The sequence below is a fragment of the Vibrio sp. 10N.286.48.B8 genome (genome assembly GCF_003050085.1).
Classification (GTDB): Bacteria; Pseudomonadota; Gammaproteobacteria; order Enterobacterales; family Vibrionaceae; genus Vibrio; species Vibrio crassostreae.
The window spans coordinates 1-57,671 of sequence record NZ_PIGD01000016.1; the positions used below are offsets into that span (position 1 = coordinate 1).

Consider the following 57,671-nt stretch of genomic DNA (forward strand, 5'->3'; position numbering starts at 1 on the left):
CACCAATACAACGGTGGTTTGACTCCCAATGAATCAGAACGATTGTTCTGGTTAAACTCTAGGAACGTGGCCAATATCAGTTGACCACTACAATTTTCAATACGTTAAGTGCAAATACTACTAATCTGTCCAAGGTTTAGAGGACCTTGAACAGATTAGGTATACACGAGCTTAAATTAAACGTTGGAACGCGCGTTTTTCTTCTTTGATTTATAGGCTTTCATTGAAATTTTTAAAGCAAGCTGTTTTTGTTTAATTGAAATGAGTTGTCTAGTTACGACCTTATAGTGTAACTCTGTGATAAAGTTTTTTTCCCAAGGTGTAAGGCGGTCAAACCTCAATAAAATAGTGTCATTGAGTACATTGAACAACTCGTATTGGCTTTTATCCATTCGACTGCTAAGCATTCAATTAGAGCACTTAGCTAGAGAAATGACGTTAAGGCTTTCTACTTTCTCATTTTTTCCTAAGGTAATGATTCGATAAGAGATCCCACTCTCTAATAGTGGTCTTATTTCGATGTTGTCACAAAAACTAACGGCGACTTTTTCTACTAAGCGGTCCATATTCAAAGTTTTCTTTTTTACGAAAACAAGAGTGACACTATCGCCCTCTGACTGTGTATTTACGAGTGTGATTGAGCCTAACTCTTGTGGAAGTTGGCTTGAAATAACTGTCGCTCTATAATCGGCAAGCCCATTAGATTTTATTGGGCTTATCTGACAACCGTTAAGCATGACACTGACGAAGAGAATTACAGTTGTTCGTAGCATTATGCGCTCCTTCTTCCTTTCTTCTCCCTTTAGGAGCCTTAAAATATTTATGGATACAACGTGAAGACATAGAAGATAAGAGCGCACTGTAATCTAAACTGAATGTGACTTTTTCCCCTACAAATAGTGGTTTCTGTGAGGATTCAAGGACAAGATGATCACTGGTTGAAGACATGATCTTAATCCCATTCGGAGCCTTAAGCCCGCTGACACAAACATCTTGGCGGCCTAATGCTAGAATAGCTTGTGAGACCTCCCCTCTATCTTGAAGGTTTTCTTTTTCACCAAAAGCATTTAACCCCCGACTCCCCCAAGGCAAAGTCGGTTTAGTCTTGGATTCAATCACTTCAGCGGTCAAAGAAATCGCATCCGTATGTAAGCCTTTGATATTTTCGTGCTCTAAAGGCTCACAGCCTAAAAAAATGGCTTCTCCTATACGAAGGTTATTAACTCGAGTTAAGCCTGTTCTCTGAAGAGCCCAGTTAACTGAAGCAGAATTACCCCCTGAAATAATTTCTAGACTGACCCCAAATGTAGCTTCAATTCCATCGGCAAGCACAGAAAGAATACTCATATTTTGATCATCTGGAGCGACACCATACCGACAGGCTAAATTCGTACCAATTCCTTTTATCGTGATGTTTGGTAAAGAAATAATCTCTCGGATAAAATCAATCACGCGATTTGGCATCACACCTTCTCTGAGATCGCCAAGCTCAACCATAATAATGATACCGTGACAGCAATTTTGTTGTTCCGCTGCATGTGAAAGCCTCTGAATCACTTCAACTTCAGAGTTTAAACTCATATCACTGTATTTTATTACGCTCGCCACTTGACTGAGCATGGGTGTACGTATCAGCATTTTAGGGATAGCAATGCCAGATTCAGTCATCTTTTGAAGATTTTCGATTCTTGAATCGGCTAACATTGTTGCGCCAGCATCAATAAGAACTTGTGCGATGATAGGGTGGCCGAGGAAGGCTTTTGTTACAGGCGTAACGGATATATTTTTCAGTGAGAGCTGAGAAATCAGGAACTGAGCGTTATGATGAACTTTCCCACAATCGATGTCTAACCTAGGGTAGTTCACCCTTTTTCGGCCAGTTTACTTGCTATTATAGGAAAGGCTGACGTTACGATGTGCAGTAGATGTTCAACAGGCTGTGACAAGACATCAGTAACCGGTAAACCAAATTCGGTAGTGTAAGTGTCTATCGCACAACGTGTTTCATCCAACGACATATCTTCATGATTCAGTGTTAGTCCAATAACATTGGTATTAGAAAACGTTTCGATAAGATTGATTTCTGAGGCAATCGAAGGCATTGAGCAATCAGGAAAATCACTACGATATAAACGTTTAGGGGCATGTTGCAGTATCACACCCGTTGGACAACTGCCACGTAAGATAAAAGCGCTGGTTGAAAACGCAGGGTGACTCAAGGCTCCTTGCCCTTCAATAATAATCAGATCCGGATTTTCTTTTTCATAGGCCTGTACAATGACAGATTCCAACTCACCGGCACAAAATTGTGAAGGAACAGCATCGAGTGCAACGCAGTATTGTGCGCCCTGCATAATGCCTGTTTGACCAGTAGCAATCAGAACGACGTTAAGGCCTTTTTTAGTCAGTTCATTCGCCAATATTGTTGCTGTTGTTCGTTTTCCTAGCGCGCAATCCGTCCCCATTACAGCAATTCTCGGGCATTTAACGTTGTGTATTTTCCCGCTAAACGTTTTCAGTTCGCCTTTATTTTTGGGTTTGCGAGTATCGAATATTCGAACGTTATTCTTTAAGCTGGCTTCTAAAAATAGAGGATCATCGGTTAGGAATTCATGTAAGCCATTTACGATGTTCATTCCTAGTGACATGGCATTTAAAATGATGCTTTTATCTAAGTCAGATAAAAAGCCACTTGATGGCGCAATGCCAAAAATGAAGTAATCAGGAATGCTTTCTGCGTGAATGATAGCTTCTTCAGCATTAGCAAGGATCGGTATTCCATTGGCTTTGTTATCAAGAACTTCACCAGCATCTAAGCCAGCAGACTCACTATCAATAACCGATAGAATACGATAGCTTAACGAATGTCTCACTAACCCATTAGCGGTTTTACCATCAATTTTACCAAAATTACCTTCGCAATATACAATCGCAGAAGGGATCACAGGTTTTACTTTTTGAGCAAGTGGTAACCAAGGTGCGAAATGGGGTACGTCGTTTTTGATTTCTACATTTTCAATTCTAGTGAGTTTGAAGATGTTTCTTAACTTTTGGGTTGAAATGGACATAATTAAAGCCTGCGGTGAGGCTTAGGAGGGCAACTAAGGAGTGCCGAGATGCGAGTTCGGAAAAGAAAAGAAGTCCCTACTAAGCGGTAGGGAGAAAAACCACAATAACACACTTTCTAGACTTTTGTTGGTTATTATTAATACGCTTTCAACATCTATCCCTTTAAGACTTAACCCATACTCGACAATTGATTAGAGATTTAAGACTTATTGTTCAACGCTTCCATATCAACCTTTCAGATACTTTTTCTAATATCAATCGGTCGGATTAGAGCTTTTAATTTAACGCGTTTATGCCCAAAAGCTTCATAGACCCAGTATATGTCGCTACATTTCCACAGCGCCAAAGAAAAAGCCCTCATTGCAACGCAACGAGGGCTTAAATCAAATTCCAATAATCAAACCGCAGTTTAATTCACAGCGTAGTGTTTTCTTGCTGCCTCAAGGATCTTGTTGGCTTCCACATCATCGCCCCAGCCTTGCAGTTCCATGCCACCGTCTGGGCCTTTGTAGTTTTCAAACCAAAGGCCAACGATGTCTTGAACACCTGCGTAGGTATTGTTTAGCTCGTTTAGAGAAGAAACATCTTTAAATGGTGAATCGTTAGTGAGAACGGCCACGAGTTTGTCGTCTTGCTCGCCATCATCTAGCATTTTCATCACACCGATCAGACGTACAGGAACAACTTCACCACGTGGTACAGACTGACCAAGAACAATCACATCTAATGGGTCGCCATCCCCACCAAACTCTTTTGGTAGTGCAGTACGTGGGATAGAGCCGTAGTTACCTGGGTAACCAAGGTAGTTAACCACGCGTGGAGCGCCTTTTTTGTGTTCCCAGATAACTTGCTTGTCATTGTCTTTGCTTAGTTCCCATTTAGCGGAAGTACCTGTTGGGATCTCTACAATTGCATTGACGATGCCATCAGCAGAAGCTGCTGGGTAATCATTAAAGCTTGAGTTTGCTTCAAGGGTAAATGAGTCTAATTGTTTTAGTGCAGGAGCTGACGCCGCTGCTAAGTCATAGCTTAAACCGTTGGCGGTCGATGTAGTTTTGTAACGCAGCATGTAGTCAACCTTACCACGCTCTTTGAAGATTTTATCGAAGCCTTTTTGGTTGTATGCACTAAACTGCCCCATCTGTTTAACCGAAAGATTTGAGCCACCAACGTTGTTCGTATCCATAGATAGGATATAGTTGCTGACCGCATTGACTGCCTTTGCGTAACCTTCGGTAGAATTTAGATCAAAGTCTGCTGCATCAATCGCTTTACGTACTTCTTTAGACCAGTAAAACTCTAAGAATGGGACTGGCTGACTTGGCTTGTTCCAGCCCACACCACGAGAAAAGTACATCAGTGAGCGGTATTGATCGTTAGCGAAGTTGGTTAGCCCAAGAGAGGTTGGAAGTTGTTGATAGCTAATCGCTTCACCGTGGTTATCAAACAGCCATGTATTGCCGTCTTTTGCCATTTGGTTCCAGAACACGTCCATGTTTTTGAGATTGCGGTAATCTTTATCAACCACCACATTCACATTGAACGATGCGCCACCTTGCGGCATGCGGTAGAACACATTGAACGTATGGTGACCGTCTGTCAGGTAGTATTCACCGCTGGGTGCGATAACCACAGTCTTCATGTCTTTTTTACGTGCACCTGTTTCCATTTCACAGATGAAAGTCGAAGGAATATTCGGGTGTGCTTGGTCTTTGATGCTCACTACGCTTTTTTGGCCGTTGGCTTCACAGATTTCATCAAACATCTTTTCTTGGTCAAATTGATAACGACCCAACTTGTACATAATTTGATCATAACCCACAGATGGTTGAGTTGGTTTTAACTCATGGAGACCAAGATTAATAACATCGCCTTCAGAGACATTACTTGCGTGAGTTGGTAAAGCGAAGATAGCCAGAGCGCCAATCGTGGCAAAAATCCCAATTTTTTTCATAAGTCCTTCTATATACGGAATAAAAATTCATACGCTAAATTAATATGCTACCGTGACATAAATATTTCATTTTAATAAAGAAGATGTTGCACTCGTTCTGTGGCGGTTGAACGATGAGTTGCCGTGGCCTGCTAAATCCTTAAACCACTCACTTGGTTTTGCCAAAGCCTGCTGTCTAGGCTCCAACCGTGAATGAAGAGCAGCGCCGTATCCCCGCTCCCACTTTTGCCATACGCAATTTGCTCACCATCATGAGATATCGCAATACCATACTTAACTGTTGAGTCATGAGCCATGGCATTCATGCTACCAAGTGCCATGAATACCAAGAATGTGATGTTTAGAATTAAACGTTTCATAGTGTCTCTCTACTTACTTTAGAGGGAACGCAGAAAGCGCCCCTCTCAATCGATATAGTCACTATAAAGTGTGAAGTTGTAGACAGGTCAAGGGGATATGGAGAAAGTCTCATTAAGATTGGATTTGCGATACTCTTCAATTCATCGCCAAGGTTAAAACTTTTACGCACGTTATGTGGTAGTCACCTCAACCTAAGACCATGTTAGTTATATACAATCTTTATGTCTCCAATTGCACGTGTTACTATGGCATATAAATAATTAGAATGACACACGATATAAAATGGAAGCATATGCTGTTTTTGAAGGCGGAGGTGTAAAGGGAGCGGCTTTAGCCGGGGCATTACACGCTGCACAAGAAAATAAAATTAACTTTGTAGGCTATGGTGGTGCTTCTGCTGGTAGCATTGTCGCATTTTTAGCGACACTTGGTTATTCGCCAACAGAATTATTGCAAATATTATTGAAGTATCAACTAACCGATTACTTAGAAGATAAAACCGGAGAAAAACTACAACTTCCAAAAGAATGGGGGGAAGGCTTTAAGGGATCAAAATTCAAACAGTGCTCTATGTTCCTGTCACCTCTTATATACTATTGTTTCTCAGGTCGATTACGCCGTATCTATAAAGATATGAAAGGCTCGGTATCAAAGAATGGAGTATACCAAATATGTAACTTACAGAGCATATTGTGGGAACTAGTGGATATCAAATACCCACAAAGTGGATACGGACCAGATACACCTATTACTTTTGAAGATCTTTATAATCTTACTGGTGTAGAACTGAAAATTATCGCAAGTGATGTGCACAGTGGTCAGGCTATAGTTTTCGGTCATGATGACATTGAAACTAAAGACTCTTGCGTTGTTACTGCAGTATGTGCATCGTCTTCTTATCCTTTAGTATTTGAACCAAATACAACCCTTCAGTCAAACCGTCTGCTTGTCGATGGTGGATTGTCGTGCAATTTACCTTCATTCATTTTTAACGATAAGAATCACAAGAAGCTACCTTTGTATGCATTCGACTTGTATAAAGATAGTGAAGATGACATAAAACCAATATGTAAAAAAAATATATTTGAGTTTGGTTGGAATCTGATTTCGACCTCTCTAGAGGCTAGTAATGCGATACTATCCAGCTTAACTGACGCTATTCCTGTTAAAGTTAGAGTTCCAAATACGGTAGATACTCTTGATTTTTCAATTAAAAGAGCGGCCATAATCGAAATGTACGAAACAGGTAAACACAGCGCTAGGCAGTCATTCATTAATGACCCATTGACGCTGAAAGCCAAAGCTGCAGGAGGAAACTCTACAAAACTAGCTCGTGCATTATATGGTTCGGAACTGTACCTCAACATCTTAGAGCCTATCCTTCGAGTTAGTACATATGAAGGAGTGGCCTCGATTAATGTCAGAACTTGGCTATATACTTCAGTGACAAATGACGATTCCGAAGTTGTCGCTTTTTGTTGGAAAGGGACAAAGGGTGCGAAAAGCTTCCGTAATGAATATGTTTTTGATAAACTTGGTGACTCTGATACATATGAGTGTTGGCGCACAAAGCGTGCAGTTACTACTGGCACCCCCAACAAGACCCGTTTGTGCCTACCTATATTTGACAATCACTATGTTGTAAAAGAATCCGAAGTCAGTACTAAAGCGCCTCAAAAAATCGTGGGTGTTCTAGTATTAGAAATGAATCAACCTAAAGATGTATGTTTTTGGATTAACGAACGTGGCGACGACGTATCAGAACAATTTAGCAACGTTATTAGAAGTTGGTTATCCATTATAAGTAAACTAATGGTATCTAAGGAGAGTCAGTATGGCTACACCAATTAAAGATGTTACTGTTTCAACAAGCAGCGAGTCATTGGTTAAATATCAATCAGCAATGGAAGCTATTAGCGATACGTTCTTTACTACCTATGAAGAAGACAATCAGTCTCTAATTCAGTATAAAGAAAGAATGCGCCTCAAACTTGTGCAAAAGGCAAACCAACGTGTAGCTAACGTTGACGAAAATGAATAGCCTTTGCAATACATCGGATATAAAAAGCCTCCTTTGCGAGGCTTTTTTTACGAATTAAATTCGTCTATTAGGAGAATCTGTGGATTCCATTGAGTTTGCAACAATGTTGCCCGGGGCTGTATTTTTTAAAGATTCGAACCGAAACCCGACTTGGCGTGCCCATATACGCGTAGAAGATGAAACGAAAGCCGCATTTGTAAAACTTATAGAGCCTAGAGCAATCTTTGTTGAATGTGCTTGCGCTATCCTAGGTAGAACACTAGGGCTGCCCATACCTAAACCTGTTATTGTGCTAATCACGTCTGAGTCCCTCGACTGTTTCAAGGAAGGACAGCATGTTCTCGCATACGGTTCTGAGGATGTTAAACATCCTAGTTTTCTCCGGATGTTCACCGATGATGTAGATGAAGCTTTCAAAATATTGGCCCAACACCCAAAACTTCTCGATGTTTCTCTTTTTGATGAGTGGATTGCAAATAGTGATAGAAACATGGCTAACGTCTTATATGGGGGAGGCAACGATATGTATTTTATTGATCATGAACTAGCTATACCTAATGAGTTACAGAGCCACGAAGCCGCCGAAGACAATCAATTGTTGAGGGCATACTTTTCGGAAACCAGTGAGTTTGAAAAATTCAAATGTAAAAAACAAGTTACACAAGAGCTGATTCCATCATTTGAAGATATACCTTTTGCATTACTTTCTGAAAAGTCTTCAGCGACTTCTTATTTAGATGAATATGACGCCCTAAAAGTTATAAACTTTCTAACGGTACGTTTGGAGCATCTGAGAATTTTATTTGAAGAGAGAATACAACTATCTCAACAGGAGTTAGTTAACTTATGACAATGGAATCAATTTTAGATCTTTTCCCAAGACTTCCACTATACAAAGCCCAGTGGAGCTCTTTACAAATCGAACCGATTGTAGGCTCAGGTGAGCGCATAACTGTAGCCGTTTGTGCACTAGGCGAAAATTACGATTACAGGGTTGTGCAAGCTCTATCAGACGAAGTCCTAGAGTTTCTTTATCGCAACCAAAAGAAGAATATGAGTGACCTCATAGCTATTATTACACGCTCAATTTCATCTCATTTGTCTAAACGAAATACAATTGAGTCTTGGAAACCACCTTTTTCAGGAGTTCATCTTGGCGAAGTCAGAACTGGTTTGGACATAGATATAGATGGCGTAATTGATCAAGGTTTACGTTTCAGTGCCAGTTTATCCAAACTCCTTAGTCCAGAAATCCAGAATAATGATTCAGTTCAGAGAACAAGGGCAAATAGTAGGTTTTCAAATAATATCCAAAGACAAGTCGCAGATATAAATCCAAGATTAATAAGTTCTTTTAATCAAAGAGTTAGAGTGGTGGAAAGTGAAGCTAAGACAAGTTATGGCTTCCTAAATGATAAATACGTAACAAACTTCGGACTTCTCACTCCGTCAAACTTATCGAGTTCCCTAACAAATATAAAAGCTCGCATTTTTGATATAGAGGCACTCAAAAACTCTGACTTACTTTTTAAGCCTTCGACTTATGAAGTTATTGTAGGTTCACCATCATTTAATGACCCAGCAATTGACGGTAAGCGGATGCAAAAGATCAAAAGTTTATATGAGATGATCGAAGAGATTGCAGATAAAGACAACATACGTGTATATAGAGTAAATGATGCACTGGAAGCCGCTGAAAGAATTGTCAACCAAGCTGCATAATATGAGGGGGCACTAGCCTCCTCATATCAATTACTATAATTCCTCAACATTACTCTCCTAACTAGTCCACAAATCATAAAACTTCAGTGCATAGCCTTAAGTATCAAATATTAACTTCTAAACCCTTATATCGCTTCAAACACAAAAAACCTTACCTCTTTGCTATAAAGACAACCGATTACCAAATAAGCCCCAAAAGTAAGTTCCACCAATGGATCAGCGACAAACTTGGAAAAATTCGCTTATTAAACAAACTATTAGTGTGATTTTTATAAGATATTGCTGAATCTAGTTATTCATCTATTGTTTAAATTCTAATAGTCAATATTCTGAATCCACAAAAAAGGCCTCGCAATGCGAGGCCTTTGGTTTTCTATCTATCAGAAGAGATTAGTCGCGAAGTGCTGCGCCGAATTTCTCTGAGATTGAAGCTACGATAGCATCTACTGAACCAGCGATGTCTGCATCTTCTAGTGTGCGCTCTACAGACTGTAGGCTAAGTGCGATTGCTAGGCTCTTCTTACCTTCTTCAACGCCTTGACCAACGTATACGTCGAACAGTTTAGCGCCTGTTAGGAATTCACCACCAGCAGCGATACACGCTTCAACGATGTCGCCAGAAGCGACTGCTTCGTCAACAACAACGGCGATATCACGACGGTTTGCAGGGAACTTAGATACGGCTACTGCTTCTGGAAGCACGCGAGTGTTGATAGCTGCCCATTCGATTTCGAATACGATAGTGCGGCCGTTAAGACCAAACTTACGCTCTAGTTCTGGGTGAACAGTACCAATGATACCCACTTCTTTGCCGTCTACTACGATAGCCGCAGTTTGACCTGGGTGAAGTGCTGGGTGCTTCGCTGCTTTGAAGCTGTATGCGATTTCGTTTGCAGAAAGCTCAAGAACTGCTTCTAGGTCACCTTTAAGATCGAAGAAATCTACAGTGTTCGTTGCAATGTCCCAGTGCTCTTCGCCACGAGTACCAGAGATAACGCCCGCAAGCATCATTTCTTGGCGCATGCCGTTTTCAGCCGTTGCTTCAGGGATGAAACGTAGGCCTGATTCGAATAGACGAACGCGAGACTGTTGACGCTTCTGGTTGTGAACCACTGTGTTTAGAAGACCTTGGATTAGGCCAAGACGCATTGCTGACATGTCCGCAGAGATTGGGAATGGCAGGATTAGCGGCTCAACACCAGGTACAACAAGTTTTTGCTGCTCTGGTTCTACGAAGCTGTATGTGATTGCTTCGTGGTAGCCACGGTCTACAAGAAGGTCACGAACGCGCTTAAGCGGTTGGTTAGCTTCTTTGTGGTCATTCATTTTAAGTGCCGCTTTAGGCGCTTGGTTTGGAATGTTATCGTAACCGTAGATACGACCTACTTCTTCAATTAGGTCTTGCTCTATTGCGATATCAAAACGCCAAGATGGAGACGTCGCCGTCCAACCAGCGTCTGTGCTCTCGCTCTCTTCAACAACAGTAACTTCACAACCTAGGCGAGTAAGAATTTCCACTACGTCTGTAGATGGGATTTTGTGACCTAGTAGGCTGTCTAGCTTAGCGCGACGTAGAGATACTACGTTTGCTTTAGGAAGATCAGCTTCAGATTCGCTGCCGTTTACTGGCGCAACTTCACCACCACAGATTTCAATTAGAAGCTGTGTTGCACGCTCCATTGCTGCTGCTTGAAGTGTTGAATCAACACCACGCTCGAAACGTAGAGAAGAATCTGTGTGTAGGCCGTAAGCACGTGCGCGACCACGGATGTGATCCGGTGCGAAGAATGCTGCTTCTAGAAGTACGTCTGTAGTTTCAGTTGTTACACCAGACTCTTCACCACCAAAGATACCAGCGATTGCTAGTGCTTTGTTGTGGTCAGCGATAACAAGCGTGTTGCTGTTTAGTTCAGCTTCGTTGCCATCTAGAAGTGTTAGTTTTTCGCCCTGCTCTGCTAGACGAACCACGATGCCACCTTCGATCTTAGCGAGATCAAATGCGTGCATAGGTTGGCCTTGCTCTAGCATCACGTAGTTTGTGATGTCTACCACTGGGTCGATTGAACGGATACCACAACGACGCAGTTTTTCTTGCATCCAGATTGGTGTTTCCGCTTTCACGTTTACGTTCTTAACCACACGGCCAAGGTAACGTGGACAAGCATCAGTTGCTTTGATTTCAACAGATACTGTGTCTTCAATGCTTGTTGCAACAGCTTCAACTGTTGGCTCTGTAACATCTGCGCGGTTTAGTACGCCAACTTCACGAGCAAGGCCACGGATGCTGAAGCAGTCTGCGCGATTTGCTGTTAGGTCTACGTCGATAGTTACGTCGTTAAGCTCAAGAAGCTCACGTACGTCCATACCTAGCGTTGTGCCTTCAGGCAGCTCAAGGATGCCGTCAGACTCTACGTCGATACCTAGCTCAGAGAAAGAACAAAGCATGCCGTGCGATGGAACGCCACGTAGTTTTGCTTTCTTGATTTTGAAGTCACCAGGAAGTACTGCGCCAACTGTTGCTACTGCTACAGTTAGGCCAAGACGACAGTTAGATGCACCACAAACGATGTCTAAAAGCTGTTTATTTCCATCAAGATCGGCTTCGCCGATATCAATTTTTGTAACTTGTAGTTTGTCTGCGTCTGGGTGCTGACCGCACTCAACCACTTTACCTACTTTAACGCCGGTGAATTCACCAGCAACAGGTTCTACATCGTCAACTTCCAAACCAGCCATAGTGATTTGGTGAGCTAGCTCTTCGCTGTTAATTGCAGGTTTAACCCACTCGCGTAGCCAAGATTCACTGAATTTCATAGTTTTGACTGCCCCGGATTACTTGAATTGTTTAAGGAAACGAAGGTCGTTCTCGAAGAACGCACGAAGGTCATTTACGCCGTAACGAAGCATCGTTAGACGCTCTACACCCATACCGAATGCAAAACCAGAGTATTTCTCAGGGTCGATGCCAACAGAGCGAAGTACGTTAGGGTGAACCATGCCACAACCTAGAACTTCTAGCCATTTGCCATCTTTACGTTTCACGTCAACTTCAGCTGAAGGCTCTGTGAACGGGAAGAATGAAGGACGGAAACGCACTTCAACTTCTTCTTCAAAGAAGTTACAAAGGAAATCGTTAAGAATGCCTTTAAGTTGTGCGAAGTTTACGTTCTCATCAACTAACATACCTTCCACTTGGTGGAACATTGGCGTGTGAGTTTGATCGTAGTCGTTACGGTAAACACGACCCGGAGCAATGAAGCGGAAAGGCGGTTTGCCGTTTTCCATCGTACGGATTTGAACACCAGAAGTGTGCGTACGTAGCATTAGATCAGGGTTGAAGAAGAAAGTATCGTGATCAGTACGAGCTGGGTGATCGTCTGCGATGTTTAGTGCATCAAAGTTGTGGAATGCATCTTCGATCTCAGGGCCAGACTCAGTGCTAAAGCCAAGCTCACCAAAGAACTGTTCGATACGCTCAACTGTGCGAGTAACTGGGTGAAGACCACCGTTCTCAATGCGACGACCTGGTAGGCTCACATCGATAGTTTCTTCAGCTAGTTTCGCTTCAAGCTCTGCACGTTGTAGTGCGTCTTTGCGAGCTGCGATCGCTTGTTGAACAGCACCTTTCGCTTTGTTGATCTCTTGACCAGCAGTGCGACGCTCTTCAGGTGGAAGTTTACCTAGGCTTTGTAGTTGAAGAGTTAGTTCACCCTTCTTACCTAAATACTGAACTCGCACTTCATCAAGTGCGACTAACGAATCTGCTGTATCAATAGCAGTCGTTGCATTAGCAATGATCTCTTCTAGATGTTGCATCATTTCCTCATCTACCAGTTGGTAGTGTCCGTATCGGATGATTAGTTTTTTTAGATAGCTACACATAGTAATCAAACACGCATCCAATGCCAAATTGAATCGCTAAAAGAACAAGTTATTGCCTAAAAACACGGCAAATTTAACAGGATATTAATGAGGAGTAGGAAGAAGTGGAACAATTACAGGTTCCACTCCTTAATTTGGAAATGACCTGAACGCTAAATCTGAATCGAACAAACGCTGTTCTTCCCCGCGTTTTTCGCTAAATAGACGGACTCATCGGCGGCTTTAATCAAATCGTTCATTGAGCCGAATTCTTCGGTTATTTCAGCGACACCAACACTAATGCTGCCAATCCAAACTTGATTACTGGTTTCAACCTCTAATTCAGACACTTTCTGTCGAGCGGTTTCCGCTATGTACATCCCACCTTTAAGGTCGGTGTCTGGGCAGATAACCAAGAACTCATCGCCACCTAACCGGCAAACAATATCATCATTACGGAACGTGTTTTTCAGTTCACGCGAGAGGGTTTTTAGCACCAAGTCGCCTGCATCATGACCGCTAGTGTCATTAATGCGCTTGAAGTGGTCGGCATCAATCATAATGCACACTAAAGGCATGCCAAGTTCTTTAGAGTCTTGCCAATGCAGCGCTAACTGTTTAAAAGCACTACGACGGTTATGCAAATTAGTGAGAGAGTCGGTTAATGACAGCTCTTCAAGTCTCTTGTTCGCTCTTTTTAATTCAGCCGTGCGTTCCTCAACTTTATCTTCGAGTAACTGGTTGAAGCGTAACAACTGCTTATTGCGTTCAGAGACTTGTTCAAATAAGCCTTTAAGAGCCGCCAACAAAGGCACAGTCGAAGAGTCTTGCTGCTTTTCCTCCGCTTCAAAGGCTTGCAGAGGTGTTGCACCCTCTTCTATCGCGGCCACTTGTCGCGCCATGTTTTGGTCGATGCCAAGGATGTGATAAGCAAGCCAATGGATGAGGAAGTCCAGTAGCTGACGTGCTGACGCCTGATCTTCTTCCAAGATGAAGGCTTGCATGCTGTAGATGTCTTGCATAAACACACGATGCACTTTGATGTGTTCTTCAATGTGTAACTCATACACACCGCAATCCCTCATCAAAGATTCTTCCTCTTTAAAGTGAAATTCGGCATAGCGTGTGAGATCGAGTAAAGCGACGTTAATGTCGTCAATAGAGATAGTATTCTCTGACAACAGGTTTCCGTAGTGGTTGATAAAACCAACAAGATATTGATGCTGTTCATCTACAACACCAATGCCTGTTTCAAAGTTTTTATCCCAATTAAATGAATTCATAAATCCCTTAAGGCCGATACCACCAGCACGATTTACATGCATATTCGGAGGTTATAGATATTCGAAAAAATATAACCATCTTACCTGTGGGTCTATTAGATTGTTTGATCCATTTTATAAAAAGAAGATATTGAACACTCTAAATATAACTCATCTTAAATTTGAGACGCCCCTTTTAACAAGAGCGCCTCACGAAGCTAACACTAGAAATAATATTCCAACGCCATCTCAACAAAGTCATCCTTGCGCGCGAAGAACAGCAAGTCTTCTGGGGTTTCGTTCTCAAACAACCAAGCATTCAACCGCCACTTAAGGTTGTTGTTGATGCGGCTCGAGGCTTCTAACTTCGCACTGTAGACATCACTGTTATCTAAGTCTTGAGTGATGCCTGTAAGCACCTCAGTCCCATCTTCATCGTTCAAGGCGAAACGAGCCCCAAGGAACACATCGTTTTGACCGATGGTTTGGGCGTTATTGCCTCGGCTGTCATACAGGTATTCAGCAATGAAGCCGATATCCCAATACGATTCAAGCGCGCCAACCCAAGTGTATTCAAAGCCTGTTGCGACGCCCGTGTGGTTGTCGTAGCTGTCGCGATAAATGCTTTCCAGCTTCCATAACCAGTCTCCGATAATGCCTTGCACATCCAATCCGAAGTGCTGCATTTGTGCGTAGTATGGCTTGAGTTGGTTGCCTTCCACACGGTAATAAGGGTCGCGGTTTGTGCCGCCTAAGTAGCTTAAGCTGACATCCCAATCGCCGTACATTTGGCTATAGCGCAGCGCCACATCCACGTGCTTTTCTTCTCGTGAGGATTCGTAAAGCGCATCATCCGATACTGGCACCGTTGGTCTTAAGCGTCCGTCTTCGCCTGCAAAGGTACGCTCACGAAAATACGGCAGTAACATGGCGTCTATGGTGCCCCAATCTTTGATCGAGGTGAAGTGCACCATTGGCTGACCTAACTTAGATTCACCATCGACCGATTCAATAGCATCGGTTTGGTTTACCACATCCACCAAGTGCGCCGATTCGGTCACACCCCAGAACACTTTGCCAACACCCGCTCGCAGTTCGTAATCATCCCAATAGGTTAGATACAGAGCTTCACGAATGTCGCCATGGGTTCGCTCATCGTCTTCGCTGTCTAGGCGATAAAACGGCGTTAAGGTAAAGCTGCCATTGCCCTCTTGTTGCTCCCAGTAGAACTCTGGCTGCAACACCAGTGAGCTTTGCCCTTTGTCTTGCCCCTGTAAGCCATCACTAAAGAACTGCCTGTGTTCAAGGTTAACCTGCCCTGCGAGCTCTGGGGTAACCTGTTCTACGAATTCAGAGCTAAAGCCTGCCGCCACACATGGCAACGACACCTGCATAAGCCCGACGGTCGCTGCCAAAGTTAAGGATAACTGCGTTCCTGTTGCCACAATCCTTTTCATATTCCTGCCTTATTTTGCACGTTTTAGTGTGTTCTTTTGGAAATCCTTGTCTTTAAGACCGGTCTGGAAGGTTAAATCTGTCGTGGTTAATACCGTACTTTTGCCTGTTTGGTGGTTTTGCATCGACATGGTATGTGCGCGCCAGTATTGGTTTAGGTATTGTTTGTAGTCTTGGAACGATAGAGTTTTCAGCAATGCGCCTTTACGGTCGTAAAACTCCACTTGAACGGGGCGGTAGTATTGTTGGTCTAGCCATACTTTTTGCATGGTGTAGCCAGAGTTTTTGTCGGTCGGTACTTGCTCTAAAACAAAGGTATCGACACCTTCGATTTTGGCGTCTTCAATGTAGTTAAAGGTGTACTTTTCTAGCTCAAACGAGCTCAAGTCTTCGTAAGCAAATTCACTGCCCATAAACGGGCCCGATTTGTTGCGTGAAGAGATACGCTTCACACGTTTCAATGCAGGCAGATACAGCCACTGGTCATCGGATTTGGTGATGTGTGAATGGTTTAGGAAAGCCGTACCTTTTACATCACGTGGCTCATCAAAAATGGTTAAGCCTTTGTCGCCATCGTCATCGACTTCCAAAGATTTCAATCGCATTAGGCGTGTGCTGCTTTCGCCCTGTTTATTGCGAAGTAGCATTTCCATGGTCGCGACAGAATCGCCCCACCCCATATCAACGGCTTTGCGTTGCTCAGCAATTTCTAAACCTTTCGCCGGGTCTGCTAACGCTGGGAAAGCGGCGAATGTGCCAATTGTTAACGTACCGACGCTCAATGAGCTGACAGCAAATAGTGTAGTAACGAATGATTGTTTAACGCTTTTCATAAATATCTCCTTGAGTCAGCCCACCGCAGCAGGCTGACAATTCCCTATTTGGTCGATGTAGTCAGTTCGGCAGTCGAGTTAGGCTGCGTTGTTCTAGATAACTCGGCATTAGATGGTTGCGATTCGTGCTGAGGTTTATCTGCATAGTGCATCTGTTTGTCGAAGATCATCAGTAAGCTCGGTAGCAAGATGAAGTCGACCACCAGCGCAATGAAAATCACAATCGCGCTGAGCAAGCCCATGTCGGAGTTGAGTCTGAAGCTCGACATCGCCAGTACAGAGAAACCAGCCACGAGTACGACTGTGGTGATCCACAATGCACGTCCAACGGTGTGGAAGGCATATCGAACCGCTTCTTCTGCTGATTTCCCTTCGATTCTGGCGCGTTGGTATTTACTTAAAAAGTGCACCGCATCATCAACAACGATACCCAACGTGAGCGTCACCACGACTGACAAACCAAGGTTGATTTCACCTGAGATAAGCGCCCATAAACCAAAGCCAATGATCGCAGGCGCAATGTTTGGCACTAGGCTGATCATGCCTAAGCGAACTGAGCGCAACGCAAAGATCATCAAGCCAGAGATAAGCACTAAGGTAATAGGCAGAGTCGAGAGCATGCTCGCCATGTTGGTTTCGCCAATGTGGGCAAACATCAGTGATGGGCTCGACGCGACTACTTCATACTGAGGCGCATTGGTCGCAAACCATGAGTAAATGCGCTCTTCGAGTTCGACTAGCTCCACGCTGCCAAGATTATCGACGGTGAGCACCATTTTGATCGATGACTTATCGACGTTAATCTGGTTGTTCAAGTCCAAGCCATACGGCAAAGACATCTCATAAAGCAGAAGATACTGCGCGGCAAGTTCACGGTTAAGCGGTAGCTTGTAGTAGCTTTCGTCGTCACCGTGCATGTTCTTGTTCAAGCGCATGTAAACATCAGAAAGCGTTGCCACGTGATCGGTTTCTGGTTGTACGCGTAGCCAATCGGTAAAGTCACCAATCGCTTGCAAAAACACAGGATCGGCAATCGCTTGAGATTCATTGGTTTTCACTGCGATGCTAAGGGTCGTCATGCCGCTTACGGTCTGTTCCATGAAGTCCGCTGCTTGTCTGAATTCACTTGAGGTATCGAAATACTTCACCGATTCGTCATTAACTTTGTTGAGTGGGATTAACGCGGCGGCACCCACAATCACAAGAGTTGAAATCGGCAGCAGTGCTTTACGGTTGGTTACGACAAAATCGCCCAGCTTATCCATGAAGGTGACTTTGTTTGCCGCCTCAGGGTTAGCAGGTAGGCGTTTCACAGGCAGCAGTTTTAGCAGAGCAGGCAGCATAGTCACAGAGAGGAAGCACGCGATAAGTACGCCTAGTGCCGATAAGTTACCGAAATCACGCAGCACTGGTGAATCCGACATGTTCATCATCAAGAAACCAATCGCAGTAGTGACTGAGGTGATCAGAATTGGCATAGCATTGAGCTTAATGCTGTATTGAATGGCTTGTGCTTTCTCCATCCCGCGTTGCATCGCTTGTCTCATGGTCACAATGACGTGAACACAATCGGCAACCGCCAAAGTTAACACTAAGGTTGGAACGTTAACCGTGGCGGTACTGAGGAACATCCCTGCCCAGCCAGACAAACCCATGGTGGCGACAATCGAAGAGATGATCACAATAAGCGTCGCAACTACACTAAAGAACGAGCGCAGCATAAAGGTCAGGAACACCAGTACCACTAGCAGCATTAACGGTACGAGCGTTGAGCTGTCTTGTTGAGCCGAAGTCATAAACGCGTTGTTCATGGCGATGATGCCCGCTTTATGGAATTCCACATTCGGATACTGAGCTTGGTACTTGCCGATCATGGCATTAATCGCCGCAATCACCTCTTGCACTTCTGCTGTTTTATCTATTTCTGGCAGTTGCACTGTGACGTTAACAATGGTCACATCGCCCGACGCCGACACCAAAGCATTCTTGAGCAATGGTTCGTTGAGGGCGATCTGTTTTACTTTGGCTATGCGCTCTGGTGTGTGTTCGTATTCTTCATACAGCAAGTCTTCTACCAAGAGGTCATCTTCAATGGCTTCGGTGTGCTGATAATTGGCAAGAGAATCCACACGACTTGAATACGGGATCTGCCACGCGTCAACCGTGAGGTTTTGAATTAGGGTGAGGGTTTCAGGAGTGAAGACATTGCCATCTTCAGGGGCGACAACAATCGCAAGGTTGTCGGTTTTTGCAAAGGTGGTTTGGATTTCATCGAACGCCATCAACTGTTTGTTGGTGCCTTCGAAGAAGATGTTGTAGTCCCCTCTAAAGTAGAGGTTCTTAGCCCCTAATGCAGAGAGAATGATGATTGAAAACACCACCAGCAGAACGATAAACGAACGTTTGGTAGGTATTGAGTGCCAACTGTTATTTAGATCTGCGTTTACGCTATCGGCATTAGGGTTATCTCGATTTTGCTGATCGAAAGCGGGCTTCTGGCTGTCATGTTTCATCACAGTCTCCATTTGTGACGATTCGTCATATTTGTGTCATAAAAAGCCAGCCGAAGCTGACAAAAGACACAATTCTTAGTCAAACACTCAAGAAAACAGCAACCACAGTCGGTTAATCTCAAGTTGTGACGAATCGTCAAAAATGGTTATTAATAAACCCACATGTGTGGGCTTAATGGAAGCTATCGACCTACAGATTCTAAGTAAGCGATCTCTTCACTGAACAGTTCTTGTTCTACACGACGCCAAGTTTTACGGTAATCCCAGTCGGTAGAAAGGGGCTGCCAATTGAGGCCGTCTAGTAGCATGTTCGCGTTGTGTAATACTGAATACGGGTCTTGTAACCGCTTAATACAATGACTGTTTGATGCGTTCTGTGACAAGGCATTTGAACCAAATGCGATTGACCAGTTAGCAAACACGATGGCATCAGAACCTACACCAGAAGAGAACTTAAGGTCACCGGCTTCTACGGCTTGATTAACCATAGTGTCGGCTTGTTCAATCACTAACTCTTCCAGTTCATTCATCTCAGCCACGCGTGCACTAGACGCTTTCTCCAGTACCCACGGGCTTTTTGCCATGATCGCACAGGTTGATAATACCGGTTCCATGCGCGCATAGATTCGGTAAGCAACGTGCAGTGCGACTATCTTTTCGCGTGTGTTGCCTTCAAACTCTCCAGAACGAGAAAACATCAATGCCTCGGTCTTTAAAGAGTGAATACACAAGGCTAAAACCACGTCTTCTTTGCTGCAAAAGTGATTGTATATCGTACCTTTAGAATAAGAACTTGCTGCCGTTAGCCTGTCCATCGTGAGGTTTCCGAACCCTTGTTCTCGAACCAGATCTTTTGCTAACAACATCAACTCTACTTCTCGGTCTGCGATAGACTGCTGCTTTTTAGACAACACGCCTTTGCAACCAAAAATACCTTGTTTATCGCCTTTACAACCAAAGCCAAACATAATTTCTCAGTCCGTATATGAGCTTAGCCATTACCTAAGCTTCGCCAGTATTTAAAACGCTCCTATCCAATATATTAACACGAATAGTAAATTCATGTAGTTAACCATTTTGTGACGCTTCGTCATTTCTGACTTATCGTCATAATAGCGCAAATATTGATCATATCAAGGTGTTTTATAAATTAAATTCAAAATTTGAATGGATAGGTGGATTGGGAGTCGATAAGACAATCATCAATAGTCGACCTTAAGAGAAGACCCGTATTTTGACCTACAGATTGCGAAAGTGAATTGGTCATTCTTAACCTAACAAAGAATGTCGTCACTTTAAGCTACTATGCGCATTCATGCCCAATGATTCCTAGCGCTAACCACAAGAATGAATGACTGTAGGCTTACTTTTTAGGGCAGACGTCTCCTTATGGTCAATATTTGGCTTACTAATGCCGTTTTCTGTTAAGTTGCTATAAATTCGGTAAGGGGTGACTTACAATAGTGACAACGACTTACCTTTTTTGAGAACACGATATTGAGCGCCAAATATTCTTATTTAGCTTGGCAAGTGAATACTTCTAGCCCAGCAGAAAAGCTAGTTTTATTGATGCTTGCAGACGGTGCTGACGAATTCGGCTACACCAATGTGTGCCTACAGACAGCAGGTCAACTTTGTGCTCTCTCTACGTTTGGTTTAGCCGACTGTCTTAAGTGTTTAGTCGACCAAGGTTTTCTCGATAAGGTGAAAGTAGATTATCGAGATCAAAAAGAGATTCACGTTTTCAAAATGCTCATTGAGCAAGAGCAAGCTGCAGCGCACGTTGAGGTTCAACCGACCAATAGTATTCCGGTCTACTCCACTGCACCTGCACCTGCACCTGCACCTGCACCTGCACCTGCACCCAAGTTTCAGCCTGCTCCGGCACCAATGCAACACATGCAGCAGGCCCCTCGCCCACAAGGTCGAGGCTCAATGAACAGCAACACCGTCTCTACTCATGATCTCAACGAAGAAGAGATACCATCATGGGCGGAACGTGCGTTTAAATTCTCCGGTTTGACCGGTGACCATAGTTTAGTATGGAAAAAATTTGTCCTCTGGTATAAAGCCAAAGCCAATGAATTAATGCCATTATCTCGGATTGAATCCAAGCTGCAGTACTGGCTAGTTAACGAGAAGCAAAATGAAAGACAACAACAGCAGAAGACCTCTCAATATTCAGGAAATGCAGGACAAGCTCAAGGAAATGGGTATAGACAAAAGCTTAGCCCATCTGAACGCTTCAGGCAGCAGCTCATTCAAAAAGGCAAAAAGCCAACCTTCTGAGCCAGCTCAACCTGTTGTTCCTGACGCTACCGTACAGCCTAACGCACCTGAAGTGATTGAAGCACAAAGTACAGAAATGAAAGTAGCGACACCAAACGCTGCGGGCTCTGGTGCGTCTCAGCAAGTGCCTGTTGTTGATCAGGATGCCGCAGAATTAGAACTAACCGATTGGTGTATTCACGTGTTCGGCTCTTTCTTGAGCGTATACGAAACACAGTGGGAATATCAGTACGGTAGCGAGCCAAGTGGTAAGTTCATTGAGTTTGCTAACTCTGTTGATTCAGACGGCCTAAACCGAGTGCTAATGCACTGTCACGAGCGCATTCAGCTTGGCAACAGTTGGCCGCCGCAAATGGGTGAGCTGTGGATCCTGAAAGACTCTTTGACCGAAGAAGAGCTGTTGGATAGCCGTATCCGTGTGTTGTCGCGTACAGCGGTGAACAAGATTGAGAAATGGCTGATTCAAAACAAGCTGTATGACTTGAAGCGCACTGCGGAAAACAAGCTTGATGGCCTGTTTAAGAAGTACTACTTGGAAGCAAAACGTTTAGATGAGAAAGGCATGCTAGAAACGGAGTTGCCGCAATTCCTTCTTGCCGCTAACTCAGTGAAGAACCTCAACGATTTAAAACGTGAAGAGTACGAAAGCCAACACGGCAAAGCGATTAACCCTAGAATTCAGCGTATTCTGAACAGTAAAAAGTAACCGTCGGCCCGCTATCTGTTGTAAGAAAACAGAGTAGCGACTACACGGTTAATAGATACAAAAATGCCAGCTATCAAGCTGGCATTTTTTTTGAATTCTTACGAACTCTTAACGACTGATCGCATTACTGATTGATTACAGTAGGTGGATAGTTGCGTTTAGAGAGAAAACGCCTGCGTCGTCATCTTTCATTTTGAAGTTTTGGTAGCTAGCGCCTACAGATAGTGGACCGAAGATGAAGTATTCAGCGCCTACAGCGTACATGATATCAACGTCGTCTTGCTTGAAGTTATCGCCTTTCACTTCGTAAGAATGAAGACCACCCTTCGCGTATACGTGAAGAGGACCGAAGTCGATGCTTGGTTTGATCGCTAAGTAAGCAGTGCTTACGTCAACACCTTGTTTAGCACGGTTGCCGTAGCTAACGTTGTCGAAAGAACCTAGATCCCAGTAACCCGCTTCAACACCGATTAGTGGAAGGATACCTGTACCTACGTGGATGCCCACCGCATTTTCATCTTCACCAGCGAATGAGTTTTGACCACCCATTACACCGCCGTACAACCAAGAATCAGCCATTGCTGTTGAAGATGCACCTAGTAGTGCTAGTGCCAATAACGTTTTTTTCATATTCGACCTTTTTCGTCCTAGTGGCAGGCCTTGAGTGGTAATAAATTGCCACCAAGTCGCCCTGTATGTAATAACTATTCAATTAGTAATGCAATAAGCAAGATTTATACCCAAACCTTGCTATTGCGTCTAGCTTTATTCCTTTAGCAAGCATCAATCGCGTTTTTAACACGCTTATCTGATACTGGGTAAGGCGTACCGAGCTGCTGTGCGAAGAAGCTTACACGAAGCTCTTCTATCATCCAACGCACCTCTTTTACATTTTCTGGAACCGCGATCCCTTTTGGAATTTTATTCAGCAGTTCTTTGTAATCATTCATTACTGACTCAACTTTGATCATGTGAAGACGATCTTTGTTCGGGTCAATTGGCAGTTTTTCCATGCGACGTTCAATCGCTCTCATATAGCGTAGAATATCTGGCAGGCGTTTCCATCCACATTCTGTGGCAAAACCCTTAAAAATCAAACCTTCTACCTGAGCTTTTATATCAGAAAGTGCGAATGCCATTGAAAGATCAACACGGCCTTTTAGCTTCTTACTGATGCTGAATGCCGTGGTTAAGATGGTTTCAACCTGTTGAGCAATCTCAACTACCGTATCACCCAACTCTGCACGTACGTGTTCTTTCAGTGCTTCAAACTGCTCTGGCTCCCAAACCAAACCGCCCTTCTCTTCAATCAGCTTATCAATACCACAAGCGATACAGTCATCGATTAAATCAAGTACCTGTCCGTATGGGTTGAAGTACAAGCCAAGTTTCGATTTGTTCGGCAAGTTCGAGTGCAAGTATTTGATCGGCGATGGCACGTTCAATAAGATCAAACGACGTTGACCCGATTTCATTGCCGAGATCTGCTCTTGCTCGGTTTCGAACAGTTTGATCTCTACGCTGTCTTTGGTATCCACCAGCGCAGGGAAGGCTTTAACATCGTAGCCGCCACGCTTCTGTTGGTAGACTTTTGGTAACTCACCAAAGCTCCACGTGTGCAGATTCTGCTGCTCGATATCGTCATCCGCAACTTTAGAAAGCGTTTCTTGAACCTTATCTTTCAGGCTCTCTTTCAATTCATGCAAATCTTTCTGTTCTTTCAGCTTACGCTTGCGATGATCTACGGCACGGAATGTTACCTTTAAGTGTTCCGGAATCTGGTCTAACTTCCAGTCGTCACGGACCACTTCAACACCTGTCATACGGCGCAGCTCTTTCTCAAGAGAGTCTAACAGCGGCGCTTCTAACGGTGTAACACGAGCCAAGAACGCATCGGCGTAGTTTGGCGCAGGCACAAAGTTACGGCGTAGCGTTTTAGGTAATGACTTGATTAGGCTAATCACCAATTCCTGACGTAGTCCTGGGATCTGCCAATCGAATCCGTTCTGGTCGATCTGGTTCAAGATAGGCAGCGGAATGTGTACCGTTACACCATCGTTGTCATCGCCAGGCTCAAATTGGTAACTCAGCTTGAGCTTGATACCGTTTTGGTGCCAGAAGTTCGGGTAATCCAAGTCAGTAACGTGGCTAGCATCACCTCGGAACAGCATCGACTTTTCAAAGTTCAGCAGTTCAGGGGTTTTCTGGCTGGTCTTCTTCCACCATGTATCGAAGTGACGGCCTGAAACTGCCTCTTCGCCAACACGCTGGTCATAGAAATCGAACAGTTCATCATCGTCGATCAAGATGTCACGACGACGCGATTTATGCTCAAGCTCTTCCACTTCTTGCAGTAGCTTGCGGTTTTGCTTGAAGAAGGTGTGTTTGGTTTCCCACTCACCTTCTACTAATGCACTACGTACAAACAACTCACGGCTGACAGTTGCATCAATTGCACCGTAGTTCACAAGGCGTTTAGGAACAATCGGGATTCCGTAAAGCATCACTTTTTCGTGTGCCATGACTGCCGCTTGTTTCTTCGACCAGTGTGGTTCGCTATAGCTACGTTTAATCAGGTGTTTCGCTAGCGGTTCAATCCATTCAGGTTGAATCTTGGCGATAACACGACCCCAAAGTTTTGAGGTTTCCACCAGCTCAGCAGACATGATCCATTTAGGCTGTTTCTTAAATAGGCCAGACGCAGGGAAGATATGGAAACGTGCGTTACGTGCACCTTGATACTCATTCTTCTCTTGGTCTTTCATACCGATGTGCGAAAGCAGGCCTGATAGTAGCGAGATATGAATGCCATCATAGCTGCCCGGCTCTGTATTCAACTTAGTATCAAGTTCACGCATCGCTTGGTGAATTTGGAAGTACACATCTTGCCATTCACGAATACGTAAATAGTTGAGGTAATCCTGCTTACACTGTTTGCGGAACTGGTTACTCGACAGCGCTTTTTGCTGCTGCTTGATGTAATCCCATAGGTTCACAAACGTAATGAAATCAGACTCTTTATCGAAGAAACGTTTGTGCTTGTCATCAGACGATTGTTGCTTGTCTGACGGGCGCTCACGCGGATCTTGAATCGACAACGCAGACGCAATCACCATCACTTCGTGTAGGCATCGGTTACGTGGCGCTTCAATCACCATACGCGCTAAACGTGGATCGATAGGCAGTTTTGCTAGCTTACGGCCAATCGCGGTGAGCTTCTTCTTGTCATCGCCTTGGTTCTTGTTTTTGTTGGCTGACGGTTCAACAGTCGCGATCGCACCAAGCTCTTCAAGCAGCCTTACACCATCTTGAATGTTGCGCTTATCGGGCGCTTCAACAAATGGGAACGCTTGAATGTCGCCGAGGCCTAGCGCTGTCATCTGAAGGATAACCGATGCTAGGTTAGTACGAAGGATCTCTGGGTCAGTAAACTCTGGGCGTGATTCGAAATCTTCCTCCGAATACAAGCGAATACAGATACCTTCCGCAACACGACCACAACGACCTTTACGCTGATTTGCACTCGCTTGAGACACGGGCTCAATCGGCAGACGCTGTACTTTGGTGCGGTAGCTGTAACGGCTAATACGCGCCGTACCCGGGTCGATAACATACTTGATGCCCGGAACGGTTAATGAGGTTTCTGCCACGTTGGTTGCCAGAACAATGCGTCGTCCCGTGTGAGACTGGAAGATTCGGTTCTGCTCTCCCGCCGACAGACGAGCGTATAGCGGAACAATCTCAGTATCACGTAGGTTACGTTTACTTAATGCATCTGCGGTATCACGAATCTCTCGCTCACCGTTCATGAAGATCAAGATATCGCCAAGCCCTTCATCACACAGTTCATCAACCGCTTCAAAGATGCCTTCAATTTGGTCGCGATCTGAATCACTTTCATCACCACCTAACGGGCGGTAACGCGTGTCTACTGGGTAAGTACGGCCAGACACTTCAATGATTGGCGCATTATTGAAGTGCTTAGAGAAACGCTCTGGATCGATGGTTGCCGACGTGATGATCACTTTCAGATCAGGACGCTTTGGTAGCAACTCTTTCAGGTAACCCATGATGAAATCGATGTTCAGGCTACGTTCGTGCGCTTCATCGATGATGATGGTGTCGTACTGGTTTAAAAAACGGTCGTGTTGAATCTCCGCCAGTAGAATACCGTCGGTCATCAATTTGATCTGTGTGTTGTCAGAAATCTGGTCGTTGAATCGAACCTTATAACCAACAAACTCACCTAGCTGCGTTTCCATCTCTTCAGCAATACGGTTCGCAACCGAACGTGCAGCAAGACGACGAGGCTGAGTGTGACCAATTAGGCCAAAGCGGCCGCGGCCAAGCTCAGAACAGATTTTTGGTAGCTGAGTGGTTTTACCCGAACCCGTTTCACCCGCCACGATAACCACTTGGTTTTCAGCAATGGCTTTCGCGATGTCGTCGCGTTTTTGGCTAACAGGGAGAATCTCTGGGTATTCAATCGTTGGTTTTTGCGCAGCACGCTGAGTTGCCGTCATCATTGACTTAGCAATGTCTAACGCAATCTCATCAAAGACAGCGTGCTTAGCTTGTTCGTTCTTAATTTTACTCGCACCAGCAATTCGCTTACTCAAACGGAAGCGATCGCGCATCATGCACTCATTTAAGGCCTTACGAAGAGAGGCTGGGCTATTTTGAGATGCGCTAGCTTTAGGTGCTTGTTGTTTGTTGTTTTGCTTTGTTTGATTAGCTTGATCAGCAGCAGAGTCCGATGTCGCGTTGGTATTCGCTACATGGTTATTTTTATCTGCTTTTTCCGGAGACGAAGTCACAGCGTGTCCTATTCTTTCTCTTATATAAACTCGCGCGATTGTAGCATAAAGGAAAGGAACGAGTTAACACAAAGCAAGGAATATTAGCTGCCTAAGCACCTGCTGAAACAGGAGTAATGCAAACTAACGTGTTCAATTGTTACACTAAAAACTGAAGCTCATTATTGGTAGGCAGTTGGTGATTCGATTAAAAAATATTGGCTTAGATTGCCCAAGCCAACATTAGGTAGAAACACGTTATTGGTAGAGACTCTGAAAGCAATAAGAGCTTCACTTGTCTCGTGTTTAGTATTCCAGATTAACTTCGTCTTTTAATAAAACAGACTTATCAACGGGTTTCATTAAGTAATTCATTACAGTAATTGAAACCAATAGCGCAGCGTAAGCCAAATAGGTGTTTTCAGCCGTCCCCGCTACCGAGGCGAGTATTCCTCCGAAGAACCCTGACACACCCCATGCTGAATAGAGTATTCCAAAGTTGGTTCCGTACGTCTTCAAACCATAATCCACCGCTGTTACTGGAGGGAAAACACCGAATAACGCACCATAAGACATGGCGCCTGCGGAGATCCCGATCATTAGAGGAATCGTGGTTTCAATGGTTGTAAAAAACACCATATTGACCGCTTGCAACATGAATATTAAGCCTAGTGTATGAACGCGCCCTATCCTGTCGAATACAACGCCGCCAATGACTCGCCCTGCGGTATTAAAAATCGCTAATAAAATGATACCTAACGCAATTTCTTCAGCGGTTAAGCCTATTGATTTACTGACGTTGCCAATGGAACCGATGAGCATGATACCTGCTGCTGATGACACCATGAACATTAACCATATCTGGTAAAATTGTGGTGTTTTAAGCATATCCAGCCACTGGATGTTTATGTCTGATCCATATTCCGCAGCCTTTCCTCCGGGAACTTCTGAAACATATCCTTTGGGTGGGTTCACCAGCAGAGAGGCCATCGGGATCATGAAGAGTAGACCGACACCGAGGATCTTGAACGTATCTAAGATGCCATAGTGTTCGATGAGAACGGTCGATAACGGAGCTAAATACAGTGCCGCCATCGCAAACCCACCAGCGGTTAAACCACTAACCAGCCCCTTTCTATTCTCTGGCCACCACTTCATGGTACATGGGCCAATACAGGCATAGGCAAAGCCCATCCCAGCACCAACCATACACCCGAATGTAACCTGCAATTCCGCTAATGTTGAGGCATAACCGGACGCTAAAAGCCCCGCCCCGACAAGAAACACACCAAGTATTGTGACCTTCCTTGGCCCTATTTTGTCTTGCCATACCCCAGCCAAAAACAGACTTACCGAAAATGCGAACACGGAAGTCTGGTAAGGCCCATCTACGTCCTTAGGATCAACACCTAGCGCCTCAGCCAAAGGTTCACTGAAAACGCCCCATACATATAGGATACCGATCGATAGGTTCACGATTAAACCTATCACTAGTATTTTAAATGGTTTACTAATCAAGCTAACCTCAACAATTCGCTGTTTATGAACAATCGTTAGAAATGATGACTTTCAACGACTTGTGGTCTGAAGCATGGATAAAGGTCGAATAAGCTTCTTCTGACTCTGTTAAATTGAACTGGTGACTAATCAGTTTTTGAGGTTCCAAATAACCCGCTCTAATTTGCTTGATTAACATTGGTGTTGTGTTGGTATGAACCATGCCAGCTGTCATAGTGAAGTTTCGTTTCCACATGTCTTCTAGGTTAATCGTTGCAGATTTACCGTGAACACCAAGCACTGCAATGTTGCCTCCTGGGCACACCAACTTCTGAGACATATCCCACCCAGCAGGAATGCCAATAGCTTCAATCACCACATCAACACCCACATCATCTGTCATGTCGAGAATTTGCTGCACGGCGCTGCCATCTGAGTTATCGATCGCATGAGTTGCACCTAGCTCTTTAGCCACTTGCAGTCGATGAGGGTTAGTATCAATTGCATAGATTTCGCTTGGAGTGAAGAACTTAGAGGTCATCAGAGCTGCAAGGCCAACGGGACCACAACCAATAACGGCAACAGAGCAACCCGGCTGAACCTGACCATCCAATACACCCACTTCGTAACCCGTTGGGAAAATATCGCTCAATAGAACCAGAGAGTCTGTATCGATGTCATCAGGAACAAGGTGCAGACTTGTATCGCCATAAGGAACTCGAACGTATTCCGCTTGGCAGCCATCAATTTCATTACCAAGTAGCCAGCCACCATCTAAACATTGACCAAATTTAGACACTTGACACATTTTGCAGCTACCACATGAAGTAATACATGACACGATCACGCGATCGCCTGGCTTAAACTTACTCACCAACTCACCGCATTCTTCGACTATACCAACCCCTTCATGGCCCATGATTGTGCCTGGCTTAAATGTCGCAACGTTATTTCTTAATATATGTAAATCCGTACCACAAATTGTGGTTTTCTCGATTCTTACGACGACATCGCTTTGCTTCTCAATTGTAGGGATTGGACGTTCTTCCAATTTCGCGCTGTCTTTTCCATCAAATACATATGCTTTCATTATTCTTCCTAGCTGACGTTGTTGTTATATAAATTCGAGCTCATCATATAGACGCAATTAAATAATTAACGTGACCAGCACGACGATTAACAATCGATTAACAGACAATAAACACAGTTAGAACACCATAAAGACCCAGGATGGAAATATAATATAAGTCATTGTAAATAATATAAAAAAGTTAACAAATAATGAAAGAAGGTTAAATAATCAAATAGTAGTAAAATCCGAAAAGGAGACAGAGAATATTAGATAATCAGAATGAACTCATATATTAGGTTTCAGTTGAAGTAGCTTCGAATAGTTAATTATCAGTGGCTAATCGTGATTAGCTCTTTTCTTTAGTGATAAAAAAATGCCGCTCTATTTGGAGCGGCATTTTTAGTAGATGTAATACTTTAGAACTCGTATTGGAAGTAAACCGTGTTGTAGTTACTGCCACCTTTGATACGTCCAAACTGGGACGCATTTTCAAAGATCGCCGAGCGGTGATGTAATGAGTAACCAAACCATAAATTGTTGAGGTCATTCTTACCGATAAGGTCACCGACGTTCACATCAAATGAGAAGTCCAAGTAGTTTAACAGGTGGCTTGCCGTGTAGCCCTTACGATCCATTTCAGAGCCTTCGATATAAGTAATCGAATCTATGTAAGACATACCCTCTGCGACACCGAATCGCCACTGAGTTGGCCAGTTGAAGGTGTAGTACGCTTTAATTGCAATGATGTATTCCGTGCTACTGGATTGAACGTCTGAACTCCAGTGATGCGCAATACCCGGCGTTAGATAGATATCCAACGGGAAACCAAAGATCTCATCCGTTAAAGGGTGACCGTAAAAGAACGATGTGAGTTGGTTGTTGTATTCGTCTTTCTCTGTGTTGAACTTCATGATGTCGCCGATATTCGACGGTGTTGCCCAGCCATGTGCGACACGTAAATACGGCGCATTGCTCAACTTAGGTTTCGGCGCTTTCTCTTTATCGTTAAAGAAACCAAAGCCAAGGTACAGTTCACCTTGATAACGATCTTCGACAATCGACGAATCGTAAGCGTTATCGTCCAATCGAGTGACACTGGTTGAACCCAATAAGTATAAGTTTGAAACTACATGGTAACGCGCTTCAACACCGACATTTAAGTCAACACCAGCCCCAATGCTTTCACTCGCTGCAGAGTAATACTCACTGTTGAAGTCAGCACTTTTATAACGCAGTGTCGCACTTGGGTAGAACTCCCAATCGCCTGTTTCATACTTCGCTTTAGCACGCAAGTTACCGTGGAGGTTAAACTCACTGTCACTCATGATTTCTGTTTCAACAGCCCACTGCTCGTCCAACTGGTACGCAAGTTGCCCACCAAAGTCAGCTGTATCACCCTCAATCGCGTTCTGCTCAGATGCTGGGATATCAATAAACCGCATGCGAGAAATAGCATTAAAAGACCATTTTTCGTCATCTGTTTGGTAGAGGTAAGCCCCCATTTCAGTACCGTCAATGAACACATAGTCGTTTTTAAAGAACAACATTGGGACAAACGAGCTGACGGTCTTATCACCACCTGACGTGTCATAAGGGATACTAGCAGTACGGAACATTGCTGCAATGCCCCACTCTTGCTCTTCAGCGGCCCACACATTAGTGCTTAGGAACGCGCTACCAAGTAGAATCGCACCCGATGAAGTGAGAGTCGGTAAATATTTGAGCTTCATTCTTATGTAATTACTCTTTGTAATAAATATTGTGTTACTGAATAGACATTTATTAACCGTGATGGCTAACTATTTTTAGGTTTGCTCGGCATTGACCGTTACAATGTAGGATATTCTCGGTTAAATGAAAGTATTGTGAAAGTCTCCGAATTACAAAATATTATAGATCACTTACCCAAATATTCCGATCCAGATATTGTTATGGGCGAGGCGTGGCTACCCGAACGTTTGGTGAATACCAACCTAGACGGCGACATGCTATTCCTTGAATTCGATAATGCCCCTGAAGACAATCAAGGGGATGAAGAAGGCCGTGGTTTTGTTGAACACGAGATTGCTATGATTCGTGAAAAACTGGAACAGGTGTTAGACGACACTTCCGATACCAAGACCAAAGCCGATGCTCTATTGGCAATATTTCTAATGGGTCATGAACTTTCTAGTTCAGAAGTTATCGAAATACTTGAAACAACAGAGTCTGAAACGAGTGAGCCTCAAACGAATAAGCTCGAATTAATAGAACACCACGACGACTAGCCACTAACGATTTTAGGTACCGTATTGAAACCCTCTACGACATCATCTCTTCCCCTGTTACTCGCCGGACCCATTTTAAGAAAAACCACCGCGACTGAAGTGGTAATTTGGTTAGCCACCAGCTCGCCTCTCATAGGCAGGGCTGAGCTGTATGTTAACAAAACAGATCTCGTTGAAGAAATCGGCCAGTCCAACGTAGAGCAAGACCAACCGTTTTATACCTCTTCGCTTGAAGAGCATGATTCGATTCAAGTCGGCACACATGCGTGGGTGACACTCATCCGCTTACAAGGTCAGTTTCCGACTAATACGCTTCTTGAGTATGACATTCACACAGACTCAGGTTCACTAAAAGAGCTCGCCCCTCACCTTGTTTACAATGGCAAATCTCACGTTGAGTTTAAGATATCGACCTCGGCTGATTACATTCTTCATGGATCTTGCCGTAACCCGCATCATCCAAGCAAAGACAGCCTAGTCGCAGCCGATAACAAGATTGCCGAGCAAACCGTTGCAGAAAGACCCGATATGCTGATGATGAGCGGCGATCAGATCTACGCCGATCATGTGGCAGGCCCAACGCTTGATGCTATTCAACAAGTGATTCAACGGCTTGGTCTTGTTGGTGAGAGCTTACCGACTGACTCACAGATTAAACAAATCAACAGCAGTGACGCTCTGTATAACAGTGAATATCACTTATACCAGCGTCATCACTATTTACCGCACCACACCGCTTCAGAATCGATGCTCGATAAGTTCTTTCCGAATCGTGGCATGCCAATTTTTAGTTCTACCGATTGTGAAAACCACTTGGTCACGCTGTCTGAGTTTATCGCGATGTACTTGTTGGTTTGGTCTCCAACACTGTGGCAACGCATTAACCGCGAACGATTAATCGAAAACAATTTCATGCAGGCTGGTCGACAATTGACGCCAGCAGAGCAGCAACAGTGGCGTGATGAAAGCGTCATCATCGATGATTTCATTGCTGGCTTACCGCAAGTACAACGTCTGTTCGCGCATATCCCAACATACATGATCTTCGACGATCACGATGTTACTGATGATTGGAACCTTACAGTGGGTTGGGAATACGCCGTCGACCAAAATCAGTTCGCCACTCAAGTGATTGGTAATGGCCTTGCCGCCTACTGGATGTGTCAGGGTTGGGGTAACAAGCCTGAGAGCTTCGACGAAGCGTTCATCGAGCAAGCAAAACAGCTTTTTGTCGATCATCCGCGCATTACTGAACAAACGCATAATGAAGCCGGTAATCCTGCGACTACTCACTCTGTTGGCAAAATCGAGCCAGACAAGCATCAAGCCTTCATTGAGATGCTGAATCGCTTTGAAGAGTGGCATTACACAATAGATACCTCACCTAAAGTCATTGTGTTAGATACTCGAACCCGCCGTTGGCGTTCAGAGTCACGCATGAATAAGCCTTCAGGTTTAATGGACTGGGAAGCCTTGATTGAGTTTCAGCATCAGTTAATGAATCAAGATAAAGTGGTGATCGTTTCTGCTGCACCGATGTTTGGCGTGAAGTTTATTGAAACACTGCAAAAGATGGCGACCACAATCGGCAAGCCATTAGTGATTGACGCTGAAAACTGGATGGCACACCCGGGCAGTGCGAATACGCTGATCAGCATCTTTACCCATACCAAAACACCGACCAACTTCGTGGTGCTTTCTGGCGATGTTCACTACTCCTTTGCTTATGACATCAAGCTTAGGTATCGTCGCAACAGCCCGAACATCTATCAGATTACCTGTAGTGGCATTAAAAACCAGTTCCCTGCTCCGCTGCTTAAATTCTGCGATGTATGGGACCGTCTGTTGTACAGCCCTCGCTCAATTTTGAACTACTTCACTAAGCGTAAACGCTTGAAGATCGAAAAGCGAAGCCCTGACAATCAGACCTTCTATCGCCTTTCAAACCGCAGTGCGATTGGTGAATTGAGGCTAGATACCGATGGGAAACCGCAATCGATCACGACACTCAGTGGCGATGGCAAGGTCACCCGCTTTCCAAAACCGGACTAGGAAGTGCTCCTTATCGCTCGCGTATCCGTAATGTCAGTTTTTAGTAAAGACGCTTGCGATCACACTCTGTAGACCCAATAGTTATAGTTATACTTGTAGTTTTAGCTATCAGCGTTACGGAACCCGATACAAATTTTAACTGGAGCTCGTTATGTTCAATTCTCTCACATCAATGTTTAAACAATTGATTGAAGGCCAGGACCTAAGCAAAAACCAAGGCACATCACCTAACATCGCCATCGCGAGTTTGTTGTGTGAAGTCGCGGGAGCCGACCATCAGATCAATGAATCAGAAAGAGTCGCTAAGCTACAGCTTCTTCAACGCTTGCTGGATTTAGATGAAGAACAAGCGAAGGTGCTGCTAGCGCAAGCAGAGCCGAAAGTAGAGCAATCAGTATCGCTGTATGACTTTACATCTCAACTTAGAGATCTTTCTCAACCAGTGAGAATCGATTTAATCAAAGCGATGTGGGAAGTGGCGCACGCCGACGGGGAAATTGACCCTATCGAAGACTCTGTGATCCGTAAAACAGCAGAACTGCTCTACGTTGACCACAGTGACTTTATCAAGACTAAGTTGAACGTCCTCGGTAAAAGCTAATCAAGCGTTCTCTACTCACGTTAAGCCTCTGTATTAGCGTAATCGATCGCCATGCATGATGCCTTTGAGCTCTAACGGCGTGCCCTTTTTAGTCACATAAAGGCCGCGCTGATTTGATACCAACACGCTACGCTTGCCTTGTGTTTGTTGAATATATAAGTGCTTGATATTGAAAACCTGTTCATCTTGGGCTTGGTCTTGGTCCAATTGGTAAAGGTAGTAGTGATTCCCCCAGCGTAAGAACACACCAAACATCTGCTTGGTTTGAACAACATTCCCATCGATGTCGTATCCAATGTACTGCATTTTAACTCGACCATTTTCCAATCGCAGTGAGATTTTTTCCCAACCTACCATTGGATACTCTGCTGAGAATTTATAGGTACTTTTGGTTACGATCCCAGAGATTAAACCTACATTTAGAATCACAAAAAACGTTAATAAGATGGGCATCCAGAACTTACGATTCATATCGATTGTCCTCGCTCATCGTCTTCATCACATGAGAGCGATTTAAACTGATGGCTCATCTCTTTCCAACGCCCGTTTATCAAAGCAACGGCTTGAATGTTCTGACATCCAACGCCAATGCGATGTAAGTAAAGAGAATCAACACCGAGTTCTGACACGCGATTCAGCTCGGTTAACAGTTCTTGATCAAAATTCAAACTGTCGTGATAAACATCCATCCCGCGATAGCTGGTCTTATCCATAAAAAAAGCAAATTGATAAAACAGCATAAGAAGAAACGCGCTGACTAATATTCCTGCGATACGAGAGCGATGACGCGCGATAAAGTACTGCACCTGACGTTGTTTATAAGAGTCCGGTTGCTTCGTTAAGACAGGCTTATGTTCATTGTTGCCGCGTTCAGTACTCGAGCTCTTTGAAGCAGAGGTTTCGTCAATCACTTCAACTTGAATAGCTGAAGTGGGTGTTAATAGGTAACCACCGAGCTGTTGAGGTCGGCTAAAGCTGTACCCTTCCTTTTGCACCGTTAGGATTTTGCAGTCACACTTAAGTGAACTTAATGCTGTACGAAGATTCTTCACCGCGACATTAAGCGAACTGCCTGTCACCACCCTGCCCGGCCAACAATGCTCAAGCAAAAAGTCGCGACCCACTGCTTTGGGGGTGTTCTTCACTAGGAACTCAAGAATCAAGGCTTCTGAGGGAGACAAAGTCACCCGCTCGTCCAAGTTCGAATCAATGAGTGTGTTGTTAACCAACTCGATACCCGAAGCGTCTAAGATGATTTTTTCAGGGCTACTGGCGTTCATTTCGGCGAGGTGTTCATAAATAAAAAGGTCATCAAAAAAGTGTTGGTTTGGTCGAGCTAATGCCAAACCATACATAGAAAAGAATGGTGATAAGTTTAGCCAATAATTAAGCCAAATATAAGTTCAGCAAGTAACAAGAAAAACAACGATAAGGTGAGTCAGTCATGCAGACTCACTCACCTTAGTACGAGGCCTAACTCTTAGTTCAACTAACCAGGCCTATGGAAACGAAGTTACATCGAATGATATCTATAACGCTCGTTTCTACGTCTCTCATTTTTTATAATTCTTATTTTCTATAGATCTAGTTTAAAGCCCAGTTCACTGACCATGACTTCAGCAAAGCCTAGCTTTACCGCATTCAACTGATTGGCAACTTCGCGTGCTTGTGCTTCGTTTTTAGCCAATATTGCCATTGAGTAGATTGGCCTAATCATCGCTTTTTGGTTTGGTTTCTCTTGTGCTATTTCTTGATGTTTTAAATAAGCAGAAGTAATCACGCCTTGAGCGCTCCAATCGACAACCATTTGTAAATCTTGGCTAATAATCTCGTCGACAATGAATTGATTCTCTGGCTCTTTCCAAGCGAGTTCAACTGCGTAGTTTTTGAAAGCGACTTCAGTGTTTAACCACTTATTACCGATGTCTCTAATTTCAGTCACCTCTACAAGATCTTTAAATTGGAATGGTAAGTTACCAATCAACTCTCGAACGTGCTGTTCGCTATCCGCTTCAATCACAAACTTGATGATCGGAAATTTCTTATCTCCGATAAAGCTTTCAGATACGAACATGTCGTGGACTAAGCCCGCATCAATTAAGTTAGCAAATGCTTTTTTCTGATGCGGCATTGCCTCAAATACCGCTTGAGCGTCATCGGTTTTCCAAGCTACTGAAACACCGTATGCCGCAGCATGGCTATAACTAGAAAATAGAAGGGCTGAAAATAGAAAGCTAAAAATAGCTAAAAAGGTTCCTAGCGTTGTTTTCATTATGTGGTTTCCTAATTAGTCGCGAACAATTTCATACAAGTTAGGGTCAGCAGAAACCCCTTCGATTTTTAAAGGTGGTAACTCTTTTCTCATCGCCTGTATCGCATCATGGAATTGCTTCTTACTTTCCCATTCAGCGACATTGATGAAGCGGTAAGTTGCGTCCGAGCTTAAAGAACGGTGTAACTTGGTCGATAAGTACCCAGGTTGCTGCTCTAATACGTCTCTTGCGCTTTCCCAATACGCTAACGTTGCGGATTCATGGGCTGGCTCGACTGAAAAAGTGTTTATCAATACAACGGGGGTTGCCGAAACTAGCGCACTGACGCTTAGCGTCCCCAGTGCCAATCCATACTTAATAATGTGCTTCATCCTATTCTCCTTGTTTTGGGTGAGCTAACGCTATCATCTAGCCCTACCCAATCAAGGCTGCAACCTGCGATTTAATATTAATTAAAAAGCTAAATTTCAAACCAATATTATTCACTCATTAAATAAGCGATGTAGCCATTCACTATTGATAAGCCACTCGCTGAAATTAGGTTTTTTGGATAACCATTCTCTACCTTTCGACACATAAGACGCAATTCAAGTCAGTCCCAGAGCTAACTACCCGACATTTAAAGTAATTTTCGAGGCCAATTCTCAAAATGGGCAGCTCCCTTGCCTAACCCTTTCGCTATATGGTGCTATTCGGTCAAATTGATTCTCTTTTTAAAAATGAGGTAGCTTTCTGACTAGACACATCTAGCATCCCAAAAAAAAACAAGTTAAATCAGTCATTTAAACATGGCACGTGACTTGCTAACTCAATATGCAACTCATTAAATAAGGATATTAAAAATGAAAGCATTAACTCCTTTGATATTAACGATGTCATTAAGTGCTGTGATAACTGGTTGTGGCGGCGGAGGTGGCGGCGGAGGCAGCACCAGTGGTGGGAGCTCTTCATCAAGTGAGGAACCAGAACCGGAAATTGCAACGGTAAGTGAACCTATAGCTACAGTTGATTCATTCAGCGATATAGTGGTGCCGGGTAACTTTGATTGGAGTGGTGTCGAAACTCTTGAAATGGCGATTGATGTCGTTAGTAGTTTTTCCACGACCAACGGCGAACCACAAAACATTCGCGGCTCTCACATTATCAAACTATTTAGTACTTCGAACTCATTGACTGACTCTAGCCCTTTCTACACAGGCATCTCAAACAAGGACGGTCAACTTTCCAATAAGTTCTCAATCCCGAGTCATTGGCAAAGCATCACAATAATTGCCCTTGTTAGAGACTTAGAATGCACGTCAACATACGATTTAGATGAACTTTCATCAAATCTGTTGATTTCATGTGACATCTATTTGGATGAAGATTAAGGGTAGAGATATGAATAATATAACAAAGTCACTCATCTTAGTTGGTACATTCTCGGTCAGCTCTTTTTCTCAACTCGTTTTTTCTGCCGCTTCCGAAAACTCTTCTACTATAAATGGCGACGGCTCGATTACCGTCACTCAAAAGATCGACGACAATAGTACATCTCCACACTACAGTGCTCCGAATAACAACAAATATGGGTTTGGCAAGTACAGTCGTCACAATCAAGATTACTCATGGCAGCACGATATTGCTGTGCCTAGTGGTTCTCAGATCACCGCAGCAACCCTCACCATTTACGCTTATGATGTCGATTCAGAAGCTCACCACGGAGAAAGCGGTGAGTATGATAGTGTATCGGTCGACGGAGCAATGCTAACGCCAGGCTTTTTGCAAGGGACGAATGAAAACTGGTCAACGACGGTGTTTGATTTGCCTAGCTCTTCCCTTGATGACGGGCTTGTCGACGTCGACCTAGATATTGATGTCAACAAAGATGGCTGGTATACCACCCTCTCCTATAGCCTAATCAGCGTTACCTACACGGAAATAGCTAACAACCCGCCGTATACACCGACCTTAGAAAGAAGCACGGGGCTAGGCGCTACTCATGATCTTGTTGTTAGCGTTACAGGTCCAACGCCCAGCGACCCAGATTCAGATTCTGTCACCTACAGCTACCGCTGGTTTGTCGATGTTGGGCAAGGCTTCTATGTTGATGATGAATTTGTTGGTAAAAACAACAATAGTGACGCAACGTTGCCCGCTAGCCAAACTGTTGCTGGTGAGCTGTGGAAGGTTCAAGTTACCGCTATCGACTCAAATGGGTTAATCAGTGATATTGCAGAAATAGAATGGCCGGAAATCGGTGATACGGATGGAGATGGCATTGCAGATATACATGATTATGCGCCGAGCGATCCAACTATCGCGTTTTACAGCCGAACGCCAACTTCTGGTTGGTATACTTTGGGGTTTGAAGACCTATGGCCTTATGAAGGCGACTATGACCTAAATGACTTCGTTACACACTACGCTTATGGTACTTACACTGATGCGAACAATCAGATCACACGCTTCGACTACTATGGTCAAGCTATTGCTAGAGGAGCTGCGCAAGATAACAGTTTTGCCATTTCATTATCAGGGTTAGAGGCATCCAATATAGGCACATTGACAAAAACCTATGATGGTTCGACTGAGAATTTAACACCCGAAAATGGACACTCTGGAGAGTTAGTTTTTGTGGTCATTGAAAGCATTAATGAAATGCTACCCAACACGACAGGGTATGAGTTCTACAATACTGAATCCGGAGACAATAGAGATCTCGTTGAATACAGTGTGTCGCTGGTCATTGATGGTTCGATTGAAAGTCTCGCGGGCAAAAGCTTTAACCCTTTCATATTCAAAGCAAACAATCGCGATAAAGAAGTCCATTTAATGAACTATCCACACACAGACCTCGCCAATACGAGCGTGTTCGGTCAAGGTGATGATGATTCAAGTGTTGATAACAATGAGTACTACCAGACAAGTAACGGTTTACCTTGGGCGTTAGACATACCTGCATCTTGGTCCCACCCTTTAGAGCGAAAAGATGCGTGTGCTGCTTACCCTAACATCGTGAACTGGGCGCAATCTGGAGGCGAGCAACACAACAACTGGTTCTCATCCCCTGAACTCAATAAAGTGTGGTAGTTACAATTTAAGTAAAGAACAACTAACCTTATAGTAATAAATAGAAAACCTCTATTTACCCAACGGATAAATAGAGGTTTTTGTCGCTTATTCTTCAGATGTTCTACTTGATCGAAGTTCAACCTGCAATATAAAAGACAGGTACTAAAGCATCGTCAGCACAAGCTTTGCCAAGTTATAAGCATCAACATAACCCGAGTGTTGACGACCTTCCCACTCAATATTTTTCGCTTCTTGAGCGGCGCGGTGACCAATGCGTTTGTCTTTCAATCGATTCTGAACTCGATAAAGCGTTGCGATATTCAAGAACTCGCTGAACGGCGGTTCGATGCCTTTTTCAATACACTCTTTGTGTAAGATAAGGTCGTCACGCCCCCACGCTGCATAGATTTTTTTGGGACCACCGAAGTTCTTAATCATCGACTTGATAACAGACTCTAATGGGCGACCCTGCTTTTCGATTTTACGAGGTGTAATGCCCGTTAACTCGGCACAGAATAGAGAGACTTCGTCTTTCTCTGGCTTAACGTAGTATTGCGCTCGTTTCACGATAGTTCCGGATGCCAGATCAATCTCAGCAAGACCAACTTCAATGATCTCCCCTGTTGTTCCCACACCGTCTTCGCTCCAACAGCACATTTCCAAATCGAAACACACCACTCGATTGTGATTCATACGTCGCCTAATTCTCTCGTCAAAAATTTCGTGAAATTGTACATGAGCCCAATACAGAACTCGACCCTAGTTGTATCAAGTGCTCATTTAGCCTGCAATTGTCACTCGATTTCGGCCATTCGACTTACTTTGATAGAGCATACTGTCTGTTTTTTGCAGAATCTCTTCCGTGTTTTCGTTGGCACGAATGGCAGCACCAATACTCAAAGTACAACTTAGCTGTCGACCTTTGTGCTCACAATGAGAGTGACTCACTGTGCTTAGAATGCATTGTAAATAGCGGTCTAGCGCTTCATGGGTTGTAATGCTAGAAATGATACAGAACTCGTCACCACCGATACGAAATAGGTTATCCCCCTCTTTCAGGCTCACTGAAATCAACTTGATGACATGAATGAGTAACGCATCCCCTGCTGGGTGACCGAATTCGTCGTTAATACCTTTGAACATATCGACATCAAATCCGATAAGACTAAAGGGTTCATTTCGCTGTATCGCTTTATCTAACATCTTATTGAAAGCACGTCGGTTATAAACTTCCGTAAGACTGTCATGGTTGGCTAAAAAACGAAGTTCTTCTGTTCTTTTATCAAGCATTTGATACAAACGTTCTTTCTCTCGGATTTGCATGTTAACGATATACGCCAACAACAAAGAGATGGTTGTCCCCACTAAGACAATTCCAGTTAATACCAAATAGCCATAAAAAGAGATGCATGAATCTATTTTGTAATCAACCTTCCAATCACGGTTAGTCAATTCAATCGTCTTTGTTATGTGGTGGCCAGAAACAGCTTCATAACCCTCGGTTTCAAACAAGATTGGGGAGTCTTCTGCTTCGAAACCCGTATCGGTAACACGAATATAGACATCCATGTCGCCCACTGCCGAAGCCAGTAAGTTTTCAAAGTAATACGTCGTACGAACCACACCAATTACAACGCCGAGTAGGTTGTCGCTTTCACCCTCAAATACAGGATGATAGACCAGCATACCTGTCTTTTGTATGTCTTGGTCTAAGCCGTCTTGAAGCAAGCGAACTTTGTCTGAAATATTCGCTTTGCGCGTGTGTTTAATATTGTCTAAAACCAGCTTGAATCGCTCGCGAGAAGAGTAAAAACCAAGAACACTGTTGTTTGCTTCGGTATTGGGATACATATCGCTAGCTACAAAGATGGGTTCACCATCTAAGACGTAACCATAGGTTTTGGCTTCATGTTTTGGGATTGTATACAGCTCGTAAGACGGGTATTTTGCTTTCATCTTATCGGTATGCTCGGCAATCTCGTCTGCCGGCACTTTTTGCATCCACTGTAAGCCGATTAAGCTTTTTGAGTCATTAATGGTTTGCTGGGCAAAACGATCAAATTTATCCCAGTTTTCAGGGTCGTTAGAATAGAAAAAATTAGCACCGGAACCAATATAAGCCACATCATTAGCGATAAACGCTTCCAAGCTCAATGTCTGGTGAGTAGCAAAGCTATCCAGATTCATATTTAACGCGCGGTTTTGGTTGAGTGCGACTAATATAAAACACAACACAGTAATCAAAAAACTGACCGAAAATACGACCAATGGGAGAGTTCGTCTCTTCAACCCTGTTAATGGGTCGGTTGTGTGGGGCATGTGGCTTCCAAATAGGCTCTAATGAGTTAAAAGTATATAACGGAAGGGGATCATGCTCCATTTATGTTTGGTCTAAAAACTAACATAAAACAGGCATTGTTTACCTGCCCCTCACATCAGAGGCCAATATTCAGGCAAATCTCGACTAAATTTCAAGCTAACACACTAAAAACCCACTTGATTGAAAGCATTAAATACCACTCTTAAGCCTTGAATATGCTAGTATCCACCCATATTTATAGCTTGAAAGTGACCAATTCGGCTTCACGCCACTGAGTTTCTTTCCAACCTGTATATTCCTTTGAACCGACGAATATACCGTTAAATCAATTTTAAAGAGAAATCACTATGATCGTTGATTTGAACCTAATCCCACAAACGTTTGATATGCTTCACGCAGGCCTAACTGCATCAAGCGTTTTACTACTGCTAATTGCCGTTTCTCGTAAAACCAAAGTGGTTGAGAAAGTCGTAGAAAAACCAGTAGAGAAGATCGTTGAAGTTGAAAAGCCAGTTGAAAAAATTGTCGAAGTAGAGAAAGTTGTTGAAGTTGAACGTGTTATCGAAAAAGTAGTAGAAGTTGAATCTAAGCTGGCAACAGCCCCAACTGATTCAGCGATGCAGCTACTGTCTATCATGCAGCAAGAAGCGCGTTTAATTGACTTCCTAAAAGAAGACCTAACGTCATTCTCTGATGAAGAAGTTGGCGCAGCAGCTCGTGTTATTCACACTGGCGGTCAAAAAGTATTAGCAGACTACGTAACGCTTTCTCATATCCGCAGCGAAGATGAAGAAACACGTATCACTATCGCTGAAGGTTTCAACCCTCAAGAAATTCGCCTAACAGGCAACGTAACAGGTAATGCGCCATTCAACGGCACACTGGTTCACAAAGGTTGGAAAGCAACTGACATGAATCTGCCTAAGCTTGCTGAAAACTACGATGCATCTGTAATTGCACCGGCAGAGGTGGAGCTATAATGGAACACCAAAGTCATTCAGCTCAAGAGCATTCACAAGAGCATCAGGCACCTAAGTTCAGTGTTGGTATCGATTTAGGTACCACACACTGCGTTTTGTCTTTCATCGATACAACCAATGAAGATGCACGCGTTGAGGTGATGCCAATCCCTCAGCTTACGGCTCCTGGTACAGTAGAAACTCGCAGCCAACTTGGCTCGTTCCTTTACCAACCGCACGAACATGAAATGAATGCGGGCTCTCGCGTTCTTCCTTGGTCTTCAGAGCCGAAAGCACTAGTGGGTGCGATTGCTCGTAACCTTGGCTCTAAAACCCCTATCCGTTTGGTAGCAAGTGCAAAATCTTGGCTATGCCACGGTGGTGTAAACCGTCGCGATACTTTCCTTCCTGCAGGCAGCCCTGAAGAAGTAGAAAAAGTATCTCCGCTTAAGACAACTGAACTGTACCTTGAGCACCTTAAAGACGCATGGAACCACGCTAACCCAGAACACAAACTGGCAGACCAAGACGTAACAATCACGGTTCCTGCTTCGTTTGATCCTGCGGCTCGTGACCTAACAGCAGAAGCTGCACGTAATGTTGGTTTCACTCACCTAACGCTTCTTGAAGAGCCACAAGCGGCTCTTTACAGCTGGATTGATAACAGCAACGACACATGGCGTGATGAAGTAAACGTTGGTGACATCGTTCTTGTTGTCGATATTGGTGGTGGTACAACCGACCTTTCGCTAGTTGAAGTAACACAAGACGACGGTAACTTAAGCCTGAATCGTATCGCTGTAGGTGAACACATCCTACTTGGCGGCGACAACATGGACTTAGCATTAGCTTACCGCCTGAAAATGAAACTGGCGCAAGAAGGCAAAGAGCTGGCTCCTTGGCAGGTTCAAGCCATGACTCACGCATGTCGTGATGCGAAAGAAGCACTACTTAACGATGCAGAGCTGCAATCCGTGCCTATCGTTGTACCAAGCCGTGGTTCTAAGCTACTTGGCGCGACGCTGAAAACAGAACTGACTCAACAAGAAGTACAACAAACATTGGTTGATGGCTTCTTCCCGAAAGTTGCTGTGACAGAGCACCCAGTACAAAAGACGCGTGGCGCACTGACTCAAATGGGTCTGCCTTACGCTCAAGATGCGGGTATTACTCGTCACATCGCCGCATTCCTTTCTAAGCAAGCGAACGCGCTTTCTGGAAATAGCGAAACGGCTCAGCAAGATTTCAACCCGTTTGCAAACATGCCCGGTATGCCCGGTACACAAGCGCAAGGGTCAGAAGCGCCAGCGGCAGACTTCATCAAGCCAACAGCAATCCTGTTCAATGGTGGTGTTCTAAAATCAAACCTACTTGCTGATCGTCTTTCAGACACGATCAACGAATGGCTGATCAATGCTGACGAAGAGTTCGCTAAACAGCTTTCAGGTTTAGACCTAGACCTAGCGGTTGCAAGCGGCGCTTCTTACTACGGCGCAGTTCGTCGTGGCCAAGGTGTTCGTATCCGTGGTGGTATCGCATCTTCTTACTACGTAGGAATTGAAAGCGCGATGCCAGCAATCCCAGGTATGGCTCCTCCAATGGAAGCACTGTGTGTTGCACCATTTGGTATGGAAGAAGGTTCAAGCGTTCAAGTACCTAGCCAAGAGTTCGGCCTAGTGATTGGCCAGCCGGTTCACTTCCAATTCTTCGGTTCAACCATTCGTCGTGAAGATCAAGCGGGTACTCATCTTGATCACTGGGCACCAGAAGAGCTCGATGAGCTTCCTGAAATCCAAGTGACACTGCCTGTTTCAGAAGGCCGTCGCGAAGGTGAAGTGGTTCCAGTTACTTTGGCTTCTCGAGTTACTGAGCTAGGTACTTTATACCTAGAAGCGATTGCCACTGACAATGGTCAGAAATGGCACGTTGAGTTTGACGTTCGTGAAGATACGAATAGCGACTCAAACGAACAAGCATAATGAATCAACGGCACCTTAGCGGGTGCCGTTACTTTATCAATGCAGTTCTCAACCTAGTCCTACCTGTTTTTCAGGAATGGCGTTTACGAATAACAACAATAAGACCAAAGCTATCAAAAAACTGGTCATCACTCTGGAAGAATAAGGTTTTGTATGGCAACTCCTCGTTTTTTAGTCGGCATTGACTTAGGCACAACGAATACGGTTGTCGCTTACTGTGAAATCAACGACGACCTACAACATGCTCCCGTTTCTCTTTTCGATATTGACCAACTCATCGGCCCCGGTGAAGTGGTTCGCAAGCCTCTACTACCATCATTTCGTTACCACCCTGCACAAGGTCAAATCTCCCCTTCTGACCTGACTATGCCCTGGGAACCAAGCCCAGTTGAAGGCGATATTAAGAACGTTATCGTTGGAGAATGGGCCCGTGAATTGGGTGCTAAGGTTGAAGGCCGCCAAGTGTCGAGTGCTAAAAGCTGGTTATCACACCAAGCGGTGGATCGTAACTCCGACATTCTGCCTTGGGCAGGCGCAGCTGATGTTGATAAAGTCTCGCCAGTTGTCGCAAGTGCAAGCTACCTGAATCACATTCGCCAAGCATGGAACTACCGCAACCCAAGCAACAAACTTGAAGACCAAGATGTTGTAGTGACGGTTCCGGCTTCATTCGATGAGACAGCACGTAAGCTGACACTTGAAGCCGCAGAACTCGCAGGCTTAGGTAAGATTCTGTTACTCGAAGAGCCGCAAGCCGTTTGTTATGACTGGTATGCACGCCACCAACAAACTGCTGCGAAAGAGCTTCAACAGATCCCATTGATCTTAGTGTGTGATGTCGGCGGTGGTACTACCGACTTGAGCTTAATTGAAGCCAAATTCGATGCTAATAGCAATTCGGACATGCAAGGCCACAACGAGCTAGCACTCGACCGTATCGGTGTTGGCGAACACTTAATGCTCGGTGGTGATAACCTAGATTTAGCCCTCGCTCACCTTGCAGAGCAACGCTTCAATCAAAACAAAAAGCTAAATGCCTCTAGCCTAACCAAACTGATTCAGCAAACTCGCGCCGCAAAAGAGAGCCTGCTTTCTGCCAATGCACCCGATGATGTGAAAATCACCATGCTGGGCAGCGGTTCAAAGCTACTTGGCGGTACCAAGAGTATTGGTTTAACCAAACAAGAAGTTCATCAAATCGCATTGGAAGGTTTCTTCCCGCTTTCTGAGTTTACTGAAACACCAGACAAACGCCGCAGTGCCGTGGTTGAATTCGGCCTGCCTTACGTTGCCGATCCTGCGGTCAGCAAACATGTTGCAGAGTTCCTAACGACACATCAACAAGTGTCAAAAGCTGCGCTGGAAAACTCAGACTCGATTGAGTTCGATGACACTAAGCCTGCTATCCCTGTTGGTGTGCTGCTTAACGGCGGTGTGTTCAACAGTGAACTTGTCACAGAGCGTATTACTCAGCTACTAGGTAACTGGAACGGCGCTCCAATCACAGTATTAGATAACCCTCACCCAGACTGGTCTGTCGCGCTAGGCGCAGTTGCCTTTGGTAAAGCACGTCGTGGCGCGCAACTGAAAATCGGTGGCGGTGCGGCTCGTTCTTACTTCTTACATCTACAAGAAAAGAACAAAATGGGTAAAGCGCTTTGTCTGCTTGCCAAAGGGACTGAAGAAGGCCAAGAAATACGTTTGAACAGCCGTCGTTTCTCACTGACTTTGGGTGAGCCGGTACGTTTCAATCTACTGACTTCAACGCACGATCAAATTGCTCATGACACCGCCATTCAAAATGGTGTGATGGTCAATGTCGATGCGGACTTGTTCTCCCCTCTTCCACCTTATATTTCTACGCTGGAAGGGTCTGGTACTGCAGAGCTTCAAGCTAACCAAAAGGAGCGCGTTGAAGTATTGCTCGCTTGTCAATTAACCGAAGTCGGCACATTGAAAATGGAGTGTGTGAGTACAGAAGATGACACCAAGCGTTGGTTGCTTGAGTTCGAAGTCAGAAACAAGCAAGGCGATGAATCCGACAACTCTAAACTTCATCCAAGATTGGATGAGTGTAAGGAGTTGATTTCTCGTCTGTACAGCGGCAACAAGAAAAGTGCTGAGTCTAAAGAGATCAAAACGCTGGCCAAAGATCTTGAGAAACGACTTGGTAAGCGCGAAGAGTGGGACTTTACGACTCTCCGTCACCTGTTTGATTCGTTCTCATTAGGTCGTAGGCGCCGTCGTCGCTCTGAAGCTCATGAGAAGAACTGGCTCCGTTTGGCGGGTTACTCTATGCGACCTGGCTTTGGTGATCCAACCGACTCATGGCGTATTGAACAAATTTGGGGGCTCTACCAACAAAACATCCAATTCCAGAACCATCAAGGTTGGACAGATTGGTGGGTATTCTGGCGTCGAGTTGCGGGTGGCCTGAATCAAGAGCAGCAAGAGAGTATCTTAGCGGACATCGCTAAGTACCTTCACCCAGGCGCAATGAAAAACCCTAAAACGGCCAAAGATGCACAAGACAATGGTTACGAAGCCATGGTGCGATTAGCCGCATCGCTTGAGCAACTAGAAGTTGAAGACAAGGTACTGCTGGCAAGTTGGTTCTTAAGCAAAGCGATTAATCATAACCAATTTGAACAAGCGCACTGGTGGGCGCTAGGTCGCTTAGCGTCTCGCACACCGTTATACGGAAGCCAGCACAGCGTCATTCCAAGAGAGCAAGCAGAACAGTGGTTACCAAAGCTGCTTGACCAGAATTGGCAGAAAGAGCAGATGATTGCCTTCGCGGCTGTGATGATTTGTCGTAAGACGGGTGACCGTCAGTTCGATATCTCTGATGACTACCGTGCTCAAGTTCTTGAAAAGTTAAAGCAAAGCAAGGTGCCAGAGTCTTGGCTAACGCTAGTAAGTGAAGTTACTGAGCTTTCAGAGAGCGAGTCTAAGCGCGTGTTTGGTGATGCATTACCAAGCGGCTTAAGCCTGATCAATAGCTAGCATTTAAAACGATTAGCTTTAGTTGTTAACGAGTAAAGAAGCTAACGAGAAAAGAAAAAGCCACTTTCGGTTCGTTGAAAGTGGCTTTTTTATGGGTGGCTTAAGGCTGGTATGTTTAATCGACTTATAGCTTTTTGGTTAAGAGCCTTAGCCGTGTTGCAGTTAATCATTATTAATGTTTCGTTCCGGTTGGGTTAATTGGAAATTCGGTGTTTTCATAGATGTCTGATAACTTTTTCGGTTTCTTCTCTTTCTCTCCATTCTTAGATTGATTATGAGTTTCGCTTAAAAGCCATTGCTCATGCATTCTTGCCGAATCCAGAAAATCCGGATCCTCCATTGCTTCCTTGCGAAGTTTATTTACACGTTCGAGAGTATCCCAAATCATAATACTTCACCTCCACTAAGGCAGTACTATAAAGATAGCCCAACACCATAAAACTTCAACTAAGCCAATGAGATAGCGATCTCAATTTCGTGAATTTCCGTTTTTAAACGAGTAGGAATTCGATTCAATTTTCAGGTTCAAACAGTGGGTGTTTCGCAACGATCTTCAAAGATCCACCGACACAAAAAAAGCGAGCACTAGGCTCGCTTTTATACAGCTATACATACGTTCTAAAGCTTAAGCTCGGTTACCGATTTTCACCGTGCCATTTGTAGCAAACCAAAGTGCTTCTGAACGACGACGACCGAGTAGAATTGGACCGTCATCGTAGAACAAAAAGTTCTTCCAATGCTTCTTGAAAATCGCCCACTTTGTTTCAAGAACATTATATTTTTCGTAACAAAAATAAACAGTTACGTCATCTTGCCAATCGATAAAATTAAGAATCTCTTCTGGCATATCAGGCTCATCCGCTTCCCAATGCGCCATCCAGCTGATCTCTTCATTCCAGTTCGATGCTTTGCTTGGCCAGTCTTGCGAGCTTAGTCGTTCTGCGTCTGGGCTTTGAGGGCTCACGTTCTCTTTCCAGAACTGAGATGCTCTTGCCTGTGTCATTGGCTTAATCTTTTCCAAGTCCTCTGCTGGAAGCGGCATTGACTGGTGGGTGAAAATCCATTTTCTTTGGTATTCGTCCAAAGTTGTGTATGACATCAAAATTCCTCAAATATCTTCTCAGGCTGATGGATTACCATGCCTATCTGTTCTTTTTGATACAGCGGCGATTAGAGATCGCTTGATATTCGCTGCCTTTAAATTCGTTGTTAGCTTGTGCGCTTAAATACTATTTATTTAAACCGTGCGTCTGTCTTCCCAGTTTGGGTTAACCAACGCGGTCAGCACATGGTCTTCCCATTTACCGTTAATCTGTAGGTAGTCTTTGGCAAAGCCTTCTCGAACAAAACCAAGATGTTCTAATACACCCGCACTGCGTTCGTTGTGAGGCATGTAGCCCGCCATTAAGCGGTGCATGTTCTGCACATCAAACATGTAGTCCTTCGCCATGCTCAAGCCCCTGCGCATGTAACCGTGCCCCTGTGCACTTTGAGCCAATGAGTAACCGACATTACAAGCGTAGAACGGAAAACGAGACAAATTACTGAACGATATGGTGCCTAACATTTCATTAGAGTCAGCGTTAATCAGTAAACAGTAATAGCCTAGCCCCATTTTATGAAGCTCGTTTAACTTGATCAGTCGCTGCGCCCAACTCGCTCTATCAAAGAACGCATCTTCGCGAATCGGTTCCCAAGGTTTCAGGTACTCTCTGTTAACCTGAAAGTACTCGCTGATCATGCCAGCGTCATCAATTTCAGCCGTGCGTAGAATCAGATTACCATCATGCTTATAAATGCGCTCTGGTGTACTCAAATCTTCCATAATCTTGTTCTTATTCGATCAGTTCTTTCTGATACCGTAATCACGAAGCTTATTCGCAATTGAGGTGTGAGATACATTCAAACGCTTTGCAAGCTTACGGCTTGATGGGAAAGACTGATAAAGCTTCTCTAGAATCTGAGATTCATAGTCTTTCATGATCTCATCCAGAGAACCATCTAAGCTTAAGTTCGCCATTCCTGCTGTCATGGTTTCAAGCTTTGGCAAGTGGAATTGCTCAACCGTTAGCGTGTCTGAATCCAACTCTGTTAATGCGCGTAGAACCATGTTGTCTAACTGACGAATGTTGCCCGGCCATTGGTAATTACCAAGCTGGTCGATTAGTTCTTGAGTCAGTTTTGGTTTTAACATACCTAATTGCTGCGCGTACTTTGCAACGAACAGTTCCAACAGCGGCGCTACGTCGTTTGAGCGTTCACGCAATGCAGGGATAGACAGAGTCAGTACATTCAAGCGGTAGAACAAGTCTTCACGGAACGAGCCGGAGTCTGCTAATTCAGAAAGACGATGGCGCGTTGATGCAATAATACGAACATCCGCGTGCATCTCTTCTTCTTCACCCACACGACGGAATGAACCATCTTGTAGGAAACGCAGCAGTTTGATTTGTAGATGTGGGCTCATTTCGCCAATTTCATCTAAAAATACCGTGCCGCCATTCGCTTGCTCGAAAATGCCTTTATGCCCTTGTTCATGGTTAAACGAACCCGGTGCATGACCAAACAATTCGGTTTCCGCTACGTCATCAGGCATTGATGCACAGCTTAGAATCAAGAATGGGAAAGAAGAACGATTTGAACGGTTATGACACGCTTTTGCTAGCATCTCTTTACCCGTACCCGTATCGCCTTCAATTAATAGAGGCTGATCCAGCATAGCCAATTTCTTAGCTTGACTGATCAAAGCTTTATGGCGATTAGAGACACCAACAAAGTGTTCGAAACCTAGGTTGTTCTGTTCTGGAATTGAATCTGGCGAGTTCATCTCTTGATTACAAGAACGAATCGTCATTACTGCACTTGCCAGTACCGCTTCGTTGACATCACCACCAAGGTAAATTGGTAGGATTTCAATCGAGAAATCTAAACCATCCAACACGACAACTTCACGATGGCGCGTTACATCGCCTTCAATCCAACGAACAAAGTTAAAGCTAGGAACGAACGTCGCTAACGGTTCACCGATGACTTCGTCTTCTTGCTTGTTGAAGAGGTTCAGTGCAGCGTGGTTAGCCATGTCGACTGAGCCTTTAAGGTCAATCGCAATCACAGGGTCAGGCAGGTTTGCCAGCAGAGCAATCAGCTCTGTGTTATGCCTTTCGCTTGGCATAAATTGGATTTTACGTACATCCTTCACACCTGAAATTCGGCGAATTTCAGCCATAAGCTCACTAAAAGCATCAAAATCGATATCAGGGCAGTTTAGGTAGATAATGCCTTTAACATCAATTTCGATTCCTCTTAAATCAATGCTTTTTGAGGCCAAGATATCGAGCAACTCACGCGTTAAGCCGAGTCTGTCTTCACACAATACTTCAAGACGCACAAATAGTCCTATTATAGGTGTCAGGATAAGTTGACAGTAGTGTGGATTAAGCTCTGAGTTCAGTCAAGAAGAAGAGTAAACATATGTTTACTCTTCTTCTCAAACTATTGACCTTTCAATGCTTTATTTGAGAGTAATACGCTTTATTTCTGAAAGGACGGCTTTGCGGAGGTCTGCCAGTTTTACTTTTCGTTCGTTATGCCAAGGCATAGGACGCAGTAATGTCATGGCTTTTAAGCCCAGTCTCGCCGTAAGGATACCGACACCTAGCCCCTGCCCTGCTCGAGCTGAGACTTTGCCTGCAAGGTCCATCGAGACGAGATCCATGCTCGCATCAATCGCGAGTTCACTGGCTCCTGCAGCAGCCATGTTGATTAACACCAGTTTAAATAGCTTAATACGAGACCAGTAGCCAAGCTCGATACCATACACATCAGCAAGCTTGTCTATCATGGTGAAATTACGCCACGCCACCAGCAACATATCAGCAGCAGCCAATGGACTCACTGCAACCAAAGCCGCCGATTCGGTTGAGAACTTAGTGACGATTTGAGTAGCCACTTTATCTTGCTGAGCAACAACCAACGCATCGTACATATCCAACACTTCTGCATCACTGTGTGCTGGGTTAATGCTGTTTTGCCACTTATCGTACGAAGGTGACTCAGCAATAATACCGCCTTGCTTGGCGATGTTTTCACAGAACGCTTTACCCTTGCCGACACTTTGGCTTTGCAAGAGCTCTTCACTCTGCTCTTGCACACTAAAGTGGTCTTTAAGCGAGCGCAGTTTCCATAGCTCTTTGCCTATTGCGCCTAAACCCAATGAAGCAATGGCAGCAATAAAGCCTGCCCAACCTAATGCAAGCCACTCAGCAGTTTGAATCGCGGTAATGACCGAATCAATTGCTTGCCATCCAACGAGGCCAGAAAAAGCGATCAATAGACCCGTTCCAAACCACTTCTTCTTTTTACTCGGTCGAATCACTTGTTCCAATTGCTGTTCAGCTTCACCATCAAGGTCGGTTTCCACTTGTGGCGCGACGGGTACAAACTTCTCTTGTACCGTAAATAGCTTTTGAGCACCCAAATCAGGGGTAACTTCACTCTTATCAGGCTCGTCGAACGAGGTCTTCAACGGTTCATCAAAGACCTGCTTTGTTTTTAATTCACTCATTTTGATTGCCTCAATTACTTCAACTTGTCGCCAATGAGATACTCTAAAACCTTGTCGACTCTCAGATGCTGACAAGGCTCATCGGAGTGTTGCTCCATTGGCCTAAAGCTCGTGAAATCAAATTGGTTGGTTTCCCAATACTGTTTGTTCGGCAGTTTGCGCGGCACCTCACCCGGATACATGGTTTGAGGCTCGTTATTTAAAGTGACACCTTGCAGTGCTGGAACATTGTCTGAACCCGACGAAATATATCCCGCACTGGTCGCTTGAATAGACGCGATGCTCATACAACTCATGTCGATATGTTCAAACGCCGCCTGTTGCCAAGCAGGGTGTACCATCTGCTGTAACAGTGATACTAAGTTCGGATGTTGATCCGGTGTCACGTGATCGGCCTTGGTTGCGGCGAACAAAATCTTGTCGATCTTCGGCGCAAACAAGCGTCTTAGCATATTGCTTCGCCCGTACTTAAAGCTCTTCAATAACTGTTCTAACGCACCACGCATGTCCATGAAAGAGTCATAGCCTGCGTTAAGTGGTTGTAAGCAATCCACCAGCACGATTTGTCTGTCGAACGTGGCAAAGTGATTCTTATAGAACGCCTTTACGACCTTCTGTTGATACTCTTCATAACGCGCTTTTAAAACCGCATAGTTGCTGGTTTTCGAGAATTTACCCTCGGGCGCAGCACACGGGAAGAATTGCAGCACAGGCGCACCTTCAAGCTCACCCGGCAATACGAATCGACCCGGCTGTACCCAATGCAGTCCGTTACTTTTACAAGTATGAAGGTACTGGGTATAGCTATCGGCAATCGCGACCAGTTTCTTTTCGTCCGCTTCTGCTAGCAAATCGATATCACCACGCATTGCGTTCCACTGTTGCGAGTAGGTTTCTCTATCGCCTTTGAGTGCGGCGAATTGGGATTGGCTCCAAGTATCAAAGTCCATATCCAGCAAAGGTAAATCAAGTAGCCACTCACCTGGATAATCGACAATATCGAGATAAAGGGTGCTGTTTTTGCTCAGCAGCTTCTTTGCGCCTTTAGCTGGCTTATATTTGATGGCTAGACGAATCTCACTGACATCGCGCGTCGGCACTGGCCATTCTGGTGGCTGCGCATTCAAAGATTCCATCGCCTCATCATAAGAGAAGCGTGGGATCATCATGTTGTGTTGCGGGATGCGCTTTGCGCCAATAATTCTTCCATCTCTCGCTGATGCAAGTAGAGGCAGATTTTTGTGGGTAGACGTATGAAGAAGCTGATTAACCAGCGAAGTAATGAAGGCTGTCTTACCCGCACGAGAAAGTCCAGTGACCGCTACTCGAATGTGAGAATCCGTTCCTCTGCTTATAAAGTCACTCATTTCTTGAGTTAGGTGTTTCATTTGAACGACTCCGTGATAGTTAGGCTAGCTGATTATGATAATAGAGAGGCAAGCCTATGTTCTTTCCCTGTTGGGATAATATGTATGCTTTTGCTTGTTCTTTTACTAATAGTAATGAGTATGCAATACACATTCTTAATGCTAGATGAATAAAAGCCCCTGACTACATTCATAATCAGGGGCTTTAGAATTTTTCTGCGATATCCGACTCTTAATCGTCTTCAATCAACTTGTAGATAACAAACAGTGCAATCTCTGCGATTAGCCAAAGTGCACAGGTAATCGTCACGTATTTATTATCAAAGATACTGATCCCTTTCAAGATCAGGTCGTAGCCAACAAAAGCACCAATCACCACTGCCAAGATAATCTGTAGGATCTGAATAAAACGAGGCATTCCTCTCTCCTATATTCTTATATCAAACTATGTGTTTATCACTATATCATTGATAATATGACAAAAGTGCAGATAATGCTGCACTTTTGTCTTTAACTTTCTGTCAAAAATTGCAATTCAAACGCTGAAGCTAGCGCCTGTTACGACTTTTGACTTCGGTAAATTATGCTTTTTCAGCTTCAGCAATTTTCACTTTCCACGTGTCAGGGCCGATCTGGTGCGCGTTCACGCCGTTCGAGTCAACAGCAACCGTTACCGGCATGTCTTCAACTTCAAACTCGTAGATCGCTTCCATACCGAGATCTTCAAACGCAACCACACGTGCTTTTTTAATTGCTTTAGCCACTAAATAAGCTGCACCACCAACCGCCATCAGGTAAACCGATTTATGTTGTTTGATTGACTCAACCGTTGCAGGGCCGCGCTCTGCTTTACCAATCATGCCCATAATGCCGGTTTCTTCTAACATCATGTCGGTGAACTTATCCATACGAGTAGACGTTGTTGGGCCAGCAGGACCTACCGCTTCATCGCCTACTGCATCAACAGGGCCTACGTAGTAAATGAACTTACCTTTCAGGTCGACACCTTCTGGTAAACCTTCACCACTTTCAAGCATGCCTTGAATACGCTTATGCGCTGCATCACGACCGGTTAAGATCTTACCTGATAGAAGAACCGTTTCGCCGGTCTTCCACTCTTGAACGTCTTCTTTAGTAATTTCATCAAGGTTAACACGGCGAGTATTTGCACCTGCTTCCCAAGTAATATCTGGCCACTCTTCTAACTTAGGTGGTGTTAGCTCTGCAGGGCCGCTGCCGTCTAATGTGAAATGTACGTGACGTGTTGCTGCACAGTTCGGGATCAAGCAGACAGGCTTAGAGGCTGCGTGCGTTGGCGCTGTTTTGATTTTCACGTCAACCACAGTTGTTAGACCGCCAAGACCTTGTGCGCCAATACCCAGTTTGTTTACACGGTTGAAGATATCTAAACGAAGCTCTTCTTCAGCGTTCTCTGGACCTTTGTCGATAAGCTCTTGAATATCGATGTGCTCCATCAGAGATTCTTTTGCTAGTACTGCTGCTTTCTCTGCCGTACCGCCAATACCTATGCCTAGCATGCCCGGTGGACACCAGCCCGCACCCATGGTTGGTAAGGTCTTCTCTACCCACTCTGCAATATCGTCAGAAGGGTTCAGCATAACCATCTTAGTTTTGTTCTCAGAACCACCGCCTTTCGCTGCGATTTGGATTTCAACTTTGTTGCCCGGAACCATATTAATGTGAACAACCGCTGGCGTGTTGTCTTTAGTATTAATACGCTTACCTGCAGGGTCCATTAGGACAGATGCACGCAATGGGTTATCTGGGTTGTTGTAAGCTTGACGAACGCCTTCATCAACCATCTGTTGTACTGTTTGATCCGTTTCCCACCTAACATCCATACCGATGTTCACGAAACAAGTAACAATACCCGTATCCTGACAAATTGGACGATGACCTTCCGCAGACATACGCGAGTTGATAAGAATCTGAGCAATTGCATCTTTAGCTGCTTGGCTCTCTTCTTTCTCGTACGCTTTTTCTAGGGCTTGGACAAAGTCTAAGGGGTGATAATAAGAAATGTACTGAAGTGCGTCAGCGACACTGCTGATCACATCTTGCTTACGAATAACCGTCATTGCATGCCTCTTTATTGTTCTGGTTCCATGTGGGTTCACAGTTTGGCTATCTATGCCAAATCGAATTAGGTGGTTTAGCTTTTTATTGTGTTGAGCTGTATTTAGTTGCTTTAGCAATCGCTTGCATAGCTTTAAACTAAACCACTTGGATTACTCCGTTCTAATCAAGAACCCATTTTATTTTCAATTTATGATACTCTTGCTTCCTCTCACACGCCATGCAGTGATCGAACTCTTTGTCACAAATTAAACAAATGAATAACAACGAATTTCGCTCTATCCAAATCAAGCCGCTTGAATATCAATCAACTTTAGCTAAACAGCTGTTTTCCCATATTGAAAACCTGCCGTGGGCAATGCTATTACGCTCCGCTTCAGAAAGCCACGTTGATAGTCGATACGATATTTTAGTTGCTCAACCCATCGCCACCTTCGAAACAATCGGTGCAAAAACCACCGTTAATGTTAATGAGACGTGCGAGGTTTCAGACTCCGATCCTTTCGAACTACTCGACCAATATCAGCAGCAATTATTGCCTGCGACTAAAGAGCACACTGAGTTGCCATTCGTTGGCGGCGCTTTAGGCTATTTTAGTTATGATTTAGGGCGCAGAGTCGAGACACTTCCATCACTCGCAACGCGTGATATTGAAGCACCTGACATGGCGGTTGGCTTGTATGAATGGGCTGTTATCGTTGATCACCAACTGAAAACGGCGTGTATTGTCGGTAACAATATCGATGAACATCATGATTGGCTGATGCAGAAAATGGGTCAATCACACCTAACACATGCGCCCTTTGGATTAACCACACCGTGGAAATCCAATATGAGCGAAGAGAGCTACGCCACCAAGTTCGATAGCGTTCAAGAATACCTGTTATCCGGGGACTGCTATCAGATCAACTTAGCTCAGCGCTTCAATGCTCAATACCAAGGCAGTGAATGGCTGGCTTATGACAAGTTAGAGCAGTACAACTCAGCACCCTTTTCGGGTTTCATCCGTTTGGCCGACTGCGCAATCATCAGTGTTTCGCCAGAGCGTTTCTTAGAACTCAAAGACAACGTCATTGAAACCAAGCCAATTAAAGGCACACGACCTCGTTCTGAGAACCCGATGATTGATGATGCTAACGCGCAAGATCTGGCAAGCGCCGATAAAGATCAGGCGGAAAACTTGATGATCGTCGACCTACTTCGTAATGACATTGGCCGAGTGGCAAAATCGGGCACAGTGCATGTACCAAAGTTGTTCGATATTGAGAGCTTCCCTGCCGTGCACCACTTGGTAAGCACGATACGAGCAGACCTTGATGAACAATATTCTGCGACTGACCTTCTGAGAGCGTGTTTCCCTGGCGGTTCGATTACTGGCGCACCAAAAGTTCGCGCGATGCAGATCATTGAAGAGTTAGAACCGCATCGACGTTCAGCGTACTGCGGCAGTATTGGCTACATCAGCCGAAATGGAAGAATGGATACCAGTATTACCATTCGTACATTAGTCGCCGAGAACAATACGCTTTATGCATGGGCTGGCGGTGGTGTGGTATTTGATAGTGATTGTGCTTCTGAATACCAAGAAACTCTGGATAAGCTGAGTCGAATTCTACCGGTACTTGAAGATTGCTAAACCTAGCGTCATTAACTGCGAGTTCCGCGATTTAATGACGAGTTCTGCGGCTTAACGCTCAGCAAA

General features: G+C 44.4%; 46 protein-coding genes and 1 pseudogene. 15 read left to right on the forward strand and 32 right to left on the reverse strand.

What is annotated here, in order from left to right:
• Positions 1 to 176: 176 nt before the first annotated feature.
• The 6 genes and pseudogenes from CWO08_RS17180 to CWO08_RS17205 form a co-directional block, all read right to left on the reverse strand.
• A complete protein-coding gene (locus CWO08_RS17180) occupies positions 177 to 407 on the reverse strand; it encodes a hypothetical protein (RefSeq protein ID WP_108019766.1) in 231 nt (76 codons plus the stop codon).
• Positions 408 to 773: a type II secretion system pilot lipoprotein GspS-beta gene (gene gspS2 / locus CWO08_RS17185; RefSeq protein ID WP_016790226.1), complete on the reverse strand. Its 366-nt coding sequence runs from the start codon at positions 771 to 773 to the stop codon at positions 408 to 410.
• Complete coding sequence (locus CWO08_RS17190) at positions 730 to 1,866, reverse strand: alanine/ornithine racemase family PLP-dependent enzyme (protein WP_102479181.1); 1,137 nt, start codon at positions 1,864 to 1,866, stop codon at positions 730 to 732. The genes gspS2 and CWO08_RS17190 overlap by 44 nt, the downstream gene beginning before the upstream one ends.
• Positions 1,863 to 3,068 carry a DUF1611 domain-containing protein gene (locus CWO08_RS17195; RefSeq protein WP_108020824.1) on the reverse strand — a complete coding sequence of 402 codons (1,206 nt, stop codon included), beginning with the start codon at positions 3,066 to 3,068 and terminating at the stop codon, positions 1,863 to 1,865. Before CWO08_RS17195 ends, CWO08_RS17190 begins: the two co-directional genes overlap by 4 nt.
• A 410-nt stretch (positions 3,069 to 3,478) precedes the next feature.
• Complete coding sequence (locus CWO08_RS24260; protein WP_258185382.1) at positions 3,479 to 5,023, reverse strand: ParB-like protein; 1,545 nt, start codon at positions 5,021 to 5,023, stop codon at positions 3,479 to 3,481.
• A gap of 102 nt (positions 5,024 to 5,125) precedes the next feature.
• Positions 5,126 to 5,382: pseudogene (locus tag CWO08_RS17205) on the reverse strand (alpha/beta fold hydrolase); the annotation flags it as partial.
• A 283-nt stretch (positions 5,383 to 5,665) separates the two neighbouring features.
• Between CWO08_RS17205 and CWO08_RS17210 the strand changes: the two are divergent.
• From CWO08_RS17210 to CWO08_RS17225, 4 genes are all read left to right on the forward strand, one after another.
• Entirely contained in the window at positions 5,666 to 7,234 is a 1,569-nt protein-coding gene (locus CWO08_RS17210) for a patatin-like phospholipase family protein (protein WP_108020826.1), read from the forward strand.
• Positions 7,218 to 7,424: a hypothetical protein gene (locus CWO08_RS17215; protein WP_102460016.1), complete on the forward strand. Its 207-nt coding sequence runs from the start codon at positions 7,218 to 7,220 to the stop codon at positions 7,422 to 7,424. Before CWO08_RS17210 ends, CWO08_RS17215 begins: the two co-directional genes overlap by 17 nt.
• A gap of 79 nt (positions 7,425 to 7,503) precedes the next feature.
• Entirely contained in the window at positions 7,504 to 8,274 is a 771-nt protein-coding gene (locus tag CWO08_RS17220; protein WP_108020827.1) for a HipA family kinase, read from the forward strand.
• Positions 8,271 to 9,146, forward strand: a complete 876-nt coding sequence (locus tag CWO08_RS17225) for a hypothetical protein (RefSeq protein WP_108020828.1) — start codon at positions 8,271 to 8,273, stop codon at positions 9,144 to 9,146. The genes CWO08_RS17220 and CWO08_RS17225 overlap by 4 nt, the downstream gene beginning before the upstream one ends.
• A gap of 390 nt (positions 9,147 to 9,536) precedes the next feature.
• On the opposite strand, the gene pheT is transcribed toward CWO08_RS17225, so the two are convergent.
• From pheT to CWO08_RS17260, 7 genes are all read right to left on the reverse strand, one after another.
• A complete protein-coding gene (pheT, locus tag CWO08_RS17230; protein ID WP_108020829.1) occupies positions 9,537 to 11,960 on the reverse strand; it encodes a phenylalanine--tRNA ligase subunit beta in 2,424 nt (807 codons plus the stop codon).
• A gap of 18 nt (positions 11,961 to 11,978) precedes the next feature.
• The gene (gene pheS, locus CWO08_RS17235) at positions 11,979 to 12,962 is read right to left on the reverse strand and encodes a phenylalanine--tRNA ligase subunit alpha (RefSeq protein ID WP_004734764.1); all 984 of its coding nucleotides are present in this window, start codon (positions 12,960 to 12,962) and stop codon (positions 11,979 to 11,981) included.
• A gap of 218 nt (positions 12,963 to 13,180) precedes the next feature.
• Positions 13,181 to 14,290, reverse strand: coding sequence for a GGDEF domain-containing protein (locus CWO08_RS17240; RefSeq protein WP_107899272.1), 1,110 nt, complete (start codon positions 14,288 to 14,290; stop codon positions 13,181 to 13,183).
• 203 nt (positions 14,291 to 14,493) lie between these two features.
• On the reverse strand, positions 14,494 to 15,726 hold the full coding sequence (locus CWO08_RS17245) for a hypothetical protein (protein ID WP_108020830.1): 1,233 nt from the start codon (positions 15,724 to 15,726) through the stop codon (positions 14,494 to 14,496).
• A 9-nt stretch (positions 15,727 to 15,735) separates the two neighbouring features.
• The gene (locus tag CWO08_RS17250) at positions 15,736 to 16,557 is read right to left on the reverse strand and encodes an outer membrane lipoprotein-sorting protein (protein WP_108020831.1); all 822 of its coding nucleotides are present in this window, start codon (positions 16,555 to 16,557) and stop codon (positions 15,736 to 15,738) included.
• Between the two features lie 44 nt (positions 16,558 to 16,601).
• Complete coding sequence (locus tag CWO08_RS17255) at positions 16,602 to 19,082, reverse strand: RND family transporter (protein ID WP_258185384.1); 2,481 nt, start codon at positions 19,080 to 19,082, stop codon at positions 16,602 to 16,604.
• 170 nt (positions 19,083 to 19,252) lie between these two features.
• On the reverse strand, positions 19,253 to 20,038 hold the full coding sequence (locus CWO08_RS17260) for a TetR/AcrR family transcriptional regulator (protein WP_102432455.1): 786 nt from the start codon (positions 20,036 to 20,038) through the stop codon (positions 19,253 to 19,255).
• 529 nt (positions 20,039 to 20,567) lie between these two features.
• Here CWO08_RS17260 and CWO08_RS17265 point away from each other — a divergent pair.
• Together CWO08_RS17265 and CWO08_RS17270 are read left to right on the forward strand one after the other, a co-directional pair.
• Positions 20,568 to 21,359, forward strand: a complete 792-nt coding sequence (locus tag CWO08_RS17265; protein ID WP_108020833.1) for a hypothetical protein — start codon at positions 20,568 to 20,570, stop codon at positions 21,357 to 21,359.
• Positions 21,280 to 22,065 carry a hypothetical protein gene (locus CWO08_RS17270; protein WP_108020834.1) on the forward strand — a complete coding sequence of 262 codons (786 nt, stop codon included), beginning with the start codon at positions 21,280 to 21,282 and terminating at the stop codon, positions 22,063 to 22,065. The genes CWO08_RS17265 and CWO08_RS17270 overlap by 80 nt, the downstream gene beginning before the upstream one ends.
• Positions 22,066 to 22,200: 135 nt before the next feature.
• On the opposite strand, the gene CWO08_RS17275 is transcribed toward CWO08_RS17270, so the two are convergent.
• The 5 genes from CWO08_RS17275 to CWO08_RS17295 form a co-directional block, all read right to left on the reverse strand.
• Positions 22,201 to 22,695, reverse strand: a complete 495-nt coding sequence (locus tag CWO08_RS17275) for an outer membrane beta-barrel protein (protein WP_017107497.1) — start codon at positions 22,693 to 22,695, stop codon at positions 22,201 to 22,203.
• Positions 22,696 to 22,838: 143 nt separating this feature from the next.
• On the reverse strand, positions 22,839 to 26,882 hold the full coding sequence (hrpA, locus tag CWO08_RS17280; RefSeq protein ID WP_108020835.1) for an ATP-dependent RNA helicase HrpA: 4,044 nt from the start codon (positions 26,880 to 26,882) through the stop codon (positions 22,839 to 22,841).
• Between the two features lie 285 nt (positions 26,883 to 27,167).
• Positions 27,168 to 28,379, reverse strand: coding sequence for an OFA family MFS transporter (locus tag CWO08_RS17285; protein WP_102432457.1), 1,212 nt, complete (start codon positions 28,377 to 28,379; stop codon positions 27,168 to 27,170).
• A gap of 22 nt (positions 28,380 to 28,401) precedes the next feature.
• Positions 28,402 to 29,448 (reverse strand): alcohol dehydrogenase catalytic domain-containing protein, encoded by a 1,047-nt coding sequence (locus tag CWO08_RS17290; protein ID WP_107899264.1) that lies wholly within the window; start codon positions 29,446 to 29,448, stop codon positions 28,402 to 28,404.
• 398 nt (positions 29,449 to 29,846) lie between these two features.
• Positions 29,847 to 31,160: a MipA/OmpV family protein gene (locus CWO08_RS17295; RefSeq protein WP_048664816.1), complete on the reverse strand. Its 1,314-nt coding sequence runs from the start codon at positions 31,158 to 31,160 to the stop codon at positions 29,847 to 29,849.
• An 81-nt stretch (positions 31,161 to 31,241) separates the two neighbouring features.
• Between CWO08_RS17295 and CWO08_RS17300 the strand changes: the two genes are divergently transcribed.
• From CWO08_RS17300 to CWO08_RS17310, 3 genes are all read left to right on the forward strand, one after another.
• Positions 31,242 to 31,697, forward strand: a complete 456-nt coding sequence (locus CWO08_RS17300; RefSeq protein WP_102432727.1) for a hypothetical protein — start codon at positions 31,242 to 31,244, stop codon at positions 31,695 to 31,697.
• A 24-nt stretch (positions 31,698 to 31,721) separates the two neighbouring features.
• Complete coding sequence (locus CWO08_RS17305) at positions 31,722 to 33,749, forward strand: hypothetical protein (RefSeq protein ID WP_108020836.1); 2,028 nt, start codon at positions 31,722 to 31,724, stop codon at positions 33,747 to 33,749.
• 151 nt (positions 33,750 to 33,900) lie between these two features.
• Positions 33,901 to 34,350, forward strand: a complete 450-nt coding sequence (locus CWO08_RS17310) for a TerB family tellurite resistance protein (protein ID WP_048609171.1) — start codon at positions 33,901 to 33,903, stop codon at positions 34,348 to 34,350.
• A gap of 33 nt (positions 34,351 to 34,383) precedes the next feature.
• Here CWO08_RS17310 and CWO08_RS17315 read toward each other — a convergent pair whose 3' ends face one another.
• From CWO08_RS17315 to CWO08_RS17330, 4 genes are all read right to left on the reverse strand, one after another.
• Positions 34,384 to 34,821, reverse strand: coding sequence for a hypothetical protein (locus CWO08_RS17315; RefSeq protein ID WP_107899262.1), 438 nt, complete (start codon positions 34,819 to 34,821; stop codon positions 34,384 to 34,386).
• Positions 34,818 to 35,495, reverse strand: a complete 678-nt coding sequence (locus CWO08_RS17320; RefSeq protein ID WP_371957602.1) for a transcriptional regulator — start codon at positions 35,493 to 35,495, stop codon at positions 34,818 to 34,820. Before CWO08_RS17320 ends, CWO08_RS17315 begins: the two co-directional genes overlap by 4 nt.
• Positions 35,496 to 35,926: 431 nt before the next feature.
• On the reverse strand, positions 35,927 to 36,622 hold the full coding sequence (locus CWO08_RS17325; protein WP_102478487.1) for a hypothetical protein: 696 nt from the start codon (positions 36,620 to 36,622) through the stop codon (positions 35,927 to 35,929).
• Between the two features lie 15 nt (positions 36,623 to 36,637).
• On the reverse strand, positions 36,638 to 36,994 hold the full coding sequence (locus tag CWO08_RS17330; protein WP_102478488.1) for an antibiotic biosynthesis monooxygenase: 357 nt from the start codon (positions 36,992 to 36,994) through the stop codon (positions 36,638 to 36,640).
• Positions 36,995 to 37,465: 471 nt separating this feature from the next.
• On the opposite strand from CWO08_RS17330, the gene CWO08_RS17335 reads away from it, so the two are divergent.
• On the forward strand, positions 37,466 to 37,993 hold the full coding sequence (locus CWO08_RS17335; RefSeq protein ID WP_102432732.1) for a hypothetical protein: 528 nt from the start codon (positions 37,466 to 37,468) through the stop codon (positions 37,991 to 37,993).
• Between the two features lie 10 nt (positions 37,994 to 38,003).
• Entirely contained in the window at positions 38,004 to 39,695 is a 1,692-nt protein-coding gene (locus CWO08_RS17340) for an LruC domain-containing protein (protein WP_102432733.1), read from the forward strand.
• Between the two features lie 144 nt (positions 39,696 to 39,839).
• Here the strand turns inward: CWO08_RS17340 and CWO08_RS17345 are convergent, their stop codons facing one another.
• Positions 39,840 to 40,370: a 3'-5' exonuclease gene (locus CWO08_RS17345; RefSeq protein WP_102432734.1), complete on the reverse strand. Its 531-nt coding sequence runs from the start codon at positions 40,368 to 40,370 to the stop codon at positions 39,840 to 39,842.
• Positions 40,371 to 40,457: 87 nt separating this feature from the next.
• Positions 40,458 to 41,996, reverse strand: a complete 1,539-nt coding sequence (locus tag CWO08_RS17350) for a diguanylate cyclase domain-containing protein (RefSeq protein WP_108020837.1) — start codon at positions 41,994 to 41,996, stop codon at positions 40,458 to 40,460.
• A gap of 348 nt (positions 41,997 to 42,344) precedes the next feature.
• On the opposite strand from CWO08_RS17350, the gene CWO08_RS17355 reads away from it, so the two are divergent.
• From CWO08_RS17355 to CWO08_RS17365, 3 genes are all read left to right on the forward strand, one after another.
• Positions 42,345 to 42,977 (forward strand): DUF2760 domain-containing protein, encoded by a 633-nt coding sequence (locus tag CWO08_RS17355; protein WP_048658430.1) that lies wholly within the window; start codon positions 42,345 to 42,347, stop codon positions 42,975 to 42,977.
• A complete protein-coding gene (locus CWO08_RS17360) occupies positions 42,977 to 44,935 on the forward strand; it encodes an Hsp70 family protein (protein ID WP_108020838.1) in 1,959 nt (652 codons plus the stop codon). Before CWO08_RS17355 ends, CWO08_RS17360 begins: the two co-directional genes overlap by 1 nt.
• A 153-nt stretch (positions 44,936 to 45,088) precedes the next feature.
• The gene (locus CWO08_RS17365; protein WP_108020839.1) at positions 45,089 to 47,941 is read left to right on the forward strand and encodes an Hsp70 family protein; all 2,853 of its coding nucleotides are present in this window, start codon (positions 45,089 to 45,091) and stop codon (positions 47,939 to 47,941) included.
• A gap of 172 nt (positions 47,942 to 48,113) precedes the next feature.
• Here the strand turns inward: CWO08_RS17365 and CWO08_RS17370 are convergent, their stop codons facing one another.
• From CWO08_RS17370 to CWO08_RS17405, 8 genes are all read right to left on the reverse strand, one after another.
• Positions 48,114 to 48,329: a hypothetical protein gene (locus CWO08_RS17370; protein WP_102478494.1), complete on the reverse strand. Its 216-nt coding sequence runs from the start codon at positions 48,327 to 48,329 to the stop codon at positions 48,114 to 48,116.
• A gap of 237 nt (positions 48,330 to 48,566) precedes the next feature.
• Entirely contained in the window at positions 48,567 to 49,040 is a 474-nt protein-coding gene (locus CWO08_RS17375) for a DUF2947 domain-containing protein (protein ID WP_102432738.1), read from the reverse strand.
• Positions 49,041 to 49,178: 138 nt separating this feature from the next.
• A complete protein-coding gene (gene rimJ, locus CWO08_RS17380) occupies positions 49,179 to 49,766 on the reverse strand; it encodes a ribosomal protein S5-alanine N-acetyltransferase (RefSeq protein ID WP_048658426.1) in 588 nt (195 codons plus the stop codon).
• A gap of 18 nt (positions 49,767 to 49,784) precedes the next feature.
• Positions 49,785 to 51,329: a transcriptional regulator TyrR gene (gene tyrR, locus CWO08_RS17385; protein WP_102478495.1), complete on the reverse strand. Its 1,545-nt coding sequence runs from the start codon at positions 51,327 to 51,329 to the stop codon at positions 49,785 to 49,787.
• 123 nt (positions 51,330 to 51,452) lie between these two features.
• Positions 51,453 to 52,505 carry a YcjF family protein gene (locus CWO08_RS17390; RefSeq protein WP_107899258.1) on the reverse strand — a complete coding sequence of 351 codons (1,053 nt, stop codon included), beginning with the start codon at positions 52,503 to 52,505 and terminating at the stop codon, positions 51,453 to 51,455.
• 14 nt (positions 52,506 to 52,519) lie between these two features.
• Complete coding sequence (locus tag CWO08_RS17395) at positions 52,520 to 53,893, reverse strand: YcjX family protein (protein WP_107899257.1); 1,374 nt, start codon at positions 53,891 to 53,893, stop codon at positions 52,520 to 52,522.
• Between the two features lie 211 nt (positions 53,894 to 54,104).
• Positions 54,105 to 54,290 carry a hypothetical protein gene (locus CWO08_RS17400; RefSeq protein ID WP_004734731.1) on the reverse strand — a complete coding sequence of 62 codons (186 nt, stop codon included), beginning with the start codon at positions 54,288 to 54,290 and terminating at the stop codon, positions 54,105 to 54,107.
• A gap of 163 nt (positions 54,291 to 54,453) precedes the next feature.
• Positions 54,454 to 55,971 carry a fumarate hydratase gene (locus tag CWO08_RS17405; protein ID WP_009847029.1) on the reverse strand — a complete coding sequence of 506 codons (1,518 nt, stop codon included), beginning with the start codon at positions 55,969 to 55,971 and terminating at the stop codon, positions 54,454 to 54,456.
• 254 nt (positions 55,972 to 56,225) lie between these two features.
• Here CWO08_RS17405 and pabB point away from each other — a divergent pair, with 254 nt between their 5' ends.
• Entirely contained in the window at positions 56,226 to 57,605 is a 1,380-nt protein-coding gene (pabB, locus tag CWO08_RS17410) for an aminodeoxychorismate synthase component I (protein WP_102432742.1), read from the forward strand.
• Positions 57,606 to 57,671 lie beyond the last annotated feature (66 nt).

What these genes read in the sequence shown, in the direction of transcription:
- CWO08_RS17270 (WP_108020834.1), top strand. Translation starts at nt 21,280, where the DNA reads ATGGGTATAGACAAAAGCTTAGCCCATCTGAACGCTTCAGGCAGCAGC.
- CWO08_RS17330 (WP_102478488.1), bottom strand. Translation starts at nt 36,994, where the DNA reads ATGAAGCACATTATTAAGTATGGATTGGCACTGGGGACGCTAAGCGTC.
- CWO08_RS17215 (WP_102460016.1), top strand. Translation starts at nt 7,218, where the DNA reads ATGGCTACACCAATTAAAGATGTTACTGTTTCAACAAGCAGCGAGTCA.
- pheS (WP_004734764.1), bottom strand. Translation starts at nt 12,962, where the DNA reads ATGCAACATCTAGAAGAGATCATTGCTAATGCAACGACTGCTATTGAT.
- CWO08_RS17180 (WP_108019766.1), bottom strand. Translation starts at nt 407, where the DNA reads ATGCTTAGCAGTCGAATGGATAAAAGCCAATACGAGTTGTTCAATGTA.
- CWO08_RS17350 (WP_108020837.1), bottom strand. Translation starts at nt 41,996, where the DNA reads ATGCCCCACACAACCGACCCATTAACAGGGTTGAAGAGACGAACTCTC.
- CWO08_RS17375 (WP_102432738.1), bottom strand. Translation starts at nt 49,040, where the DNA reads ATGTCATACACAACTTTGGACGAATACCAAAGAAAATGGATTTTCACC.
- CWO08_RS17260 (WP_102432455.1), bottom strand. Translation starts at nt 20,038, where the DNA reads ATGTTTGGCTTTGGTTGTAAAGGCGATAAACAAGGTATTTTTGGTTGC.
- CWO08_RS17370 (WP_102478494.1), bottom strand. Translation starts at nt 48,329, where the DNA reads ATGATTTGGGATACTCTCGAACGTGTAAATAAACTTCGCAAGGAAGCA.
- CWO08_RS17325 (WP_102478487.1), bottom strand. Translation starts at nt 36,622, where the DNA reads ATGAAAACAACGCTAGGAACCTTTTTAGCTATTTTTAGCTTTCTATTT.
- CWO08_RS17290 (WP_107899264.1), bottom strand. Translation starts at nt 29,448, where the DNA reads ATGAAAGCATATGTATTTGATGGAAAAGACAGCGCGAAATTGGAAGAA.
- CWO08_RS17405 (WP_009847029.1), bottom strand. Translation starts at nt 55,971, where the DNA reads ATGACGGTTATTCGTAAGCAAGATGTGATCAGCAGTGTCGCTGACGCA.
- CWO08_RS17360 (WP_108020838.1), top strand. Translation starts at nt 42,977, where the DNA reads ATGGAACACCAAAGTCATTCAGCTCAAGAGCATTCACAAGAGCATCAG.
- CWO08_RS17225 (WP_108020828.1), top strand. Translation starts at nt 8,271, where the DNA reads ATGACAATGGAATCAATTTTAGATCTTTTCCCAAGACTTCCACTATAC.
- CWO08_RS17245 (WP_108020830.1), bottom strand. Translation starts at nt 15,726, where the DNA reads ATGAAAAGGATTGTGGCAACAGGAACGCAGTTATCCTTAACTTTGGCA.
- CWO08_RS17340 (WP_102432733.1), top strand. Translation starts at nt 38,004, where the DNA reads ATGAATAATATAACAAAGTCACTCATCTTAGTTGGTACATTCTCGGTC.
- CWO08_RS17335 (WP_102432732.1), top strand. Translation starts at nt 37,466, where the DNA reads ATGAAAGCATTAACTCCTTTGATATTAACGATGTCATTAAGTGCTGTG.
- CWO08_RS17255 (WP_258185384.1), bottom strand. Translation starts at nt 19,082, where the DNA reads ATGGAGACTGTGATGAAACATGACAGCCAGAAGCCCGCTTTCGATCAG.
- pabB (WP_102432742.1), top strand. Translation starts at nt 56,226, where the DNA reads ATGAATAACAACGAATTTCGCTCTATCCAAATCAAGCCGCTTGAATAT.
- gspS2 (WP_016790226.1), bottom strand. Translation starts at nt 773, where the DNA reads ATGCTACGAACAACTGTAATTCTCTTCGTCAGTGTCATGCTTAACGGT.
- CWO08_RS17310 (WP_048609171.1), top strand. Translation starts at nt 33,901, where the DNA reads ATGTTCAATTCTCTCACATCAATGTTTAAACAATTGATTGAAGGCCAG.
- CWO08_RS17355 (WP_048658430.1), top strand. Translation starts at nt 42,345, where the DNA reads ATGATCGTTGATTTGAACCTAATCCCACAAACGTTTGATATGCTTCAC.
- rimJ (WP_048658426.1), bottom strand. Translation starts at nt 49,766, where the DNA reads ATGGAAGATTTGAGTACACCAGAGCGCATTTATAAGCATGATGGTAAT.
- pheT (WP_108020829.1), bottom strand. Translation starts at nt 11,960, where the DNA reads ATGAAATTCAGTGAATCTTGGCTACGCGAGTGGGTTAAACCTGCAATT.
- CWO08_RS17195 (WP_108020824.1), bottom strand. Translation starts at nt 3,068, where the DNA reads ATGTCCATTTCAACCCAAAAGTTAAGAAACATCTTCAAACTCACTAGA.
- CWO08_RS17345 (WP_102432734.1), bottom strand. Translation starts at nt 40,370, where the DNA reads ATGAATCACAATCGAGTGGTGTGTTTCGATTTGGAAATGTGCTGTTGG.
- CWO08_RS17275 (WP_017107497.1), bottom strand. Translation starts at nt 22,695, where the DNA reads ATGAAAAAAACGTTATTGGCACTAGCACTACTAGGTGCATCTTCAACA.
- CWO08_RS17395 (WP_107899257.1), bottom strand. Translation starts at nt 53,893, where the DNA reads ATGAAACACCTAACTCAAGAAATGAGTGACTTTATAAGCAGAGGAACG.
- CWO08_RS24260 (WP_258185382.1), bottom strand. Translation starts at nt 5,023, where the DNA reads ATGAAAAAAATTGGGATTTTTGCCACGATTGGCGCTCTGGCTATCTTC.
- CWO08_RS17400 (WP_004734731.1), bottom strand. Translation starts at nt 54,290, where the DNA reads ATGCCTCGTTTTATTCAGATCCTACAGATTATCTTGGCAGTGGTGATT.
- CWO08_RS17210 (WP_108020826.1), top strand. Translation starts at nt 5,666, where the DNA reads ATGGAAGCATATGCTGTTTTTGAAGGCGGAGGTGTAAAGGGAGCGGCT.
- CWO08_RS17240 (WP_107899272.1), bottom strand. Translation starts at nt 14,290, where the DNA reads ATGAATTCATTTAATTGGGATAAAAACTTTGAAACAGGCATTGGTGTT.
- CWO08_RS17295 (WP_048664816.1), bottom strand. Translation starts at nt 31,160, where the DNA reads ATGAAGCTCAAATATTTACCGACTCTCACTTCATCGGGTGCGATTCTA.
- CWO08_RS17365 (WP_108020839.1), top strand. Translation starts at nt 45,089, where the DNA reads ATGGCAACTCCTCGTTTTTTAGTCGGCATTGACTTAGGCACAACGAAT.
- CWO08_RS17315 (WP_107899262.1), bottom strand. Translation starts at nt 34,821, where the DNA reads ATGAATCGTAAGTTCTGGATGCCCATCTTATTAACGTTTTTTGTGATT.
- CWO08_RS17390 (WP_107899258.1), bottom strand. Translation starts at nt 52,505, where the DNA reads ATGAGTGAATTAAAAACAAAGCAGGTCTTTGATGAACCGTTGAAGACC.
- CWO08_RS17250 (WP_108020831.1), bottom strand. Translation starts at nt 16,557, where the DNA reads ATGAAAAGCGTTAAACAATCATTCGTTACTACACTATTTGCTGTCAGC.